The sequence below is a fragment of the Pseudomonas bohemica genome (genome assembly GCF_002934685.1).
In the GTDB taxonomy this organism is placed as follows: Bacteria; Pseudomonadota; Gammaproteobacteria; order Pseudomonadales; family Pseudomonadaceae; genus Aquipseudomonas; species Aquipseudomonas bohemica.
Genome location: NZ_NKHL01000095.1, coordinates 7,702 through 65,372, shown reverse-complemented (window position 1 = coordinate 65,372; position 57,671 = coordinate 7,702). Strand labels below are relative to the sequence as shown.

The 57,671-nt window shown below is 60.1% G+C and carries 43 protein-coding genes (1 of these 43 running past the window's edge); 22 read left to right on the top strand and 21 right to left on the bottom strand.

Annotation, left to right across the window (positions count from 1 at the left end; genetic code table 11):
- The 8 genes from tldD to mreB form a co-directional block, all read right to left on the bottom strand.
- On the bottom strand, positions 1-959 hold the 5' portion of the coding sequence (gene tldD, locus CE491_RS08060; protein ID WP_110947823.1) for a metalloprotease TldD. It extends 481 nt beyond the left edge of the window; only the first 959 of its 1,440 coding nucleotides appear in the window; its start codon is at positions 957-959; its stop codon lies off the left edge, out of view.
- Between the two features lie 2 nt (positions 960-961).
- Positions 962-1,813 carry a carbon-nitrogen hydrolase family protein gene (locus tag CE491_RS08055; protein ID WP_110947822.1) on the bottom strand — a complete coding sequence of 284 codons (852 nt, stop codon included), beginning with the start codon at positions 1,811-1,813 and terminating at the stop codon, positions 962-964.
- Between the two features lie 195 nt (positions 1,814-2,008).
- Complete coding sequence (locus CE491_RS08050) at positions 2,009-5,824, bottom strand: YhdP family protein (RefSeq protein ID WP_110947821.1); 3,816 nt, start codon at positions 5,822-5,824, stop codon at positions 2,009-2,011.
- 201 nt (positions 5,825-6,025) lie between these two features.
- Positions 6,026-7,483, bottom strand: a complete 1,458-nt coding sequence (rng, locus tag CE491_RS08045; RefSeq protein ID WP_110947820.1) for a ribonuclease G — start codon at positions 7,481-7,483, stop codon at positions 6,026-6,028.
- On the bottom strand, positions 7,480-8,091 hold the full coding sequence (locus CE491_RS08040) for a Maf family protein (protein WP_110947819.1): 612 nt from the start codon (positions 8,089-8,091) through the stop codon (positions 7,480-7,482). The genes rng and CE491_RS08040 overlap by 4 nt, the downstream gene beginning before the upstream one ends.
- 270 nt (positions 8,092-8,361) lie before the next feature.
- Complete coding sequence (gene mreD, locus CE491_RS08030; protein WP_110947817.1) at positions 8,362-8,853, bottom strand: rod shape-determining protein MreD; 492 nt, start codon at positions 8,851-8,853, stop codon at positions 8,362-8,364.
- A complete protein-coding gene (gene mreC, locus CE491_RS08025; protein ID WP_234407543.1) occupies positions 8,853-9,980 on the bottom strand; it encodes a rod shape-determining protein MreC in 1,128 nt (375 codons plus the stop codon). The genes mreD and mreC overlap by 1 nt, the downstream gene beginning before the upstream one ends.
- A gap of 237 nt (positions 9,981-10,217) precedes the next feature.
- Entirely contained in the window at positions 10,218-11,255 is a 1,038-nt protein-coding gene (gene mreB / locus CE491_RS08020) for a rod shape-determining protein MreB (protein WP_020292894.1), read from the bottom strand.
- Between the two features lie 206 nt (positions 11,256-11,461).
- On the opposite strand from mreB, the gene gatC reads away from it, so the two are divergent.
- The 5 genes from gatC (at position 11,462) to CE491_RS07995 (ending at position 16,315) form a co-directional block, all read left to right on the top strand.
- Positions 11,462-11,749: an Asp-tRNA(Asn)/Glu-tRNA(Gln) amidotransferase subunit GatC gene (gene gatC / locus CE491_RS08015; RefSeq protein ID WP_110947815.1), complete on the top strand. Its 288-nt coding sequence runs from the start codon at positions 11,462-11,464 to the stop codon at positions 11,747-11,749.
- Between the two features lie 15 nt (positions 11,750-11,764).
- On the top strand, positions 11,765-13,216 hold the full coding sequence (gene gatA, locus CE491_RS08010) for an Asp-tRNA(Asn)/Glu-tRNA(Gln) amidotransferase subunit GatA (RefSeq protein ID WP_110947814.1): 1,452 nt from the start codon (positions 11,765-11,767) through the stop codon (positions 13,214-13,216).
- A gap of 11 nt (positions 13,217-13,227) precedes the next feature.
- Positions 13,228-14,691 carry an Asp-tRNA(Asn)/Glu-tRNA(Gln) amidotransferase subunit GatB gene (gene gatB, locus CE491_RS08005; RefSeq protein ID WP_110947813.1) on the top strand — a complete coding sequence of 488 codons (1,464 nt, stop codon included), beginning with the start codon at positions 13,228-13,230 and terminating at the stop codon, positions 14,689-14,691.
- 137 nt (positions 14,692-14,828) lie between these two features.
- Positions 14,829-15,203, top strand: coding sequence for a septal ring lytic transglycosylase RlpA family protein (locus CE491_RS08000; protein WP_110947812.1), 375 nt, complete (start codon positions 14,829-14,831; stop codon positions 15,201-15,203).
- Positions 15,204-15,262: 59 nt separating this feature from the next.
- Positions 15,263-16,315 (top strand): calcium/sodium antiporter, encoded by a 1,053-nt coding sequence (locus CE491_RS07995; protein WP_110947811.1) that lies wholly within the window; start codon positions 15,263-15,265, stop codon positions 16,313-16,315.
- A 149-nt stretch (positions 16,316-16,464) separates the two neighbouring features.
- On the opposite strand, the gene CE491_RS07990 is transcribed toward CE491_RS07995, so the two are convergent.
- The 5 genes from CE491_RS07990 to ptsP all read right to left on the bottom strand — a co-directional run bounded on the left by CE491_RS07990 (position 16,465) and on the right by ptsP (position 25,105).
- Positions 16,465-17,406 (bottom strand): AEC family transporter, encoded by a 942-nt coding sequence (locus tag CE491_RS07990; protein WP_110947810.1) that lies wholly within the window; start codon positions 17,404-17,406, stop codon positions 16,465-16,467.
- A 195-nt stretch (positions 17,407-17,601) separates the two neighbouring features.
- Positions 17,602-19,167, bottom strand: a complete 1,566-nt coding sequence (locus CE491_RS07985; RefSeq protein ID WP_110947809.1) for an alkaline phosphatase D family protein — start codon at positions 19,165-19,167, stop codon at positions 17,602-17,604.
- A gap of 362 nt (positions 19,168-19,529) precedes the next feature.
- Positions 19,530-21,275: a PTS fructose-like transporter subunit IIB gene (locus CE491_RS07980; RefSeq protein ID WP_110947808.1), complete on the bottom strand. Its 1,746-nt coding sequence runs from the start codon at positions 21,273-21,275 to the stop codon at positions 19,530-19,532.
- Between the two features lie 30 nt (positions 21,276-21,305).
- Positions 21,306-22,244 carry a 1-phosphofructokinase gene (gene pfkB, locus CE491_RS07975; protein WP_110947807.1) on the bottom strand — a complete coding sequence of 313 codons (939 nt, stop codon included), beginning with the start codon at positions 22,242-22,244 and terminating at the stop codon, positions 21,306-21,308.
- On the bottom strand, positions 22,244-25,105 hold the full coding sequence (ptsP, locus tag CE491_RS07970; protein WP_110947806.1) for a phosphoenolpyruvate--protein phosphotransferase: 2,862 nt from the start codon (positions 25,103-25,105) through the stop codon (positions 22,244-22,246). Before ptsP ends, pfkB begins: the two co-directional genes overlap by 1 nt.
- Positions 25,106-25,401: 296 nt before the next feature.
- Between ptsP and cra the strand changes: the two genes are divergently transcribed.
- The 6 genes from cra (at position 25,402) to CE491_RS07940 (ending at position 30,187) form a co-directional block, all read left to right on the top strand.
- Entirely contained in the window at positions 25,402-26,397 is a 996-nt protein-coding gene (gene cra / locus CE491_RS07965) for a catabolite repressor/activator (protein ID WP_110947805.1), read from the top strand.
- Positions 26,394-27,179, top strand: coding sequence for a TatD family hydrolase (locus tag CE491_RS07960; RefSeq protein WP_110947804.1), 786 nt, complete (start codon positions 26,394-26,396; stop codon positions 27,177-27,179). The genes cra and CE491_RS07960 overlap by 4 nt, the downstream gene beginning before the upstream one ends.
- A 95-nt stretch (positions 27,180-27,274) precedes the next feature.
- Positions 27,275-27,703 carry a low affinity iron permease family protein gene (locus CE491_RS07955; protein ID WP_110947803.1) on the top strand — a complete coding sequence of 143 codons (429 nt, stop codon included), beginning with the start codon at positions 27,275-27,277 and terminating at the stop codon, positions 27,701-27,703.
- Positions 27,704-27,796: 93 nt separating this feature from the next.
- On the top strand, positions 27,797-28,180 hold the full coding sequence (locus tag CE491_RS07950) for a Rho termination factor N-terminal domain-containing protein (RefSeq protein WP_110947802.1): 384 nt from the start codon (positions 27,797-27,799) through the stop codon (positions 28,178-28,180).
- Between the two features lie 131 nt (positions 28,181-28,311).
- Positions 28,312-29,433, top strand: a complete 1,122-nt coding sequence (locus CE491_RS07945) for a DUF3182 family protein (RefSeq protein ID WP_110947801.1) — start codon at positions 28,312-28,314, stop codon at positions 29,431-29,433.
- A complete protein-coding gene (locus CE491_RS07940; RefSeq protein WP_110947800.1) occupies positions 29,417-30,187 on the top strand; it encodes an alpha/beta hydrolase family protein in 771 nt (256 codons plus the stop codon). The genes CE491_RS07945 and CE491_RS07940 overlap by 17 nt, the downstream gene beginning before the upstream one ends.
- Positions 30,188-30,299: 112 nt before the next feature.
- Here the strand turns inward: CE491_RS07940 and CE491_RS07935 are convergent, their stop codons facing one another.
- The 8 genes from CE491_RS07935 to CE491_RS07900 all read right to left on the bottom strand — a co-directional run bounded on the left by CE491_RS07935 (position 30,300) and on the right by CE491_RS07900 (position 40,745).
- Positions 30,300-31,511, bottom strand: coding sequence for a zinc-dependent alcohol dehydrogenase (locus CE491_RS07935; RefSeq protein ID WP_110947799.1), 1,212 nt, complete (start codon positions 31,509-31,511; stop codon positions 30,300-30,302).
- A gap of 246 nt (positions 31,512-31,757) precedes the next feature.
- Positions 31,758-33,311: a galactarate dehydratase gene (gene garD / locus CE491_RS07930; RefSeq protein WP_110947798.1), complete on the bottom strand. Its 1,554-nt coding sequence runs from the start codon at positions 33,309-33,311 to the stop codon at positions 31,758-31,760.
- 29 nt (positions 33,312-33,340) lie between these two features.
- Positions 33,341-34,714 (bottom strand): MFS transporter, encoded by a 1,374-nt coding sequence (locus CE491_RS07925; protein ID WP_110947797.1) that lies wholly within the window; start codon positions 34,712-34,714, stop codon positions 33,341-33,343.
- 260 nt (positions 34,715-34,974) lie between these two features.
- The gene (gene kdgD, locus CE491_RS07920; RefSeq protein ID WP_110947796.1) at positions 34,975-35,886 is read right to left on the bottom strand and encodes a 5-dehydro-4-deoxyglucarate dehydratase; all 912 of its coding nucleotides are present in this window, start codon (positions 35,884-35,886) and stop codon (positions 34,975-34,977) included.
- A gap of 340 nt (positions 35,887-36,226) precedes the next feature.
- On the bottom strand, positions 36,227-36,976 hold the full coding sequence (locus CE491_RS07915) for a FadR/GntR family transcriptional regulator (RefSeq protein ID WP_110947795.1): 750 nt from the start codon (positions 36,974-36,976) through the stop codon (positions 36,227-36,229).
- 116 nt (positions 36,977-37,092) lie between these two features.
- Positions 37,093-38,829 carry an ABC transporter ATP-binding protein/permease gene (locus tag CE491_RS07910; RefSeq protein WP_110947794.1) on the bottom strand — a complete coding sequence of 579 codons (1,737 nt, stop codon included), beginning with the start codon at positions 38,827-38,829 and terminating at the stop codon, positions 37,093-37,095.
- A 99-nt stretch (positions 38,830-38,928) separates the two neighbouring features.
- Positions 38,929-39,489, bottom strand: coding sequence for a response regulator transcription factor (locus CE491_RS07905; protein ID WP_110947793.1), 561 nt, complete (start codon positions 39,487-39,489; stop codon positions 38,929-38,931).
- Positions 39,486-40,745, bottom strand: coding sequence for an ATP-binding protein (locus CE491_RS07900; RefSeq protein ID WP_110947792.1), 1,260 nt, complete (start codon positions 40,743-40,745; stop codon positions 39,486-39,488). Before CE491_RS07900 ends, CE491_RS07905 begins: the two co-directional genes overlap by 4 nt.
- A gap of 296 nt (positions 40,746-41,041) precedes the next feature.
- Here CE491_RS07900 and CE491_RS07895 point away from each other — a divergent pair, with 296 nt between their 5' ends.
- The 11 genes from CE491_RS07895 to CE491_RS07845 all read left to right on the top strand — a co-directional run bounded on the left by CE491_RS07895 (position 41,042) and on the right by CE491_RS07845 (position 56,951).
- The gene (locus tag CE491_RS07895; protein WP_110947791.1) at positions 41,042-41,758 is read left to right on the top strand and encodes an SIMPL domain-containing protein; all 717 of its coding nucleotides are present in this window, start codon (positions 41,042-41,044) and stop codon (positions 41,756-41,758) included.
- Between the two features lie 269 nt (positions 41,759-42,027).
- Complete coding sequence (locus tag CE491_RS07890) at positions 42,028-44,190, top strand: HET-C-related protein (protein WP_110947790.1); 2,163 nt, start codon at positions 42,028-42,030, stop codon at positions 44,188-44,190.
- 105 nt (positions 44,191-44,295) lie between these two features.
- Entirely contained in the window at positions 44,296-45,894 is a 1,599-nt protein-coding gene (locus CE491_RS07885; RefSeq protein WP_110947789.1) for an ABC transporter substrate-binding protein, read from the top strand.
- A gap of 284 nt (positions 45,895-46,178) precedes the next feature.
- A complete protein-coding gene (locus tag CE491_RS07880; RefSeq protein ID WP_110947788.1) occupies positions 46,179-47,807 on the top strand; it encodes an ABC transporter substrate-binding protein in 1,629 nt (542 codons plus the stop codon).
- A 337-nt stretch (positions 47,808-48,144) separates the two neighbouring features.
- Complete coding sequence (locus CE491_RS07875) at positions 48,145-49,746, top strand: ABC transporter substrate-binding protein (RefSeq protein ID WP_110947787.1); 1,602 nt, start codon at positions 48,145-48,147, stop codon at positions 49,744-49,746.
- Positions 49,747-49,902: 156 nt separating this feature from the next.
- Complete coding sequence (locus CE491_RS07870; RefSeq protein ID WP_110947786.1) at positions 49,903-51,285, top strand: OprD family porin; 1,383 nt, start codon at positions 49,903-49,905, stop codon at positions 51,283-51,285.
- Between the two features lie 97 nt (positions 51,286-51,382).
- On the top strand, positions 51,383-52,990 hold the full coding sequence (locus tag CE491_RS07865; RefSeq protein ID WP_234407542.1) for an ABC transporter substrate-binding protein: 1,608 nt from the start codon (positions 51,383-51,385) through the stop codon (positions 52,988-52,990).
- Positions 52,991-53,064: 74 nt separating this feature from the next.
- Positions 53,065-54,075, top strand: a complete 1,011-nt coding sequence (locus CE491_RS07860) for an ABC transporter permease subunit (protein WP_081565634.1) — start codon at positions 53,065-53,067, stop codon at positions 54,073-54,075.
- Positions 54,076-54,086: 11 nt separating this feature from the next.
- Positions 54,087-54,998, top strand: a complete 912-nt coding sequence (locus CE491_RS07855) for an ABC transporter permease subunit (RefSeq protein ID WP_110947784.1) — start codon at positions 54,087-54,089, stop codon at positions 54,996-54,998.
- A 10-nt stretch (positions 54,999-55,008) separates the two neighbouring features.
- Positions 55,009-55,977, top strand: a complete 969-nt coding sequence (locus CE491_RS07850; protein WP_110947783.1) for an ABC transporter ATP-binding protein — start codon at positions 55,009-55,011, stop codon at positions 55,975-55,977.
- Positions 55,977-56,951 carry a peptide ABC transporter ATP-binding protein gene (locus CE491_RS07845; RefSeq protein WP_110947782.1) on the top strand — a complete coding sequence of 325 codons (975 nt, stop codon included), beginning with the start codon at positions 55,977-55,979 and terminating at the stop codon, positions 56,949-56,951. Before CE491_RS07850 ends, CE491_RS07845 begins: the two co-directional genes overlap by 1 nt.
- The last annotated feature ends 720 nt before the right edge of the window (positions 56,952-57,671 follow it).

Sequence of the window (57,671 nt, the reverse complement as noted above, 5' to 3'; positions counted from 1 at the left end):
AGCGTGGTGCATTCGGTCCGGGTGCCTTCATCGTCGACACTCAGCGAGCCACGACGACCGGCCAGGGTGCCGTCATCGACGATGGTGCATAGCCTGGAGGCGACCATTTCGCCCATGCGACCGCTGTAGGCCGAACTGCCCTTGCGGTTGAAGTCGCCTTCCAGGCCATGCCCGACCGCTTCGTGCAGCAGCACGCCGGACCAGCCCGAACCGAGTACCACCGGCAGCGTGCCAGCAGGCGCGGGGATCGCTTCAAGGTTGACCAGCGCCTGACGCAGTGCCTCGCGGGCATAGCCCATGGCGCGGTCTTCGCTGAGGAAATAACGGTAATCGGTACGTCCGCCGCCGCCATGACCGCCACGCTCGCGACGGCCGTTCTGCTCGACGATCACGCTGACGTTGAAGCGCACCAACGGGCGAGTGTCGGCAGCGAGGCCACCGTCGGTGGAAGCCACCAGAATGCGTTCCCAGACACCGGCCATGCTCACGGTGACCTGCTGAATACGTGGGTCCAGCGCGCGGGTGGCCGTGTCGACACGTTTGAGCAGCTCGACTTTTTCGGCACGGGTCATGACTTCCAGCGGATTATCCGGCGCGTACAGCTGGGTGACGTCTTGAGTGGTGAACGCTTGCACGCGGCCATTCTGCCCGGCGCGCGAAATCGAACGGGCTGCACGCGCCGCCTGGCTCAGGGCCTCGGGGGTGATGGCGTTGCTGTAGGCGAAGCCGGTTTTTTCGCCAGACTGCGCGCGCACGCCAACGCCTTGGTCGAGATTGAAACTGCCTTCCTTGACGATGCCGTCTTCCAGCGCCCAGGACTCGGAAATCTGGCCCTGGAAATACAGATCAGCCGCGTCGATCCCGGGCCCGGCAAGCTCTCCCAGCACCGATTGCAGGCTGTCGATGCTCAGGCCGCCTGGCGCCAGAAGGTGTTCGCTGACAGAGGACAAGTCGCTCATATTCACTCCGGGGTATTGGCAGGCCGCAAGGCGTCCTGCAAAAAAAATCGCCGGTGGTTGGTGACCGGCATTCGCGCCCGTATGGACGCTTGTTCTTCACTGTCTCGTTCGGCCAGCAGCACGGCTTCACCCTGTGCCTGTTCGGCCAACACGCGGCCCCATGGATCTATGATCGCCGCGTGTCCAAATGTTTCCCTTGGCCCTGGATGAACGCCGCCCTGCGCGGCCGCCAGCACGTAGCACTGGGTTTCGATGGCACGCGCGCGCAGCAGGATCTCCCAGTGCGCCGCGCCAGTCACGGCGGTAAAGGCCGACGGCGCGGTAATCAGTTCGGCCCCGGCTTCACGCAGGGCGGTGTACAGCTCCGGGAAGCGCAGGTCGTAACACACGGTCAGCCCCAGTTTTCCCACAGGCGTATCGGCCACTACCACGTTGCTGCCATGAGCATAGTCGTCGGACTCACGATAACGCCCGCGCGCATCGGCCACGTCTACGTCGAACAGGTGCAGCTTGTCGTAGCGCGCCACCTGTTCGCCGTGATCGTCGACCAATAGCGAACACGCCGTGACTTTGCCTTGCGGCCGACCTCGAGGTGGCAGCGGCAATGTTCCGGCGACAACCCATAACTTGAGGTCGCGAGCGGCGAGTTTCAACCACGGCAGGATCGGTCCTTCGCCGAAAGCTTCAGCACGGCCGATGGCCGCGATGTCGCGACGGCCCATCGCAGCGAAGTTTTCCGGCAAGACCGCAAGCTTCGCGCCGGACGCCGCGGCCTGTTCCAGCAACGCACGAGCCTGAGCCAGATTGCCCAGGACATCGCTCTGACTGACCATCTGAATCACAGCGAAGGACATAAGTGCTCCTTGATCGACAGGCTCTGTACTCTACTCCAGAAGGTGCAGCAGATGAGAACATCTGTGGGAGTGAGCTTGCTCACGAATGCGGCATCACAGCCTCGGCAGATGAGGTGGATGTACCGCCCTTTCGTGAGCAAGCTCACTTCAACGGATCTGCATCAGCCCAACCACCGACGCAGGCCATGCATTTGGCTACTGCGGCTTTTCGAACGGCTTGTCGAAAGTGATTTTAGGTTCTTTCCACGGGCCTTCGACCTTGTATTGCACGCTGGCAAAACGCGCCACGCGATCGCCCAGCAGTTTGTCGACCAGAAACAGCGCGCCGCCAATCGCCGGTGCGCCGACGATCAGCGCGGCAATCGGCAAGTTGTTGGTCACCGGCAGGGTCACCAGCAACTTGGCATCGACCCGGTCGCGGACCATATCCAGCGTGCCGTTGAGCTCCAGATTGCTCGACGGGCCGATCATAGTGATTGGATCACGGGTGACATACACACCGTCACTGGCCACTAACAGCCCTTTGACCCTGTCATAGCTCAGCCCTTTGCTCAGCAAGTCCGAGAAATCCAGGCGCAGACGACGGCCGATGGAGTTGAAGTTGAGCAGCCCGAATACGCGAAGGGCCTGGGCGCCGCCCTCCACTTCAACGAACTGGCCGTTCTTGAGCGTCGCATCGAGGCTGCCGGAATAACGCTTGAGGCCGACCCAGGCTGGCGAACCCGGCCAGCGGCCATCGGCGTTCATCTCGAATTCCTGACTGGTTACCGTCGGCGCAAAACCCCACGCCTTCAACACGTCCGCCAGATTCTTGCCAGCCACCTGGCCCTTGAACCAGCTGCTGGTCGAACCCGGCGCGCCTTCCCAGCCGCCGTTGCCAACCAGCGATATGCCTTTGAGGCCCAGATCCATGTCAGTCAACTGAATGCCTTTGGGCGTCGGTCTTACCTTGAGCGACCACGCGCCCATCAGTTGATCGCCCTGGAACAGCTGAGTGATTTTGATGTTCAGCGCCGGAATATTACGCGGGTCAACGTCAGCCAACGGATCAGGGGCGTTTTCGATAACGACGGGTTTGGGGTCCGCTGCCGGCAGACGCACATAGAGCAGGTCAATATCGGCAGGCATAGCCTTGTTGTCCGGCAGGGTCGCAGTGCCTTTGAGCTTCGCGCTGTCCAGCGACAGGCCCCAACTGGCGTCACTGCGCTTTAGCTGGACATTGACCTGATCCAGCGTTGTGCCCATCGCGGTCAGCTTGCCGATCTGCAGATCGAGGCTGTTGACCAGCTGTTGGGTGCTGCCGCCCGGATCATTGCCGGCATAACGCTCGACCATTGCCTGCCATGGAGCAATATCCAGCTCAGAGAGCGAGCCACGGATACGCAGCCCTTTTCCATCAGGAACGATCGCCCCGCCCTGCCCGAGGAACAGTTCTCCGCGTCCGTCGCCTATCTTGCCGGCCGGCGCCGCGAAAGCCAGATTCGCGAGACCGCCGTAACCCACCGTGATGCGCCGCTCGGGTCCTTGCAGATTCATGCGAAAATCGGTGTCGCGGGTGTCATCGGCGGTTTTGCCGAAAGGTGCAGGCAGATCCACTGCCACGCCTTTGAGGTTGGAATTGATCTGCAACGGGCTGTCGCCACTGTTGAGGGTCAATTGCAGTTGATACGGCAGGTCGCCCGAAACCGGCAGTGGCTGGGTGACATTCAGCCAGTCGGTCAGGCGCTTTGCAGCGATCTGACTACTGGCCGTGATGCGCGTCACCGGCGCCCCCGGTTTGCCTTCGGCGAAGATCTCGGCATTGACCGGTTTGTCGAAAGCCGTGGCCTTGATGTTCTTGCCGCTCAGGCCCTTGGCGTAATCGAAGCGAAAGTTGCCCTTGAGCTGGGTCAGGTCGAGCACCGGATCCGCCAGCTTCAGGTGTGCGTTGTCGGTATTGAAGTCCACCGCGACCTTCGGCTCCTGGCCCTTGACCAGCGGAATGTCCAGATTGATATGCCCCTGCAGCGGCCCCTCGGCCTGCCAGCCGGCGAAGGTCTGCGCGGTACCGATCGGAGCCTCCTGCAAAATTTTCATGCCATCGTGCAGGCTGCCATCGAAGTCGCCGTCCACCAGCAGATGACTGGTCTGCCCGGTCGCTACATGAGGCACATCCACCGCGACATTACGCACTTGAGTGCCCTGCAACTGCCCCTTGGTGGCGCGGATGCGCACGCCGCTGTTTTCGACGAACACATTGCCGTCCACGCCGGTCAGCTGCGGCCACCCCGGCTGGAATGCCAGATTGGCATTGCGCACTTTGAAAAACAGGCTGATGACCCGGGCCACATCCGGCGCATCGTGGTTGAGCGAGCCTTGATACTGGAAAAAACTCTGATCGACGTCGCCGCTGAGTATCGCAGTGCGCAGCCACTGGTCCAGCGCCGGACTGAGTACCGCAGGCAGGTATTTGGAGGTGTAGCGACCGTCGGCATCGACCAGCCCGACGCGAAGGTCCATGTAGTCCTCCTGGCTTTGATCGAAGTGCAGGCGGATCAAGAAATCGCTGGCAATCTTGCCCTCGTCGCCGACCACCTTGATGTAAGGGGCGACCAGGGTAAAACCATTGTCATCCAGAGCCCAGGTCAAACGCGCATCGGCGTGGCGATAATTCCAGGCATTCTTGAAGATCGGGTCCAGGTGCAACATGAAATCGTCAGTGTTCAGACGCAGTTCACCCTGCCCAAGATCGCCACTGATCGCGCCGCTGACATTTCCGGCCGCAGGCGCACCGTGGTAGGCGTTGAATCCGACCTTGTCCAGATTGGCGGCAAAGCTCAGACGCTTGGCGCCTTCGGCTTGCGGGCGGTAGTCGACCAGAACGTTGCGCATGGCACCGGTGACCTTCAGGTGATCGAGGGCCACCATCAGTTTGTCCGGCAGCGGCGCCAGGGAGTCGAGCAATGGCGTCACGGGCGTCAGATCCAGCCGATCAGCCTGTACGTGCCACAACTCTTCAGTGTCTGAAGTCGCTAAGGTCTGTCTGAGCTGAAGGCTGCTTTCCCAACGCTTGTTGGCGATGTCCATGGCCACAGAATTCAGCGTCAGGGTGAACCCGGCGTCATCGCGCTGAAACCAGGCGTTGAGCGCCAGATTGTCGATCTTCGCGGCGTTGCGGTCGGCGTAGGCGCCCTCGAAATGCGGCGCGTTGAGCCGGCCCACTGCCGATTGCAGATTGCCCTTGTCCCAGGTCAGCCAGAACTCGCCGCCGGCCTTGAGGTTGTTGATTTTCCAGTCATGGGTCAGGCTTTTCGGCAGCCACCTGGACCACTCGCTTTGCGGCAGGCTCAAATAGGCCTCAGCCTCGGCATCGCGCCAGGCGTTCGCGCGGATTCGGGAGCGAACGTTCAGCGACAGTGGCTGGCCGTCAGGCAGGGTCAGCCGCGCATCCAGGCGCTGATGGAAACGCCCGGTCTTGAGGGTCATGCTCGCGTAGGTCAGGGTCAGCGGCGATTGCTCGTAGGGCTGCAAGGTGATCTGGCTGTCGAACAACGACAGCGTCGAGATCATTTGCATCTGGGTCAGCACCTGTTCGGGATCGAACGGTTTGTCGTCCTGAACCGGCAGGCCTTGCAGCGCCCAATGACCGTCCTTGTCTTCCTTGAGGCCCAGTTGCAGGCCATCGAGTTCGAGCCGGGCGATGCGCACTTGTCGGGCCTTGATACTGCCCCACAGATCAGGCACCGCGCGTACGTGATCCAGACGCACCGAGGCCGAGCCCTGGCCGACCATCACGTCACGTGCAACGAAGATTGGCGCAAAGCCGCTCCAGCTGCCTTCAAGACGACCGATACTGACCGGCATGCCGACGGCTGCCTGTGCCTTGCTTTCGACGTCCGCACGGTATTCGGCAACCATCGGCGCCAACTGACGCCCGATGCTGACGTATAACGCTATCAACACCAAAACCAGCGCACACAGGCTCAGGCCCCAACGTGTCAGAGCGGCGAGCCAACGCGTCAGACGCTCCATGGCGCCAAGCCTCCAGGCAGCGAGCCTGCAAACGGCATCCGGCTCAATCGTGCGGTTGGGGGAAAGTCCTGGAAAAGCTCGTTCGCCACGCAAAATTCTCTGTAAAGGGCATCCCTGCCGTCGGCCCTTGGGCTCATGTCTATCGGTTCAATAACCGCACGATGCTCGGAGCGCTGCGTTCAAGCAACGTTTCGAGCAGAATCAGAGCAGCACGACGTCGTATTGTTCCTGGGAATACATGGTTTCGACCTGAAAACGAATGGTCCGCCCGATGAACACCTCAAGTTCGGCCACGTTGCCGGATTCTTCATCGAGCAGCCGGTCGACCACTTTCTGGTTGGCCAGCACCCGATACCCCACCGCCTGATAGGCGCGCGCCTCGCGCAGGATCTCGCGGAATATCTCGTAGCAGATGGTTTCAGGAGTCTTCAGCTTGCCGCGGCCCTGACAACTGCTGCACGGCTCGCACAACACCTGCTCAAGGCTTTCACGGGTACGCTTGCGGGTCATCTGCACCAGGCCCAACTCAGTGATGCCGATGATGTTGGTCTTGGCGTGATCGCGCTCCAGCTGCTTCTCCAGCGTACGCAGCACCTGACGCTGGTGCTCGCCATCTTCCATGTCGATGAAATCGATGATGATGATCCCGCCCAGATTGCGCAGGCGCATCTGCCGGGCGATGGCGGTCGCCGCTTCCAGGTTGGTCTTGAAGATGGTCTCTTCGAGGTTGCGATGACCGACGAATGCGCCGGTGTTGACGTCGATGGTGGTCATCGCTTCGGCTGGATCGATCACCAAATAGCCGCCCGACTTGAGCGGCACCTTGCGCTCCAGCGCCTTCTGGATCTCGTCTTCGACGCCATACAGATCAAAAATTGGCCGCTCGCCGGGATAATGCTCAAGACGATCGGCGATTTCCGGCATCAGCTCGCCGACGAACTGGGTGGTTTTCTGGAAGGTTTCCCGGGAGTCGATGCGGATTTTCTCGATGCGCGGGCTGACCAGATCACGCAAGGTGCGCAGCGCCAGGCCCAGGTCTTCGTAGATGACACTGGCTGGGTTGATGGTCTTGATCTGCTCGCCGATCTGATCCCAGAGGCGGCGCAGGTAGCGGATATCCATCATGATCTCGTCGGCGCCCGCGCCCTCGGCGGCCGTGCGCAGGATGAAACCGCCTTTCTCCTTGATCCCTTCCTTGGCCACGCAATCGCTGACGACCTGCTTGAGCCGTTCACGCTCGGCTTCGTCCTCGATCTTCAAGGAGATCCCAACGTGAGCCGTACGTGGCATATAGACCAGATAGCGCGAAGGAATCGACAGCTGCGTGGTCAAACGTGCGCCTTTGCTGCCGATCGGGTCCTTGGTGACCTGCACCACCAGGCTCTGGCCTTCGTGCACCAGCGAGCTGATGGTTTCCACCGCTGGCCCTTCGCGCATGGAAATTTCCGAGGCGTGGATGAAGGCGGCGCGATCCAGGCCGATGTCGATGAACGCTGCCTGCATGCCAGGCAGCACGCGCACGACCTTGCCTTTGTAGATGTTGCCGACGATCCCGCGACGCTGGGTCCGTTCGACATGTACTTCCTGCAAAACCCCGTTCTCAACGACGGCCACGCGCGACTCCATCGGCGTGATGTTGATCAGAATCTCTTCACTCATGGCTTGTCACCTTCCAGGCATTGCCAACAGGGTATGCCGAAACGCTGGAGAATTTCTGCGGTTTCGCACAACGGCAAGCCGACGACGGCGGAATAACTGCCGCTGAGGTTTTCCACGAAGACGGCGCCCAGCCCTTGAATGCCGTAACTGCCCGCCTTGTCCTGCGGCTCGCCACTGGCCCAATAAGCGCGGGCTTCTTCGGCAGAGATCGCGCGCAAATGCACGCGACTGCTGACCACGCGGGTTTCACAATGCTGTTCGTCCACCACGGCGATGGCGGTCAGCACTTCATGTTCACGGTGGGACAGGGCGGCGAGCATGGCCAGGGATTCGGCCTCGTCGGCAGGCTTGCCGAGAATGCGGCCATCGAGCACCACGGCGGTGTCGGCACCAAGTACGCAGGCGGTGGGGTAAGCGGGGTCGTTGGCCAACTGCAGCAGACCGGCATCGGCCTTGGCACGGGCCAGACGCTCGACATATGCGGCCGGAGTTTCGTTCTGCAGCGCAGTTTCGTCGATATCCGCGTTGAGCGTGGTGAACGGCACACCGATCTGAGTCAGCAATTCACGACGGCGCGGGGAGCCGGAGGCGAGAAGCAGTTGGGGCATGGGACGTCTCCGTGTCAGTGATCACAAGCTTAGGCGTTGGGTGAAAACGGGTGACGCTTGCTCTCGTTTCTGTCGCAGACCCCGCTTCTGCCCGGAGGGCGTGGAAGCAGGCTTGCTCGCGATCTGCCGGGAACCGGCAGTAAAACCGGCGAACGCGGTCTGTCTGATACAACAAGGTTGTCAGGTTTTGCTGTCGCTGCGCACCAGATCGCAAGCAAGCTTGCTCCTACGGCCTGCGGCCAGAATCAAAAGCAGTCCAGAAGCAACCCGTCAATTGACCTTCAAACGCAAGCGCAACCCGCGCAGCCCGTAGCTGACCCAAGGCCAGAGCAGGGCGCTGACCAACGCCGGCAATACAAGGGCCAGGGTCGGCTGGCGGTTGCCAGTCAAGGCGCTGAGCCACAACTGGACCAACTGCGCGAGGCCGAAGATCACCAGAATCACCAGGCATTGCTGCCACATCGGGAACATGCGTAACCGCTGTTGCAGAGACAGGACCAGGAAGGTGATCAGCGTCAGGATCAACGCGTTCTGTCCCAGGAGCGTGCCGTAGAGCACATCTTCGGCCAGACCCAGCATCCACGCGGTGACCATGCCGATCTTGTGTGGCAGCGCCAGCGCCCAGAATGCCAGCAGCAGCGCGAGCCAAAGCGGGCGGAAGATTTCCATGAATTGCGGAAGCGGAGAGACGCTGAGCAGCAGGCCGATGGCGAAGGTCAACCAGACCACCCAGCCGTTCCGTGCGGGAGCATGACGAGCCATTATTCTTCCCTCGCGCGCGGCGCCGCGGGAGCGGCAGCCGGGGTGGCCGGTTTGGTCGCGGCGGGCCTGGCCTGTGGCTTGGCGGCGGGTTTGCTTGCCGCGGGCTTGGCAGGCATAGCGGCCGGGGTGGCAACAGGTGCAGCCGCCGGAGCCGATGAGGTGCTGTGGCCGGTCGCGGCAGGCTTGGGCACGGTGGCCGGAACCACGGGTTTGTTGGGGGTTGCCGCAGGCGTTGCGCCCGGTACCGTCGCTGAAGGCACGGCGGACGGATCGGCGGCCTGGCGGTCCAGCGATTCCTGTTGCTGCGCGGCATCGGCGGCGCGCTCTTCAGGCGAGCGGCCGTCGGAGAACACCAGCAGCAGATAACGGCTGCGGTTCAGCGCGGCAGTCGGCACGGCACGCACGATGGCAAATGGTTGGCCGGAATCGTGAATCACTTCCTTGACCGTCGCCACTGGATAACCTGCCGGGAAACGCTGGCCCAGACCGGAACTCACCAGCAGATCGCCTTCCTTGATGTCGGCGGTATCGGCCACATGGCGCAACTCCAAACGCTCCGGGTTGCCGGTGCCGCTGGCGATCGCGCGCAGGCCGTTACGGTTCACCTGCACCGGAATGCTGTGGGTGGCGTCGGTGAGCAGCAGCACACGGGAGGTGTACGGCATCAGTTCGACCACCTGCCCCATCAACCCGCGCGCATCGAGCACCGGCTGACCCAGCACCACGCCGTCGCGCTCGCCCTTGTTGATGATGATGCGATGGGTGAAAGGGTTGGGGTCCATGCCGATCAGCTCGGCGACTTCGACCTTCTCGTTGACCAGCGCGGAGGAATTGAGCAATTCGCGCAGCCGAACGTTCTGCTCGGTCAGGGCAGCCAGCTTTTGCAGGCGTCCTTGCAGCAGCAGGTTCTCGGTCTTGAGTTTTTCGTTATCGGCGGCAAGTTCGGTGCGGCTCCCGAACTGGCTGGCAACACCCTGATACAAACGCTCGGGCAGATCGGCGATCCAGTAGGACTGCATCAGCACCAGCGACATCTGACTGCGGACAGGCTTGAGCAGCGTGAAGCGTGCGTCCACAACCATGACTGCCACGGAGAGGACGACCAGCACCAACAGACGAACGCCCAGCGACGGGCCCTTTGAGAAAAGCGGTTTAATGGGCCGCTCCTTCCAGGGATGCTTGTGTTTGGCTGTGCTTATTCATGCGACATGAAACCGGCCTGGTGCGGATTGATGGAAATATGGAGTGCCAGACTTGCAGCATCGAGCTTTCAATACAACAGCAGGACGTCAGCAGATCAGACACGAACAGGCAGCACCGAGAAGTGCCGCCCGTTCAGCTCAACACAGTAGCAATCCGGCGACTTATTCGCTGGAGAGCAGGTCCATGGTGTGCTTGTCCATCATTTCCAGCGCACGACCACCGCCACGAGCGACGCAGGTCAGCGGGTCTTCGGCGACGATCACCGGCAGACCGGTTTCCTGAGCCAGCAGCTTGTCCAGGTCACGCAACAACGCACCACCTCCGGTCAGCACCAGACCGCGCTCAGCGATGTCCGAAGCCAGTTCCGGAGGGGATTGCTCCAGGGCGCTCTTGACCGCCTGAACGATGGTAGCCAGGGATTCCTGCAACGCTTCCAACACTTCGTTGGAGTTCAGGGTGAACGCACGTGGCACGCCCTCGGCCAGGTTACGACCGCGTACGTCGACTTCACGCACTTCGCCGCCCGGGTAGGCAGTGCCGATCTCCTGCTTGATGCGCTCGGCGGTGGATTCACCGATAAGGCTGCCGTAGTTGCGACGCACATAGGTGATGATCGCTTCGTCGAAACGGTCGCCACCCACACGTACGGATTCGGCGTAAACCACGCCGTTGAGCGAGATCAGGGCGATTTCAGTGGTACCACCACCGATATCGACGACCATCGAGCCGCGGGCTTCTTCGACCGGCAAGCCGGCACCGATGGCAGCGGCCATTGGCTCTTCGATCAGGAATACTTCACGTGCGCCGGCGCCCAGGGCCGACTCGCGAATGGCGCGACGCTCAACCTGGGTGGACTTGCAAGGTACGCAGATCAACACGCGAGGGCTTGGCTGAAGGAAGCTGTTTTCGTGCACTTTGTTGATGAAGTACTGGAGCATCTTTTCGCACACGCTGAAATCGGCGATCACGCCGTCTTTCATCGGACGAATGGCAGCGATGTTGCCCGGGGTACGGCCCAGCATACGCTTGGCTTCCATCCCGACAGCAACGACGCTCTTCTGATTTCCGTGGGTCCGAATGGCCACAACCGATGGCTCGTTCAGGACAATACCGCGCTCACGCACGTAAATAAGGGTGTTGGCAGTGCCCAGGTCGATGGAAAGATCGCTGGAAAACATGCCACGCAGTTTCTTGAACATGGGAAAGGGACCCTAGGGAACGCGTGGGTAAAAAAGTGCGGCAAACTCTAACAACGACAGGGATTTTGGGCAAGGAGCCAATATGCTAAATTGGCTGTTTTCCGAGCACTACCTTCGACGATCGCGGCCTTATGACCGCCTAAATCGCGTAGTGTTCCGCAATCTGACGTACGGTGCATTCCGTACGCATTCCACTGGAGAACCCCATGGCGCTTGATCGCTCCGACGTGGAAAAAATCGCTCATCTGGCCCGACTGGGGCTCAATGACGCCGATATCCCGCGTACTACTGAAGCACTGAACAGCATTCTCGGGCTGGTTGACCAAATGCAGGCGGTCGACACCGCCGGCATCGAACCCCTCGCGCACCCGCTTGAAGCCTCGCAACGCCTGCGTGAAGACGTGGTCAGCGAAGCCAATCATCGCGATTCCTATCAAGCCATCGCACCAGCGGTCGAAGACGGCCTTTATCTGGTTCCGAAAGTCATCGACTAAGGGAATGAGCCTGCAATGCATCAAATGACTCTGGCAGAGATCGCTCGCGGACTCGCCGACAAGAAGTTTTCCTCTGAAGAACTGACCCGCACCTTGCTGGCGCGCATCGCGCAGCTGGACCCGCAGGTCAACAGCTTCATTTCCGTCACCGAAGACCTGGCCATCACTCAGGCCCAGGCCGCCGACGCTCGTCGCGCGGCAGGCGAGAATGGCGCACTGCTGGGCGCCCCGCTGGCGCACAAGGACCTGTTCTGCACCAAGGGCATCCGCACCAGCTGCGCCTCGAAGATGCTCGACAACTTCAAGGCCCCGTATGACGCCACGGTCGTCGCCAAACTGGCCGCCGCTGGCACCGTGACTCTGGGCAAGACCAACATGGACGAATTCGCCATGGGCTCGGCCAACGAGTCCAGCCACTATGGCGCGGTGAAGAACCCGTGGAACCTGGAACACGTACCGGGCGGTTCGTCCGGTGGCTCAGCTGCCGCGGTTGCCGCTCGTCTGTTGCCTGCCGCCACCGGCACCGACACCGGCGGCTCGATTCGCCAGCCTGCCGCACTGACCAACCTCACCGGCCTGAAACCGACCTACGGTCGCGTCTCGCGCTGGGGCATGATCGCCTACGCATCGAGCCTGGATCAGGCCGGCCCGATGGCACGCACCGCCGAAGACTGCGCGCTGCTGCTGCAGGGCATGGCCGGTTTCGATATCAACGACTCCACCAGCATCGACGAACCCGTGCCTGATTACAGCGCCAGCCTCAACGATTCGCTGCAGGGTCTGCGCATCGGCGTACCAAAGGAATACTTCAGCGCCGGTCTTGACCCACGCATCGCCGACCTGGTCATGGCCAGCGTCGAAGAGCTGAAGAAGCTCGGCGCGGTGGTCAACGAAGTCAGCCTGCCGAACCTGCAACATGCGATCCCTGCTTATTATGTGATCGCGCCGGCAGAGGCATCCTCGAACCTGTCGCGTTTCGACGGCGTGCGCTTCGGCTATCGCTGTGAAGACCCGAAAGACCTGACCGACCTGTACAAGCGCTCCCGTGGCGAAGGCTTCGGCCCTGAAGTGCAGCGCCGGATCATGGTCGGTGCCTATGCGCTGTCTGCAGGTTACTACGACGCTTACTACCTGCAAGCGCAGAAGATTCGTCGCCTGATCAAGAACGACTTCATGAATGCCTTCAAGGACGTCGATGTGATCCTCGGCCCGACCACGCCGAACCCGGCCTGGAAAATCGGTGCCAAGAACGCCGACCCGATTTCCGCGTACCTGGAAGACTTCTACACCATCACTGCCAACCTCGCGGGCTTGCCGGGCCTGTCGATGCCAGCCGGCTTCGCCGACGGCTTGCCAGTGGGCGTGCAACTGCTCGCGCCGTACTTCGAGGAAGGCCGCCTGCTTAATGTCGCTCACCAATATCAGTTGGTAACCGACTGGCACACCCGCTCGCCGGCCGGCTTCTAAGGAGAAAACACATGCAATGGGAAGTCGTCATCGGGCTGGAGATTCACACTCAGCTCACCACCCAATCGAAGATTTTCTCCGGTAGCGCCACCACGTTCGGCTCCGAGCCCAACACTCAGGCCAGCCTCGTAGACCTCGGCATGCCCGGTACGCTGCCGGTGCTGAATAAGGAAGCCGTGCAGATGGCGGTCAAATTCGGCCTGGCCATCGACGCCGAGATCGGCCAGCACAACGTGTTCGCTCGCAAGAACTACTTCTACCCCGACCTGCCCAAGGGCTACCAGATCAGCCAGATGGAGTTGCCGATCGTTGGCAAGGGCCACCTGGACATCACCCTGGAAGACGGCACCATCAAGCGTATTGGCGTGACTCGTGCTCACCTTGAGGAAGACGCCGGCAAGAGCCTGCACGAAGACTACAGCGGCATGACCGGCATCGACCTGAACCGCGCCGGCACACCATTGCTCGAAATCGTTTCCGAACCGGACATGCGTTCGGCCAAGGAAGCGGTCGCCTACGTCAAGGCCATGCACGCGCTCGTGCGCTACCTGGGCATCTGCGACGGCAACATGGCCGAAGGCTCGCTGCGTTGCGACTGCAACGTGTCTATTCGCCCCAAAGGCCAGGTCGAGTTCGGCACCCGCTGCGAGATCAAGAACGTCAACTCGTTCCGTTTCATCGAGAAGGCGATCAACAGCGAGATCCAGCGTCAGATCGACCTGATCGAAGACGGTGGCAAAGTCATTCAGCAGACGCGCCTGTACGACCCGAACACCAACGAAACCCGCGCCATGCGCAGCAAGGAAGAAGCCAACGACTACCGTTACTTCCCCGACCCTGACCTGCTGCCGGTGATCATCGAGGATTCGTTCCTGGAGCAAACCCGCGCCACCCTGCCGGAATTGCCGCCGCAGAAACGCGAGCGCTTCCAGTCGCAATTCGGCTTGTCGCTTTACGATGCCAGCGTCCTGGCTTCCAGCCGCGAACAAGCAGAGTACTTTGAGCAGGTTGTGGGTATCGTGGGCGATGCCAAGCTGGCGGCCAACTGGGTCATGGTTGAGCTGGGTTCGTTGCTGAACAAAACCAACTCAGATATGACCAAGCCTCCTATCTCTGCAGAGCAACTGGGCGGCATGCTGTTGCGAATCGTTGATAAGACTATTTCTGGCAAAATCGCTAAAGAGATTTTGGAGGCAATGCTTGCTGGAGAATGCGTAGAGATCGGTATTGGCAGCGCGGATGAAATCATTGAGCAACGCGGCCTCAAGCAAGTGACTGACAGCGGCGCCATCGAGTCGATTCTCGACGACATGCTGGCGGCCAATGCCGAACAGGTCGAACAGTACCGCGCGGCCGATGAAGCCAAGCGCGGCAAGATGTTCGGCTTCTTCGTCGGGCAGGCCATGAAAGCGTCCAGAGGCAAGGCCAACCCAGGGCAGGTCAACGAATTGTTGAAGCGCAAGCTGGAAGGTTAATAGCCTCGCCGAACCTGTAGAAGCGCGCCTGCCCGCGATGCGTTGCGTCGGACAACGATGAGTTGTCAGCGCAATTGCAGCCGCGGGCAAGCGCGCTCCCACAGGTGATGTTCTACCGACTCAAAGGACTGCAACCCATGCGGCGGCTCCTCGGCGCTTGCGCCCTACTCTCCCTGCTGGCCGGTTGCGCCAGCGAAGGCATCATCGATCCACACGGTTACAACGCCACCGGCGGGGCCTCGTATTACGGCTCGCGCCATCAGGGCACGCGCACCGCCAGCGGCGAACGCTTCGACCAGGGATCCCTGACTGCCGCCCATCGCCAACTGCCTTTCGGCACCCGCGTGCAAGTCACCAACCTGGACAATGATCGCGAGGTCATCGTCCGTATCAACGATCGCGGCCCGCATACGCGCGGACGATTGATCGACGTATCCCGTGCAGCCGCCGAGCAATTGGGTATGCTGCGCAGCGGAACCGCCCAAGTGCGGGTGCAAGCTCTCGACGACTGATCCTGACCGATCCAAAGGTGCCCTGAATTCTCGCCTTATCGACCCTTCCACTGCCCACGCTGATCGAGCTGATCGGTGGTCTGTTGCTGATGATCATCGGTGCCGAACTGTCGGTGCGTGCCGCCGTGGCCCTGGCTATCCTACTGAAAACCCGCCCGCTGTTTCTCGGGCTGACGGTCGTCGCCCTTGGCAGCAGCGCGCCACAGATGGCCGTCGGTCTGCAGGCGGCATTGACCGACAGCACTGACATCGCCGTGGGCAGCGTCATCGGCAGCAATATCTTCAATATTCTGGTGACCCTCGGCCTCTCGGCGCTGATCATCCCTCTGCGCGTGGCAAGGCAACTGGTGCGCGTCGACCTGCCGTTGATGATCGGCGCTACCGCGCTGGTGGCCGGACTGGCCTGGAATGGCGTGTTGAGTGTGCTGGACGGGGTGATTCTGCTGATCGCCATGGCCTGCTATCTGGCTGTCGTGGTGCGGCAGTTCGCTCATGGCGCGCGGCACTTCAGCGCCAATGCTGAAACCCCGCGGCGTAAGGCCTGGCCCATTCTCGCTCGTTTGGCGTTGATGGTCTGTGGATTGGCGCTGTTGATTTTCGGCAGCCATCTTCTGGTCGCTGCAGCGGTGGTGATCGCGCAGGATCTGGGGCTGTCGGAACGCGTGATCGGGCTGACCGTGATCGCGGGCGCCACCTCCCTCCCCGCCTTGATGACCTCGCTGATCGCCGCCCTGCGCGGGGAACGGGATATCGCTGTGGGCAACATCATCGGCAGCAACCTGTTCAATCTGCTGGGGGTGCTCGGGATCACATCGCTGATCGCCTCGGGGCCGCTGTCGATCTCACCCAACGCGCTGGACTTCGACCTGCCGGTGATGCTCGGCGTCGCAGTGTTGTGTCTGCCGCTGTTCTATTCGGGGTATCGAATTACCCGGCTGGAGGGGTTGCTGTTATTAGGGCTGTACGCGGTGTACGCACTGCACATCGTCTCGTTCACCACCGGCATGCCCCTGGCGGAGCGGCTGGAACGGCTGATGATTCACTATGCGTTGCCGGTATTGGGGGCGGGGGTTTTGATCAGTACGGTAAGGGCTTGGCGCAGGCAGCATTGAGAGCGCCTTGGTTCGCCAAACCTTATGAGGAACCTTTTCCCTGTGGGAGCACGCTTGCCCGCGAAATCGGTGTATCAGATATGCATACGCTGACTGACACTACGCATTCGCGGGCAAGCGCGCTCCTACAGTTGGTGTGATGCCACGCTCTAAATCCACCCGCCCCACTGCAGAATGAAAATCCCGATATTGGTGGTCACTGCCGCTGCCAGCGTGGTCATGACGATGATCGACGCCGCCAGCTCGTGATTCCCTTCGGCGGCGCGGGCCATGACGAAGCTGGCCGATGCGGTGGGCGCGCCGAAGTACAGGAACAGGATGCCCAGTTCGGCGTGACGAAAGCCCAGCAACCACGCGCCCAGGGTGCAGACCAGAGGCAACCAGACCATCTTCATCATGCTCGCGCTGATTGCCAGCCCGCCACTTTCTCGCAAGGACTTCAACGACAGCGTGCCGCCAATGCACATCAAGGCCAGCGGCAGGGTCATCTGCGCCAGATAGCTGCCGGACGTGTCGAGCCATTTCGGCAGACCGATGCCGAAGTAGGCGAACGGAGTGGCCGCGACGATGCTGATGATCAAGGGGTTGGCCACCACGCTTTTGCAGATGCTCCACGGGTCGGACTTGATCACCGGGCTGTAGACCGCCAGCACGATGGTCGAGAGGGTGTTGTAGAACAGGATTACCAGCGCGGCGAGGATCGCACCGAGCGAAATGCCGTAGTCGCCGTACATGCTCGCCGCCAGCGCCAGCCCGATGACCCCGTTATTGCCGCGAAATGCGCCCTGGACATAGATGCCGCGCTCGACGAAAGGCACGCGATAGATCGCCCAGCCCCAGACCAGCGCAAAGCCCACCAGCGTGGCAATGATGAAGTAGATCAGCACCGCCGGTTGCAGCGCCGCATGCAGGTCGGCATGGATGATGCCCAGGAACAGCAGCGCGGGCATGGTGCAATTGAACACCAGCGAGGATGCGGTGTGAATGAAGCTGTCGTTGATCCAGCCGACACGTTTGAGCACCACACCCAGAAATAACATGGCGAACACCGGTGCGGTGATGTTCAGGGTTTCCCAAAAAATTGCCAGCATGCACGCCAAACCCTGAGCCGTCGTTAGGTGGCTAATGATAGGCCAGCGGCGGGCTAAGTGTTATCGGGAATTGCGTAGTTATCGTACAACCGTCGGAGTATCGGCCTTGTAGGAGCGCGCTTGCCCGCGATGGCGGTAGGTCGGCGACGGATTTGTTGACTGACCAACCGTATTCGCGGACAAGCTCCTACAGGATCACGCGGTATGATCCGACGGCACCAGCTTCTTCTCAAACACCGAAACTCCGTCCAGATCCCGCAGGGTCACCGTCATTTCGCCGCTCTGGCCATCGATATTCACCTCACCAAAAAACTGAAACCCGGCAAAGGGCGAGGTGTTCTGTGCAGGCGGGGCTTTCTGGAATACCAGTTCCGGGCCGAAGGTCTTGTCCAGCGTGTTGGGACCGAAGCTGCCCGCATTCAAAGGCCCTGCAACGAACTCCCAGAACGGGTCGAAATCCTGGAAAACCGCCTGATCCGGATGATAGTGATGGGCGGCGCAGTAATGCACGTCGGCGGTCAGCCATACCGTGTCGCGAACCTTGTGCTGACGCAGGAACCCGAGTAACTCAGCGACTTCCAGCTCACGGCCTTTCGGCGCGCCATTGTCGGTATTGGCGATGGCCTCCCAGCGCATCACCCCTGGGCTGATTTCACCATCGGGAACGCCAAGGCTGATCGGCATATCCGCAGCGATGACCTTCCACTGCGCGTCCGACGCCCGCAATTCACGCTTGAGCCAATCCAGCTGTTCACGCCCGAGAAACGCCGTGGTCGGCCCCGGCTTGTCGGCCAGGTTGGCATCGTTGCCATCGCGATAGCTGCGCATGTCGAGCACGAACACATCCAGCATCGGCCCGTAGCCGAGTTTGCGATACACCCGACCGCCATTGTCCGCGCTCTGCAAGCGCATCGGCGCGTATTCCAGAAACGCCTGGCGCCCACGGGAGGCCAACAGCTGGATGTCTTTGACCTTGTAGCGCTCGTCCAGCTGCTTGCCGGGCGACCAGTTGTTACTCACTTCATGGTCGTCCCACTGCCAGATCTGCGGGACCTCGGCGTTGAAGCGGCGCAGGTTCTCGTCCATCAGGTTGTAGCGATAGGCGCCGCGGTATTCGTCGAGGGTTTCGGCGACTTTGCTCTTCTCTTCGGTGGTGATGTTGCGCCAGATGCGGCCGCCTTCGGTGACCACTTCGGCCGGCACTGGGCCGTCAGCGTAAATGGTGTCGCCGCTATGGACGAAGAAATCCGGCAGACGCAGACGCATGGCTTCGTAGATGCGCATGCCGCCAATGTCCGGATTGATGCCGAAGCCCTGCCCGACCGTGTCGCCACTCCAGACGAAGCGGATATCACGACGGGTTTGCGGCACGCTGCGCAGATGGCCAAACCAGGGCTCGCTGGCAACACCGGTTTGCGCATCTTCGAAGAACACCCGGTAGAAGATGGCCTGATCGCTGGGCAGCCCGGTCAGTTCGACGCGCGCGGTGAAGTCCGTGCGTTGATCGGCGAGCAGCGAAACCGTGCGGCGCGGATTGCTGAACATGCTGCGAGTGTCCCATTCCACCACCATGCGCGAAGGCCGATCGCTGCGGCTCCAGACCATCGCGCGATCCCCTAGCAGGTCGCCGGACTGCACGCCGTCGGTCATTTTCGGGCGATCCTTGACCGAGGCGATGACCGCAGGCGCAAGGCCCGGCAAGAGCAATCCGGCGCCAGCGGCCTGAATGATGCGGCGGCGTGTCAGGTCGAACTGAGTCATTTTTATTCCCCCTCAAGCGAATGCCAAAGAAGGAAAACTACCAACGGATTGTTGGGGGAATGTGACAAAGGCAGGTGAACACAGGACCTGCGCAGACTGTGTGAAAACGCCGACGAACGATTGAACTGCGCGTTCCTATGTAAATTCTGAAAAGATCGGCCGGTGTGCGGACTTGGAATTTACGTAGCAGCGCAATTGGCAGTTCATTTTTTTAACCAGTCATTGAGGCTGAGGTTTTCACACAGCTTGTGTGGGAGTGAACTTGCTCACGAAGGTGGAATTCCGGACCCTGCATCTTTCATGTATGCACAGGCTCCTTCGTGAACAAGCGCGCTCCCAGAGGGTACTGAGCGCCTGTCGAATCAAGCCCCTGCTGGTACCGCATCCAGCTCGACCGCCTCAGGTCGCTTCAACAGCGCATACAACACTCCGGTCACCACACTGCCGACGACGATTGCCAACAGGTACAACAACGCGTGGTTGATGGCGTTCGGGATGAGCAACACGAACAGCCCGCCGTGAGGCGCCATGAGTTTGCAGCCGAAGAACATCGACAAGGCGCCGGTCAGTGCGCCGCCTACGATGCTGGCGGGGATCACGCGCAGCGGGTCTTTCGCGGCAAACGGGATCGCGCCTTCGGAGATGAAGCACAGGCCCAGCACGAACGCTGCCTTGCCCGCTTCGCGTTCGCTTTGGGCGAACTTGCGGCGAGCGATCATCGCGGCGATGCCCATGCCGATAGGCGGCACCATCCCCGCCGCCATGGTCGCCGCCATCGGCGCGTAACTCTGCGACGCCAGCAACCCCACCGAGAACGCATAGGACGCCTTGTTGATCGGCCCGCCGAGATCCACGCACATCATCGCCCCGAGCAGCACGCCCAACAGAATCGCGTTGGTGGTGCCCATGCTGTCGAGGAAGTGGGTCAGCCCTTCGAGCATCCCGGCCACCGGCTTGCCGACCACGTAGATCATCACCAGACCCGTGAACAGACTCGCCAGCAGCGGAATGATGAGAATCGGTTTCAGCGCCTCGACACTGGCCGGCAACTTCGCGTAGCGATTGATCGCAGCCGCGCTGTAGCCGGCGAGAAAGCCCGCGACGATACCGCCGATAAACCCCGCGCCCAATGTGCTGGCCAACAGCCCGCCGATCATCCCCGGCGCGAGCCCCGGCCGATCAGCGATTGAATAAGCGATGTAACCGGCCAGCAACGGCACCATCAATTTGAATGCTGCATCGCCTCCAATCTGCATCAATGCGGCGGCCAGCGAACCCGGATTGTCCTTCGCCGCGTTGATGCCGAACACGAACGACAGCGCGATCAGCAGCCCGCCTGCCACCACCATCGGCAGCATGAACGACACGCCAGTGAGCAGGTGTTTGTAAACGCCGGTCTTCTCTTTGTTCGCCGGGGCGTTGGGGGCCGTTGCAGCAGACTCGACCTCAGCTTCAGCCAAGGCTTTCCTCAGCGTCGTTTCGGACTGCTTGAGGGCAATCCCGGTGCCGCAGCGATAGATACGCTTACCGGCGAAACGCTCGGTGGCAACCTCGATATCGGCGGCCAGCAACACCACATCGGCATCGGCAATGGCCTGGGCACTGAGCGGGTTGCGCGCGCCGACCGAGCCTTGGGTTTCCACGTGCAAGTCATAGCCGAGTTTTTTCGCCGCCTGCTGGATCGCTTCTGCGGCCATGAAGGTGTGCGCAACGCCCGTCGGGCAGGCGGTCACCGCCACCAGACGGGGAGCCTTGGCGACGATTGCGTCGGGGGCCGGTGCTACGCTTTCACTGGCCACATAAGGTTTCGCCAGTTCGTTCGCCGAACGCATGAAACCGTCGATATCCTGCAACGCCCGGGAAGGTGTCGCCTGATACAGACGCTTGCCCGAGAACCGCGTCAGATCCAGCGGCCCGGTATTGACCACCAGCACCCAGTCGGCGCTGGCGATGTCTTGGGCAGAAAGCTGCTTTTGCGGATCACGCGGGTCATGCACTTCGACGCTGGTGGCCCAACCCTGACGCTGCGCCGCCGCATCGAGCAAGCGGGCGCTGAGGACACTGCTGATCTTGCCGTTCGGGCATGCCGTGACAATGGCTAACTTCATCACACTTCCTCTCTTCTTGTTCGGTCGGCGCTATTGGGTCATGGGGCGTACATTGACGCCGCCTTCCAGCCGTTTGAGTTGCACAGTGTCATTGATGCCAAAGCCAATCTGGGTCACCGCCATGGCGGCAATCGCGGTGGCCGTGCGCAGGGTCTGCTCGGGTGTGTGCCCGCTGAGCAGACCGTGAACCATCCCCGCCAATAACGAATCCCCCGCGCCTACCGTGCTTGCCACGCTGACCTTGGGTGGCAGTGCCTGCAACGCCACGTCGGCGCTGAACCAATGCACGCCTTCCGAACCTTGGGAGATCACTACATGCTCGATCCCACGCTGACGCAGGTTCGCGGCGGCCTGCGCTTGAGCGGCGATGGAAATGATCGGCGCATTCAGCGCATCGGCCAATTCTTCGGTGTTGGGTTTGATCAGCCAGGGCGAGGCTTCAAGGCCAGCGCGCAGGGCTTCGCCACTGGTGTCCAGCGCGACCTTCAGGCCCATGGCGTCGAATCGTTGCAGCAGCGTCTTGAGCCATTGCGCATCGACCCCGCGGGGCAAGCTGCCCGCCACGATCACGGCATCGAAGTCGCCAGCGATCTGTTCGATGCGGGTCGCCAGCGCCTGCTGCGCCTGGAGGCTGACCTGAGGACCGGGGCCGTTCAGATCAGTGATGCGACCACTGCTTTCCGCCAGCTTGATGTTGCTGCGGGTCTCCCCTGGCACGCGGACGAACTCATCGATAAAGCCGCGCTTGGCGAACAACGACTCGAACGGCTTCTGATTATCGACGCCGAGAAAGCCCGCCACGGTCAGGGTATGCCCAAGATCCGCCAGCACCTGGGCAACGTTGATGCCCTTGCCTGCCGCATGGCTGAGCATCGCTTCGCTGCGGTTGACCTGCCCTACGTGCAACGGCCCCAACTGCACGGTCAGGTCCAGCGCCGGGTTGGTGGTCAATGTCAGAATTTTCGCCATTACAGCCCCTCCACGAGGGCACGCACTTCAGCGGCGCTTCCCACAGCCAGCGCGGCTTGCGCGAGCTGTCGAGCACCGACCACATTCAATTCGCGCACGCAGGCTTTGACTTCACCCACACTGCGCGCCGCGACGCTCAATTCATCCACATCCAACCCCACCAGCACCGGCACAGCCAAAGGGTCGGCCGCCAACTCGCCGCAAACACCAACCCATTTGCCGTGGGCATGGGCGGCGCGCACGGTGATGTCGATCAGTTGCAGAACCGCCGGGTGCAAGCCATCGGCCTGGGCCGACAAAGTCGGATGACCACGGTCGATGGCCAGGGTGTATTGCGTCAGGTCGTTGGTGCCGACACTGAAGAAGTCCACCTCTTTAGCCAGCACCGGCGCCAGCAACGCCGCTGACGGCACTTCGATCATGATCCCCAGTTGCAGGTCGGCGACCGGGATTTCCGCACGCAGGCGCTCGGTCATGTCCCGCGCCAGACGCCATTCTTCGACGGTGCCGACCATGGGAAACATGATCCGCAACGGCCGGTTGTCCGCCGCACGCAGCAACGCGCGCAATTGGCTCTCCATCACCTCGGGACGTTGCAGGGTCAGGCGAATGCCGCGCACGCCGAGGAAAGGGTTTTCCTCCTTGTCGATCGGCCAGTACGGCAGGGGTTTATCGCCGCCCACATCGAGGGTTCGCACCACCAGCGGGCGGCCTTGAAGGTCATCCAGCACGCGGCGGTATTCGGCCTCTTGCGTGTTTTCGTCAGGAGCCGAACTGTGCGCCATGAACAGCAATTCGGTGCGCAACAGGCCGATGCCTTCAGCGCCCTGCTCGACCGCTGCCGGGGTCCCGGCGCTGTCGCCGATGTTGGCGAACACCTCGACCGCGTGGCCGTCCCTGGTAATCGCCGGCTCCATGCGCAAGGCAGCAGCCGCTTTCAGGCGATGCTCGCGTGTATCGCGATCGAGCAAGGCGCGTTGCAGGGTCGGCTCGTCCGGCGCGACATCGAGTCGGCCGCGCTGACCATCGATCAACAACACAGTGCCGGACTTGATCAACAGCACCGCATCACCGGCCCCCACCAGCGCCGGAATACCCAGCGCCCGCGCAACGATAGCGCTGTGGGCCGTCGCGCCGCCGCGAGCGGTGAGAATCCCGGCCACGCGCACGGGGTCGAGCCGCGCGACGTCGGAGGGGCCGACTTCATCCATCACCAGAATGTAGGGTTCTGTCGGCTCGACCAGGTCGTCGACGCCGCAGATATGCGCCAGCACGCGACGACCGATGTCACGCAGGTCCGCGGCGCGCTCCGCCAGCAGTGCGTCCTTGAGTTGCTCCTGTTGCCGGGCGGCGGTGTCGATCACATGCGCCCACGCGGCGGCGGCGCTCTCGCCTTGCTTGAGGCGCAGCACCACCTCGTCGACGAGCTCGGGATCGTCGAGCATTTCCTGATGGGTGATGAAAATCTCGCGAATGGCCTTGGCCGTGCTGCGCTGGATCAGCCCCTCGATGTCCTCGCGCACCTGTGCCAGCGCCCCCTGCAGACGCTCGTGCTCGGCGTGATGGGACTCGCCCAGCAACGGATAGTCGAACACCGGCAGCACGTGGACATGGGCGGGGCCAGTGGCGATCCCAGGCGCGGCAGGTACGGCCTGGATCTGCGAGCCGGCAGCGGGCGCACTCAAATGTCTTTCCACGGCCGCGGCAATGGGTGTTGGCGCCGCTTCGGTCGGCAGTGGTTCGATCTCTTCGCCCAGACCATCGAGCACAGCCGCGACGAGCGCGGGCAAGACGTCACTGGCGACGGTCGGCTCGGCAATGAATTCCAGCACCTGACCACGCCGCACGCCCAGGCTCAGCAGCTTGCTCAGACTTTTGACCGACACGGGGTTTTCGGCGCTATCGACGATGCGCACGCGGACTTCGCCTTCGAAATTCTTCGCCAGTTGCGCCAAGACTTTTGCGGGACGCGCATGCAGCCCGTGGGCGTTGCCGAGCGGGACACGTTCGCTCGGCCAGTCAGGCGGCACGTCACCCCCCAACGCCTGCAATACGGCGCGGCTGCTGGTGGCCTGCCCAAGCTCCTGGCCACGCCCCTCGATCAGCAGCGCGCACAGACGCTCGAGCAGCGCTTCATGGGATTCACCCAGACTGGCGAGGCAGAACAGGCCGTTGAGCGGCTGCCCCAGATGGCGCATCGGTTTATCCGGGGTGACGAATGCCAGGCCCGGTTTATTGACCATCTGCTCGCTGTGCAGCCACCACAGCCCATCGCCCAGCGGCAGCGGCTCGACCTGTTGCAGTACAGCGGCAAAACCGTTGTTCACGCATTCGGCGCGGCGCAGCAAGCGCGCGCCACGCCAGACCAGCTCTTCGAAATCATCGACCGACGCGCCGAGGCTGATCATCTGCGCGTCCAGCGCCAACTCTTGCGGCGCGCCTTGTAGCAACTTGAGCAGCGCCTCGGGGGTGTTCGCCTGCCGCAATGCCAGGCCCAGATCGGCCTCGCCGAGGGCGCGGGTCAGCAGCTGCAAGAGGCGCAGGTGTTCGTCGGACTTGGCCGCAATACCGATGGCCAGATACACCATCTGCCCATCGCCCCAATCCACGCCCTGCGGAAACTGCATCAAGCGCACGCCGGTGGCATACACCTGATCGCGGGTTTGCGGCGTACCGTGGGGAATCGCGATGCCCTGCCCCAGAAAGGTCGAGCCCTGCTGCTCGCGGGCCTGCAGGCCTTGCAGATAACCGGGGGCCACCAAACCGTCAGTCACCAGCATGTCGGCGAGCAATTGCAGCGCGGCGGGTTTATCCACAGCCGATTGGTCCATGCAAATTTGCTCAACGGTCAGCTCGAGCATCGCTTTCTCCTGATTCTTGTTGTAAGGCTGTAAGTGGCCAAGGCTGCAGTACCAACGTTTGATGTCAGACCACCATTTTGGCTAGACAGCAGCAATAAAATGGTCTGCTGAATCGTTTAATCTAGATCGGCGGGCACGTTACTCGATATTGTTGGCCGATTGAAGCACTGCCGGTCGATTGATTCAGGAAGCGTCCGAAAAACCCAAAGTGACAAGGGTCTGCTGTAATGATGTCCATGAATCGGTGAAAATCTCGCCCGCAGTCCCTCCGAGCCAAAAATAAAAGGAACGTCCGCTTGAAACTCAGTGATATTGCGCGTTTGGCCGGTGTATCCGTTACCACTGCCAGCTACGTGATCAACGGCAAGGCCGAACAACAGCGCATCAGCAACGCGACGGTCGAGCGCGTGCGTGCAGTGGTCGAGGCCCATGGTTTTCGGCCGAACCCGCAAGCCGCCGGCCTGCGCAGTCGGCACACCCGCACACTGGGCTTCATCCTGCCAGACCTGGAAAACCCCAGTTACGCGCGCATCGCCAAGCAGCTCGAACAAGGCGCCCGCGCCCGCGGTTATCAGTTGCTCATTGCCAGCTCCGACGATGATCCCATCAGCGAGTTGCAGTTGTTGCAGCTGTTCCGCGCCCGTCGCTGTGATGCACTGTTTGTCGCCAGTTGCCTGCCCGCCAGCGATGACAGCTATCGCGAGCTGCAAAAGCACGGTGTTCCGGTCATCGCCATCGATCGCGAGATGGACCCGACGCACTTTTGCTCGGTGGTCAGCGACGACCACGATGCCAGCCAGCAACTGACCCGCAGCCTGCTGGAAATCCGGCCACGGCATATCGCGCTGATCGGCGCCCGTCCTGAGCTTAGCGTGAGTAAGGCCCGTGCCAGCGGTTTCGAAGATGCATTGAACGACTTCAAAGGCTCGGTCATCGTCGAGCACGGTGAATCCTTCAGCCGTGAATGCGGGCTGCGCATCGCCGGTGAAATGCTCGATCGGCTGGGCTACTTCCCCGATGCGTTGATCACCACCTCCTATGTCTTGTTGCAGGGTGTGTTCGACCTGCTGCATGCCCGCGGCTTGAACCCGGACCAGCTGCACCTGGGCACGTTCGGCGACACACAACTGCTCGATTTCCTGCCGCTGCCGGTCAATGCCATGGCTCAGCAGCATCAGCTGATCGCCGAGAAAGCCCTGGCCCTGGCGCTTTCGGCCGTTGAGCAGGACCAATACGAACCCGGTGTCAACGCCATCGTGCGCACCTTCAAAAAGCGCATTCACGAGGCTTGAACGTGACGTTGATCGACACCCATACGCATCTGGATTTCGATGATTTCGACGTCGATCGCCAAGTCGTGCTCAGTCATTGTCGAGCGCTGCAAGTAGAACGGATCGTGGTGCTGGGGGTCTATCAGCGCAATCTGCAACGGGTGTGGGATCTGGCGCTCAGCGAGCCCTCCGTTTACGCCGCGCTGGGCCTGCACCCGATTTATCTGGATGAACATCTTCTTGAACACATGCACGATTTGCGCGAGCAGCTTGCCCGGCTGGCGGGTCATCCCAAGCTGTGTGCGGTGGGCGAAATCGGCCTGGATTATTACGTTGAGTCGCTGGACAGGATGCAGCAGCAAGCGCTGTTCGACAGCCAGTTGCAGATGGCCGCCGACTTCAATCTTCCTGTCCTGCTCCATGTCCGTCGCAGCCACGCCGACACCATCGCCACGCTCAAGCGTTTCAAGCTCAAGCGAAGGGGGATCGTTCATGCGTTCGCGGGTAGTCGCGAAGAGGCCAAGGAGTACATCAAGTTGGGATTCAAGCTAGGGCTCGGCGGGGCAGCGACCTGGCCCCAGGCGCTGCGCATGCACCGGGTGCTCGCCGAGCTGCCACTGAGCAGCGTGGTGCTGGAAACCGATTCGCCCGATATGGCCCCTGCGATGTTTCCCGGCCAGCGCAATAGCCCGGAACATCTGCCGCAGATCTGCGCAGCGCTGGCTGGCCTGATGAACGTATCTGCCGAGCGACTGGCGCAGGTCAGCAGCGAAAACGCCTGTGAAGTCTTCGGCTGGAATTAAAACGCCATCCGCCAGAATTAATTTTGTAAAAAGAAATTTCGACCACTCCCAGCGGTCCCTTGCATATCTACCCCCGATAGCTAAGGACACCGGCAATGAAATTCTCCAAATTCGCACAAGCGCTGTCGAAATGGACCGGCAGCCCCCGGACCTTTCTGGTCGCGATTCTGTTGATTTGCGCGTGGGCCGCAACGGGTCCAATGTTCCATTACAACGACACCTGGCAGCTGATCATCAATACCTCTACTACCATCATCACCTTCCTTATGGTGTTTCTGATCCAGAACACCCAGAACCGCGATACCGACCAGTTGCACATCAAGATCGACGAATTGTTGCGCGTAACCAAGGATGCGCAGAACGCCGTGCTCAGTCTGGACAACCTGGATCAGAAAGAGCTGCACGACCTGCGCAAGAAATACAAGGCCATGGGGGACAAGGAAGCGGCCGATCACACCCAGCCCTTTCCCGAATGCGAAGCCGACGAAACCCGCAAAGCCTCAAGCCAGACCGCTGACCACTGATCAGCCAACGAGGAACTACGCCGATTTGCACTCTTCTTACCTGATAAGCCCCGCGAGGCGGGGCTCATTGAGCATGCAATCGGGAGACTGAAAATGCCCACTCAAAACAAAGACAAGTACACCGCCGAGCAAAAGAAAAAAGCGGCGCATATCGAAGACAGTTACGAGTCCAAGGGCGTGTCCAAGGGCGAGGCCGAATCCCGCGCCTGGGCGACCGTCAATAAGCAGTCCGGCGGCGGTGAGAAAAAAGGTGGCTCGGGCACCAAAAAGCCTGCGAGCGCCAAGTCCCACGACCGTAAGGACTCGGCCAAGCGCGCCGCCGCCACCAAACACGGCGCGCCACGCAATAAGGGCGGGCAGTCGCTGGATGCGCAGACCAAGGTCGATCTGATGCAACGGGCACGCGGACTGAACATCTCTGGCCGCTCCACCATGAGCAAGCAGGAGTTGATCAGTGCGATTCGCAAGGCGGCATGAGAGAGCCAATCGACCGTCCACCTTCCCGTTGTAGCAATCCGGCTTGCCGGTGGTGATGGATTCAAAATCGCCATCACCGACAAGCCGCGCCGCTACGCAAGGTCGCCGCGCATTGCACAGGGAGTTAGCCCATGAGCGGATCACGCAGCTTTGCAAAGTCTGAAGTCGTTCTGCTGGCTACCCACAAGAAACTGGCAATCCATGAGACGGTGGTGCAGCAGGTTCTGGCCGAAAAAATCGCCAGCTTACTGGGAGCAGAGTTCGTCGGCGCCTATGATCCGGCGCTGCACATGGGGCATGCCCTGTATTACATTCCATCCGACACTCTGATCGGCAAGCAGGCAGGCGAACAGCTGAATGTTCGCAGCGTCGACGATTTCTTCGGCGGGCTGATCGATTACCCCTTCATGGCAACCAAGGCCATTTCTCACCCCCTCCTCAAAGGCGCGACAGCCAAACCCGCAGGTTGGTCGGAGCGCTTTTTCGAAAGCGCCGCCGACGCGGTGTTGAAGGGCTTCAGCGTATTCAATGTAGATGATGCCAAGCGCGCGGGTTCGCAGTTGCTCAAGGATGGCCCTGTTCGGGTCAAACCCGTGTTGGCGACCGCAGGCCGCGGTCAAGTTGTGGTCGCGTCGGAACGCGAACTGGATAAGGCTCTTGCGCAGCAGAACATGGCCGAGGTCGAACAATGGGGTCTGGTGCTGGAGGAGGATTTGCAGGATGTCATCACCTACAGCGTCGGCCAGATCCAGGTCGCTGGCATTGTGGTCAGTTACCACGGCACGCAGAGCCTGACCGAGGACAACGATGGCGAGATCGTTTACGGCGGCTCGTCGCTGTGGCTGGTGCGCGGTGACTACGATGAACTGCTCAAGCTCGAGCTTGACGATGACGTGCGACGCTCGGTGACTCAGGCCATGAGCTACGAAAAGGCCGCGCTGGCCTGCTTTCCGAATTTCCTGGCGTCGCGACGAAACTACGATATCGCTCACGGCACCAACGCTCGCGGCCAGGTTCGTTCCGGCGTGCTGGAGCAGTCCTGGCGAATCGGTGGCGCCAGCCCCGCCGAGGTCGAAGCGTTGATGGCATTCGCCGCCGATCCCCTGCTGCAACGCATCGGCGCTTCCAGCCATGAAATCTACGGGCCGACCACTCTGCCCGCCGACGCCCATGTTCTCTATGAGGGCGACGATCCAGAGGTCGGCCTTATCAGCAAATTCACACAGGTCCAGCCTTATGACGGTACGCAGTGAAACCATCGACATTAACGTCAGCGATGAAACCATCTCCGGCACCATCCTCGCCCCCGGCTCGAAAATGCCCGGCATCCTCTTCGTTCATGGTTGGGGCGGCAGTCAGCAGCGTGACCTGGCGCGGGCGAAGAATATTACCGGCTTGGGCTGTGTGTGCCTGACCTTTGATTTGCGCGGCCATGAGCGAACCCACGAAATGCGCGCCTCGGTCTCCCGCGAACACAGCATGGAGGACTTGCTCGCCGCGTACGACAGGCTGGCGAGCCATCCGGCTGTGGATAACAACGCGATCGCGGTGATCGGCAGCAGTTACGGTGGCTATCTGGCGACGATCTTGAGTGGCATACGGCCGGTACGCTGGCTGGCGTTGAGGGTGCCTGCACTGTACTGGGACGCCGACTGGGACATGCCCAAGCAGGCGCTGGACCGGGACAAACTGGCGCACTACAGGCGCTCGGCCGTGACAGCTGCCGATAACCGCGCGTTGGCGGCGTGCAAGGATTTTCAGGGGGATGTGTTGCTGGTCGAGTCCGAGCAGGACGACTATGTGCCCCATGCCACGCTGATGAGTTATCGCACGGCATTCGACCTGGCGCATTCGCTGACTTATCGTTTGCTGGACGGCGCCGATCACGGGCTGAGTACCGACACCAGTCAGCACGCCTACACGAAATTGCTGACCGACTGGATCAGTGAAATGGTCATCGGCTCGCGGCTAGTGGATTATCCGCATCATTCGGCGGCGTATTCATGAGGCTCCCCCTGTAGCAGCGCGTTCGCCCGCGATACCGATGCGTCTGAATCCGATGCGTTGGCTGACACGACGCATTCGCGGGCAAGCGCGCTCCTACCGATGTTGCGATGCTCTACAAGTGCGCATCATTGGCCGACGCATCCACCCGACTATCGAACCCCGGCGTGAGGATGATCTTTCGGCAATCCTCTTCGCGCTTGTCGAAAATCCGGTAGCCATCGGCCGCTTCTTCGAGGGAAAGCCTGTGGGTAATGATCGCCTCCGGAGCCAGTTTGCCCTCTTCGATCAGGCTTAACAGTTCGGGCAGATAACGGTGCACGTGGGTCTGGCCCATCTTGAAAGTCAGGCCCTTGTCGAATGCGTCGCCAAACAGGAAGCCGTGAATGAACCCCGCATACACGCCCGGCACGCTGACCGTTCCACCGCGTCGCACCGCCGCGATGCATTGGCGCAAGGCCTTGCCGCTGCTGCCTTCAAGCTTGAGCGACGCCAGGATGGTTTCGGTGGTGCTGCCCTTGGCTTCGAAACCCACCGCATCGATCACTGCGTCAACGCCGCGCATACCCGAGGTCTGACGAATGATGGTGTCAGCCGGGTCGTCATCTTCATCGAAATTGATCGGCACCACGCTATAGGTGAATTGCGCGTATGCCAGACGATAGGCGTGATGGTCGACCATGAAGATCTTCTCGGCGCCCAGCATTTTCGCGCAGGCCGCACTTAAAAGTCCTACAGGCCCTGCGCCATAGATCGCGACGCTCGAGCCGGCCTTGACCCCTGCGTTGAGCACTGCTTGCCAGGCGGTAGGCAGGATGTCCGAGAGGAACAACACCTTCTCGTCCGCCAGGGTGCCCGGCACTTTGAATGGCCCGACGTTGCCCTTCGGCACGCGTACATATTCCGCCTGCCCACCTGGCACGCCCCCGTACAGATGGCTGTAGCCAAACAACGCCGCACCCGGCGCGATCGACTTTTTATTCAAAATCGCCCCGCGACCGGTATTGGTGGATTCGCAAGCGGCAAAGGCGTCCATCTGACAGAAGAAACAGCTGCCGCAGGCAATCACGAAAGGAATCACCACTCGATCGCCCGGTTTGACTGCAGTCACCTCTGGCCCGACTTCTTCGACGATGCCCATGAATTCATGACCGAAAATATCGCCGTGCTCGGTGGCCGGGATCTTGCCGCGATACAGGTGCAGGTCCGAGCCGCAGATAGCGGTGGCGGTGACCTTGAGCAGCACATCATCGGCGTCCTGAATGATGGGGTCGGCAACGGTTTCCACTCGCACATCGTGGGCGCCGTGATAAGTCAGTGCGCGCATGAACGTCTCCTTGTATTGCAGGCAAACCGCCGGGGTAGACGGCTTCTCGATAAACACTCAATAAGGATAGGTCAGGGCGGGATGAAGTTCAGGGGCTGGGCGTACAAGTGACCAGTGGAGTCGCCCAAAACCCTGTCGGAGCGCTTGCCGGCGATGGCGTTTCGTCGGTCAACATATCGAATGCTGACACGCCGCCATCGCGTACAAACACGCTCCTACAGGAGGGTGTTCACAACGTCGTCCGGGTTACGTAATCGGCGCCGGATTGAACAGGGTGATGTCGTTGTGCAAACGATAATGCTCGGTCCAGGTCTTCTTTTTGCCGCTGGCGACATCGAGATAGAAATGGAAAAGCTCCCAACCCAGGTCCTCGATGCTGGCGCGACCGGTAGCGATGCGTCCGGCATCAATATCGATCAGGTCCGGCCAGCGGTGCGCCAGCTCGGTCCGGGTCGAGACTTTGACCACTGGTGACATTGCCAGCCCGTAAGGCGTGCCGCGACCGGTGGTGAACACATGCAGGTTCATCCCGGCCGCGAGCTGCAACGTGCCACAAACGAAATCGCTGGCCGGCGTCGCGCAGAAGATCAGCCCTTTGCGATTGACCCGCTCGCCAGGGCCCAGCACCCCGTTGATCGCGCTGTTGCCGGATTTGACGATCGAACCCAGGGACTTTTCGACAATGTTCGACAACCCGCCCTTCTTGTTGCCAGGCGTGGTGTTGGCGCTGCGGTCTGCTTCGCCCTTGGCCAGATAGCGGTCATACCAGTCCATCTCGCGCACCAGTTCCTCGGCCACTTGCGTGGTCTCGGCGCGGGAGGTCAGCAGGTAGATCGCATCGCGCACTTCGGTGACTTCGGAAAACATCACCGTCGCGCCTGCGCGCAGCAACAGGTCCGACGCATAGCCCAATGCAGGGTTGGCGGTGATGCCGGAAAACGCATCGCTGCCGCCGCATTGCATGCCCAGAATCAGCTCGGACGCCGGCACGGTTTCGCGACGACGTTGATCGAGTTTCTTCAGACGGGCTTCGGCCAGTTCCATGATCTGCTCGATCATTTCGTTGAAGCCGTGGCTGGAATCCTGCAGCCGGTACAGCCAAGGGTCGCTCAGGTCTACCGACGGATCGTCTTCGTGCATCACCTGCCCGGCTTGCAATTTCTCGCAGCCCAGACTGATCACCAGCGCTTCGCCGCCCAGGTTCGGGTTGCGCGCCAGATTGCGCACGGTGCGGATGGGGATGTACGCATCCTTGGCCGTAATGGCGACGCCGCAGCCGTAAGTGTGGGTAATTGCCACAACGTCATCGACATTCGGGTATTTGGGCAGCAGCTCTTCGCGAATCCGCTTGACCGCAAAATCCAGCACGCCGGTGACGCACTGCACGGTGGTGGTGATGCCGAGGATGTTGCGCGTACCGACCGTGCCGTCGGCGTTGCGATAACCCTCGAAGGTGAAGCCTTCCAGCGGCTCGCCCTTGCCCGGCACTTCGGTGGACAGCGGCAGGCTGTCCAGCGGCGGAGCGCTTGGCATACGCAATTGATCTTCCTTGACCCAACTACCGCGGGGAATCGGTTGCAGGGCATACCCGATGGTCTGCCCGTAACGAATCACCGCCCCACCTTCGGGGATATCCACGGTGTTGACCTTGTGGCTCTGCGGCACGTTATCGATGGTCACCAGACCATTGTCGAACTCTGTTCCCGCCGGTACGCCCTGGTCATTGACCACGACGACAACGTTATCGCGCTCATGCAGGCGGATGTAACGTGGCGAGTCGGCATGTTGAATCAAGTTCATCACGGTTTTTCCTCAGTTTTCGCTTGAGCTCAGGTCTTGGCTTGAGAAACTTCGCCGACTTCCCTGGCCCGCAAATCACCCTGCGTTGGGGTGTCTTTCAACTCCACTCGTTTGATCTCGCCTACGATGAATACGTAGCTGATCACCGCTACCAGCGCGTTGGCGCCGACGAACACCAGCGCCCATTTGAACGAGCCGGTGGAGCTGATGATGTAGCCGATGACAATCGGGGTAGTGATCGAGGCGATGTTACCGAACATGTTGAACAAAGCACCGCTCAAACCGGCGATTTGCTTCGGCGACGCGTCGGACATTACGGCCCAGCCAAGCGCGCCCACGCCTTTGCCGAAGAAGGCCAGTGCCATGAAGCCCACCACTATCCATTCGATGTCGACGTAGTTGCAGGTGACGATGGAGGTCGACAGCAGCAGACCGCCAATAATCGGCGCTTTGCGCGAGAAGGTCAGCGAGTGGCCGCGACGCAGCAGGTAGTCGGATATGACGCCGCCCAACACGCCGCCAACGAAGCCGCAGATGGCGGGCAATGAGGCAATGAAACCGGCCTTGAGGATGGTCATGCCGCGTTCTTGCACCAGGTACACCGGGAACCAGGTCAAGAAGAAATAGGTGATGCCGTTGATGCAGTACTGGGCCAGATAGATGCCAAGCATCATGCGATTGGTCAGCAATTGACGGACGTAGTCCCATTTCGGGCCGCCCGCAGAGCCTTTGCCCTTGTCCTGGTCCATGTCGACCATGCCGCCGTTATTGGCGATGTGATCAAGTTCGGCCTTATTGATCATCGGATGGTTGCGCGGGCTGTGGATGATCTTCAGCCAGATCAGCGAAAACACGACGCCGACGCCACCCATGACCACGAACACATGCTGCCAGCCGTAGGTGAAGACGATCCAGCCCATGATCGGGGCGAACAGAACGGTGGCGAAGTATTGCGCGGAGTTGAAGATCGCCGAGGCAGTACCGCGCTCGGAGGTCGGGAACCAGGCGGCGACGATGCGCGCGTTGCCGGGGAAGGAAGGCGCTTCAGCCAAGCCCACCAGAAAGCGCAGCATGAACAGCGCGACGATGGCGGTAGAGAGGCCGAACTCACCGACATAGCCTTGCAGCACGGTGAACAGCGACCAGGTAAAGATGCTCAGTGCATAGATCTTCTTCGAACCGAAGCGATCGAGCAGCCAGCCGCCTGGGATCTGACCGGCCACGTAGGCCCAGCCGAAGGCGGAGAAGATATAACCGAGGGTGACGGCGTCGATGCCAAGGCTTTTTTGTAGACTGGAGCCAGCGATGGCGATGGTTGCACGGTCGGCATAGTTGATCGTGGTCACCAGAAACAGCATGAGCAAAATCAAATAGCGGACGTGGGTCGGCTTGGTTTTTTGCATGTTCGAAAACTCCCACTAATTATTTTTTTGCGCGGGTTAAACGATCTTTATGTGTGTGTGCTGCTCGCCTCTGCCCCTAAATTCAGATGCGATTGAAGCATTTGTCGCTGTGACGCCTGGGGTAAAACTCACGCGCCGGCAGCCTTGCCAGGGCGAATTGCTTGAAACGGAAAATGATGACGCTTGCCAACCTGCAGAAGAACAAAGCCCCACCGCAAAAAAACCGCTGATCTCTCAGCGGCTTTGCGGCAGGTCGGCGGTTACTGCTGACCTTGCTTGTCCATCAGTGCAGCAAGCATTTCGAACTCTTCTGCAGTCAGGTCGGTCAGTGGCGCGCGAACCGGGCCTGCGTCGTAGCCAGCGATCTTCGCGCCCGCTTTAACGATGCTGACGGCATAGCCGGCTTTGCGGTTACGGATGTCCAGGTAGGGCAGAAAGAAGTCGTCGATCAGCTTGCCGACGGTGGCGTGATCGTCTTTGGCGATCGCGTGGTAGAAGTCCATCGCCAGCTTCGGTACGAAGTTGAAGACCGCCGAGGAGTAAACCGGTACGCCCAGCGCCTTGTAGGCTGCGGCGTAGACTTCAGCGGTTGGCAGACCACCCAGGTAGGAGAAGCGATCGCCCAGACGGCGACGAATCGAAACCATCAGCTCGATATCGCCTAGGCCATCCTTGTAGCCGATCAGGTTCGGGCAACGCTCGGCCAGTTGTTCCAGCAGGGCCGGGGTCAGGCGGCAAACGTTGCGGTTGTAGACGACCACGCCGATCTTGACCGATTTGCAGACCGCTTCAACGTGGGCGGCAACGCCGTCCTGGCTGGCTTCGGTCAGGTAGTGCGGCAACAGCAGCAGGCCCTTGGCACCCAGACGTTCGGCTTCCTGAGCCATCTCGATGGCCTGGCGAGTCGGACCACCCACGCCCGCCAGAATCGGCACGGTCTTTTCACAAGTGTCGACGGCAGTCTTGATGATTTCGGAGTATTCGCGGCCGGTCAGGGAGAAGAACTCACCTGTACCGCCCGCCGCGAACAGTGCCGAAGCGCCGTACGGGGCCAGCCACTCCAAACGCTTGATGTAGCCCGCGCGGTGGAAATCGCCTTGGGCATTGAAGTCGGTTACCGGGAAGGACAGCAGACCGTGGGAGAGGATGGACTTCAGTTCTTGTGGATTCATTATTCGAACACCCTGGGAAGCTAATTGTATGAATGGATCATCAGACCTGAGCCGATGTCGTAAGTCATCGTACAACTAGGAATGACATCTCTCAATAGGGGGTGTGAATTATTTATGTTAGGAGGGGATGAGTGGCGGTTTGGGCGTGATCCAACTGTTCTTAACGCCCAACCTTCAGTAGCGCGCTTGCCCGCTATCCGCCTCGAAGAGCAGCGAATACGGGAAGACCTGCCAAAATCAGGTGTCTAAGTTGCTGCCGGCCCCGAGAATTCGCGGGCAAGCGCGCTCCTACATTTGGAACAAGGCGTGCTGGCCCACCGCATGATCAGGTCATACGACCTCAAGCCCGCTGCGACTCCGCCTCTTCGTGGGCATGACGCAACCGCTCGCGGCTGTTGGTCAGGTGCAGGCGCATGGCGGCGCGCGCAGCATCGGAATCCTGGCGGGCAATGGCGTCGTAGATTTCTTCATGCTCGCGGCTCAGGCGATTCATGTAGTGCTGATGATCGTCATGGGCCAACCGCGCGGAGTTCAAACGGGTGCGCGGGATGATGCTGGTGCCCAGGTGATTCATGATGTCAGTGAAATAGCGGTTGCCGGTGGACAGCGCGATGGCCATGTGGAACTGGAAGTCCGCGCCGACGGCATCGCTGGCGTGGGACGCTCCTTCATTGAGGGCGTCCAGAGCAGCGCGCATGTCGGCCAGTTGCTCCGGCGAGCGGCGCTGTGCTGCCAGACCCGCCGACTCGACCTCAAGGCTGATCCGCAGCTCCAGAATCGCCAGCACATCACGCAGTGTAACGATGGTCGCCGGATCGATGCGAAACCCGCTCGGGCTCGGTGTATCGAGTACGAAGGTGCCGATACCATGGCGCGTCTCGACCAGGCCGGACGCTTGCAGGCGCGAGATGGCTTCACGCACCACCGTGCGGCTTACGCCCTGCTCTTCCATGATCGCCGACTCGGTGGGTAGCTTGTCGCCGCGCTTGAGCTCGCCGTTGCGAATGCGCTCGGAGAGTTCGGTTACCAGTTCCTGCGCGAGGCTGCGGTGCTTTCGGCGTGCGCGAGGCGGAGCACTCTGATTTTCCATATCCAACAGGTATCTCTAAATACGGTGAAAGGCTAATCATAGCTCACCGGGTTGTACGATCACATAACAAACCCGGCGAGTTCGTAGGTTTTTGCGGCACTTTGCCCGATTGATCCTCAAATCACCGTTTCGGGATGCGGCTGCTCCTGTAACTGTCCGCCCTCGATGCGCAGATGACGGCGATGGAAGCGCTTGAGGCTGCTGCGATGACCAATGCTGAGCAGGGTCACGCCGGGCAGTTCGTCGAGCAGGGCCTGATACAGCGCTGCTTCGTCTTCCTCGTCCATCGCCGACGTGGCTTCGTCCAGGTACAACCAGTCCGGCGCGAACAGGAGCGCTCGGGCAAACGCCACCCGCTGCTGCTCGCCCGGCGACAGCATGCGCTGCCAGTGATTGCTCTCATCCAGACGCGGCACCAGGTGGCCGAGTCGACAGGTTTCCAGTACCTGGGCGAAACGCTCGGCCGGGTACACCTCGGGCGCCTGTGGGTAGCTCAAGGCTTCGCGCAGCGTGCCGATGGGCAGATAGGGTTTCTGCGGCAAAAAGAAGGCACGTTTGGCCGGTAATTTCACCGCGCCCTGCCCTTCGTTCCACAGCCCGCCCAGCGCCCGCAGCAGGGTACTCTTGCCGCTGCCGGAACGGCCGCTGAGCATGACTTTCTCGCCTGCCGCGATGTCGATGCTGGCGTTGTTCAGCAATTGACGACCGCCGATCAGCGACAGATCCAGCCCCTGCACATGCAGCGCATTGCTTTCATGGCTGACCTTGATCGCAGGCACGCGGGCTTCGTTCTCGTCCATGGCCTGGCGGAAGCTGAGCAGACGATCACAGGTTGCCCGCCACGACGCCAACTGGGTGTACGCGTCGATAAACCAGCTGAAGTTTTCCTGAACATTGCCGAACGCCGAGTTGATCTGCATCAGCTCGCCGAGCTCGATCTTGCCCGCGAAGTAGCGCGGTGCGGCGACGACGAAGGCGAAGACGATGGCGATCTGCGAATAGCCTGCGGTGAAGAACGTCAGACGCTTCTGCACTTTCATGATGGTCCAGAAGTTACTCCAGACCATGTCGAAACGCGCGCTCAGGCGCTGGTTCTCGTTGGCCTCGCCCTCGGACAGGGCAATGCTTTCGGCGTTTTCGCGAACCCGGACCAAGGAAAAACGCATGTCCGCTTCATAGCGCTGTTGCTGGTTGCTGAGCAGGATCAGGCGTTTGCCGATCAGGTGGGTCAGCCAGCTGCCAACGGCGGCGTACAGCAGCGCGGCCCAGAACATGTAGCCGGGGATGGTGATGCCATACAGCTCGATGCTGCCGGACACGCCCCACAAAATCACCGAGAACGACACCAGGCTCACCACCGTGCGCAACAGGCCAAGGCTCAGGCTCAGCGTGTCGGAGGTGAAATTATTGAGGTCTTCGGACAGCCGCTGGTCAGGGTTATCGGTGTAACCGCCTTGTTCCAGCCGGTAGTAGTTCTTGTGCGCGAGCCACTTGGTGAAATGCTTTTCAGTGAGCCAGCGACGCCAGCGGATGGTCAGCATCTGCGTCAGGTAAAGCCGATACACCGCGCCGAGAATGGCAATGGCGGCGATTCCGCAGAAATACAGGATCAGGTGGGTGAAGGCGCCCAGATCCTTGTTTTGCAGGGCGTTGTAAAAGTCCCGGTACCAGCTGTTGACCAGTACGGAGATGAAAACGCTGAACAGCGAAAGCGCGATCACGGCAATCAGCAGCACCCAGGCCATGCCCTTTTCTTCGCTGCGCCAGTAGGGTGTGACCAGCTTCCAGACCCGGGAGAAAAAGCTCCCGGCCACAGCGTCATTGACCCTGGATTCATCGATATCAAAATTCATGGTGAAGGCTCGACGGCAGGCATTTAATGGCGTTGGCACCAATGTGCCAGACGCCACGCACGGTCTTCCATGAAGAAATCTTTATATGGCAATCCTTGCTTAACGACGGACCGGTCGCTTCTGCAACTTGCGCTGCAATGTGCGTCGGTGCATCCCCAGCGCTCGAGCAGTTGCCGAAATATTGCCCTCGTGCTCGGTCAGCACCCGCTGAATGTGCTCCCACTGCAAGCGGTCCACGGACATCGGGTTTTCCGGCACCAGGGTGTCCAGATCGGCGTGCTCGGACAGCAGCGCGGCCAGCACATCGTCAGCGTCGGCCGGCTTGCACAGGTAGTTGCAGGCGCCGCGCTTGATGGCTTCGACCGCAGTGGCGATGCTCGAATAACCGGTCAGTATCAGGACACGCATTTCCGGGTCCAGTTCCAGCAGCTTGGGCAACAGCACCAGTCCGGAGTCGCCTTCCATTTTCAGATCGACGGTGGCGTAGTCAGGAAGATCGTCCTGGGCCAGCTTCAATCCTTCTTCGGCGGAGCTTGCGGTGCTGACCCGAAAGCCACGGCGGGCCATGGCGCGCGCCATCACGCGAGTGAAGGTGGCGTCATCGTCCACCAGCAGCAGGTGCGGCAGCTCTTCGCCTTGGACCTGGATCTCATCAGTCATGCTTCTTCTCCTGGTGCATTACGGGGCAGGCGCAGTTCGGTGAGCGTGCCGCCTTCCTCGTGAGGATAGAGTCTCACCGAGCCGCCCGCGCGGGTCACGCTGGCCTTGCTCAGAAACAGGCCCAGGCCGAAGCCTTTGCCCTTGGTGGTAAAGAACGGTTTGCCGATCTGTTCGGCCACGGCCAGCGGGACCCCTGCCCCGTGGTCGCGGATGGTGATGTTGATCTCCGCAAGGCTCCAGTCCAGATTCACTTCCAGACCTTCCGGGCAGGCATCGGCGGCATTGTTCAGCAAGTTCAGCAGGGCCTGGGTCAGATCGGGTGGCGGCGCGACCATCGGCATCTCGCCCTGGCCCAGACGCTGGAAGCGGTAGCTGGCCTCCGGGCGCATCAGGTGCCAGCGATTGAGCGCTTGATCGAGCCAGTGAGTGGCGGTCTGCTCTTGCACGCTGAGACGGCGATTGGCTTCTGCGGCGCGGACCAGTTGCTGCAGCGTTTCCTTGCACAGCTTGACCTGATCCTGGAGCACCGACAGGTCTTCCTGCAGCGCAGGGTCCTTGTGGTCCTGCTGCATCTCCTTGAGCAGCACGCTCATGGTCGCCAGCGGCGTGCCCAGTTCGTGAGCAGCACCTGCGGCTTCGGTGGCCACGGCCAGCAATTGCTGATCCCGGGCGCCCTCTTCCCGGCGCAAGGCGCGCATCTGCTCCTGACGCCGCAGCTCCTCGGCCATGCGCGCGGCGAAGAAGGTGATCACCCCGGCAGCCAGGGCGAAACTGAGCCACATGCCGTAGATCTGCATCTTCTCGCGGGCGATGGCGAAAGCCTCCACGGGATAGAAGTTGGCGAGCATCAGGGTGTACAGCGCCAGGGCGATGCCGGAGAGGATCAGCGAATAGCGCCAGGGCAACGTCACCGCGGCGATGGTCAGCGGCACCAGATAATAGGAAACGAAGGGGTTGGTCGATCCGCCCGAGAAATACAGCAGCGCGCTGTGGATAAACAGGTCGAATGCCAGTTGCACGGCGTATTCAAGTTCGGTGACCGGCCATGAAGTGCGCAGCCTGATGGCCGTCAGCAGGCAGACGATGGCGGAAAAACCGAGCGTGATGTCCAGTTGCAGCCAGGGCAGCGGCAGCAGGTTGAAGAGATAGGCAAAACCGACCGAGCCGGCTTGGGCACCCAGCACCAGAATGCGGACGAACGTCAGTCGCCAGAGGTTCTGGCGGGTGGCGGAGAGTAATTGTACGGGGGCGAGCATGAGCTCTCCTGATGAGCGCTCCAGGCGGATCGGAGCGAGTATAACCAATGCGGCGCGGCTTTCCGTCAAAGTGCGTCAAAGCGCCACAGCGGTATCGCCTCATAACGTTGTAGCAGTCCGGCTTGCCGGCGGCAGCAATTTCACCGACGCCACCGACGACAAACCGTGCAGCCATGGGCCGGATGAGGCAGACATAGTCGTGATAGGAACAAGATCCCCGGATGACAGTCTGATGGGCATCCGTCCGGCATGCCTCATGGAGCCACCATGGACGGTTCGCCAACAAGGAGTTTTACATGTTCAGCCTTCGCCCCACTGCCACATTGCTCACCCTTGGCGCCGCTACGCTTGCCAGCGCCTGCGTCATGGCCGAAGACGTTCATTACAATCAGGTCTCCGTGCGCGCCGAGGTCAATCAGCAAGTCCAGCGCGACCTGATGACGGTCACCGTGTACACCGAATCGCAGAATACCGATCCCGCCAAACTGGCCGCCGGGGTCACCGAAACCCTGAACAAGGCCCTCGGCGAAGCCCGCCAGGTCAAGGAGGTAACCATTCGTCAGGGTAGCCGCAACAGCTATCCGATCTACGACGACAAGGGTCAGACGATCACCGGTTGGCGCGAGCGCGCCGAGCTGCGTCTGGAAAGCCCCGATTTCGCAGCCCTGTCGAAGCTGACCGGCGAACTGCTGGGCAGTGACATGAAAATGGGCGGTATGGACTTTTCCATCTCCAACCCGGCACGCAAGGCCAGCGAAGACACCCTGCTCAAAGACGCCGTCACCGCCTTCAAGGCCCGCGCGCAACTGGTCACCGATGCGCTTGGCGGCAGCGGCTACAAACTCGTCAACCTCAACCTGAACACATCGGGCTACCCGCAGCCTTATATGCGTGCGCCGGTCATGATGATGAAAGCCGCCCGTGCCGATGCTGCACCGACGCCTGAAGTCGAGGCTGGCACTAGCCAGGTCAGCGTCACCGCCGATGGCGTGATCGAAGTCGCCATTCCCTGATCGAAGCCAGCGGCAGTCAAGCCGAGACTGCCGCTGCCCGCTCCCCCCGCCTCCCCTTCCTGACCTCGCCCGTCGCACCTTCTTTCCTGACTGGATACCGAGTCCTACGTCTAGCAAATCCGTGTCTGATATTCACGTCCTGCGTAATGCATAGAATCGACACTCGTAGCACCCATCGACCACTGCATCTGGAGCGTCGCCATGCTCAGGCTTCTGCTTATGGGCGACGCCGGACCAGGGCTTATCAATGATTCAAGGAAGAATCCATCATGGCTTTTCAACCCGCGATAACACGCTCTTATAACCTGCCAGAAGAGGTGCAGAGCACCTTCGCTCTGGATCTGCTGACGCAGATCGCCACGAGTCTTTCGGCTGTCGACTTCACTCAAAGCATGGCGCGTATTTTTGGGGAGACTATTCCCGACCGCGTCTATTGCGCGTTACAAGAGCGATTGATTGCGGGTGATATCGAAAACCCGGCCATCCTGATCGAAGACAGTGACTATCTTGCCGATTACGACAATCGTGAACGCCTGATTCGTATCCACTCTTCGGTCATTGAAAACGTCGTCCGCAATGTTCGCATCGCCGAATTTCTGAACATTCTTCTGCATGAGTTCGGCCATCACATCGACAACGTACTGCGCCATGATTTCGGCGATTATCTTGACGACGAGTCGACACCACTGGCCGAGGACGCGCCAGGCGAGGAAGGGGCACGCTTTTCGTATTGGATGGCGTTGCTGGGCAAGTTCGACAGCACCTATATCCGCATCGCAACCTTGCAGTATCTGCCGCAGGAGCCGGAGCTGAACATCACGGCAAATTGGGAAAGCGCGCACAAAACCATCATCAAGCGCTACGACGCGGGGCTGAACAACGCCGGGCATTATCACGGCCACGCCGACCGTGAAGCCTTCGAAGCGGGTGACGGTGACGACGGCCACATGACCCACATGGAGATCGAGGAAGTTCTAAGCAGAAGCAGCTTTTCGGAACAGGAACGTAAAGCGGTCTATTTCGGCAATTGGTTGAGGGACTATTCGCAGGTAGTAGACCCCAAGATCGTTCGTGCCGCCGATACGCCCAAAGACTTCCCCGACGTCTTGTCTCGTGAAGCACTGACCAAGATTGTCGATATCCTCTCGATCAAGCGGTTCGGTGACATGCGTGTAAGCGCTCCGGAGCTATTCACCGTGACGCCCGAAATTCTCGGGGTTTACCGTCCGAGCGAGCACATCGACAATCCGAAAAGCACGGATTCGAATGCCCCGGACCCCACCACGCGCGACATGGACTTCGAACCGAAGGTGCTGGAAGGTGATCCGCTGCTGGAAGTCGATTACGAAACATCGATGAAGCGCTACATCGCGCGCTCCGTGGATTTCATGGAGCGCGAATTGCAGACGACCCTCAAAAAAACATTCAGTCCTGGCGGCCTGCGGGCGTTCGGTTCAGCACTGCATGTACTGGAAGACTTTTTCGCCCACTCCAACTTCGTGGAGCTGGCCCTGATCAAAAACGGCTATTCCCAGGTGCTGCCCTGGACTTCTCCTGCCGACTGCAAGGCCGGGCTGCCGCTGGTGACCGGGATGTTCGGGTCGACGGACGTTCTGGGGAGTCTACTCGGCCCGCTGGGCAAGATTCTGTTCTCGACCGACGATGTCACCTACATGCCACTGAAGCCGGGTGACCGCAGCCCCCGCGAGCAACTGCTGCTGATTCTGCTGCAGGAACATCACAACCCACTCTACCTAAAAAAGTTCGAGGAATTCCTGAGCGCCCGCGATGCCTGGGTCGGCCTGCCTTTCGCCGAATTTCTGCAACGCTGCGCCGCTTACCTGCAGGGCGCAGCGGCGGTGCCGGGTAACGCCGTCGCCGTCGTCATGAAGGACGTGCTCACACTGTTCGGCAACCACGTTGGCGACTGGCAGACCCGCTACGGACAAGACCCGCACGGCAACGGCTCGACCGACCCAACCCATTCGCAACTGGCCAAGGACCATGCCGAACACCCCTTGCATTTGCTGGCGGCTTCGCTGGCCGCCCACGCCGTCAGACATGTTGGCGATGCCATGGCGGCCTACTGGGCTGGCGATGTAGAGGCCGACCCCGTGGCCGTCGCCAAATCGTACTTCGCGCACCCTCAAGACACTGACTGGCAGGACGCAATGGTGGCCACCTGGGCAGCAGAAAATTCGCAGGAAGTTCAGCGGAGCAGCTCGACAACCGAGCTGCTCGAACTGCGCAAACAGTTGGCCGAGACAGGAAGCAACACACTGGAGCAAATGAGGAAAGACAGCATCGCTTACCTGAACTTCATGCGTGGTGAATTTCTCGACAAAGACTCCCCACTCTGGGCGCTGTTCACCTTGTCACCAGGAGGCACCACAATAAAAACGCTTCTTCAGTTACTGCGCATCATTAAATAGATCCGAGAGGCTTCTTGTACGCCCTCTCATCGGTACGGCATCCTGCGCTGTCGGTCATCACTCGATGATTTTCAGGCACGAATGCCGCACTTGTATGAGGTTCACATGGAGAAAACCTTCAACCCCTTGCTTCTGGCTGCAGCGATGGCGCTGTGTGTGCCGTCGGTGCAGGCCGCCAGCACGTTGGTGTACTGCTCCGAAGCGAGCCCCGCGGGCTTCGATCCGAGTCAGTACACCAGCGGCACCGAGTTCGATGCCTCGGCCGAAACCGTGTTCAACCGCCTGACCCAATTCAAGCGTGGCGGCACTGAAGTGGAACCGGGGTTGGCCACGCAATGGGACGTTTCCGACGATGGTCTGACCTACACCTTTCATCTGCGCCAGGGCGTGAAATTCCATACCACCGATTACTTCAAACCGACGCGCGAACTCAACGCTGACGATGTGCTGTTCACCTTCAACCGCCTGCTCAACGCCGACGATCCGTTCCGCAAGGCCTACCCGTCCGAGTCGCCCTACTTCACCGACATGGACATGAACAAGACCATCAAGCAGGTGGAGAAGGTCGACCCGCAGACTGTCAGGTTCCACCTGAACAACATCGATGCTGCGTTCATCCAGAACCTGGCCATGAGCTTCGCCTCGATCCAATCTGCGGAATACGCCGCCAAACTGCTCAAGGAAGGCAAAGCCGAAGACATCAACCAGAAGCCGATCGGCACCGGCCCATTCGTGTTCAAGCGCTATCAGAAAGACGCGCAGATCCGTTTCGTCGGCAACAAGGACTACTGGAAGCCAGAGGATGTGAAGCTCGACAATCTGATCTTCTCGATCAACACCGACGCGGCCACGCGCCTGCAGAAACTCAAGGCCAACGAGTGCCAGATCAGCGGCTACCCACGGCCGGAGGACATCGCGCAAGCCGAGAAAGACCCGAATCTGAAAGTGTTGAGTCAGGCCGGTTTCAACCTGGGCTTTCTCGCCTACAACGTGACCCATGCGCCGCTGGACCAGCTCAAGGTACGTCAGGCGCTGGACATGGCCATCGACAAGCCCGCGATCATCAAAGCGGTTTATCAAGGCGCCGGACAGCTGGCGCAAAACGCCCTGCCCCCTGCGCAATGGGGCTATGACCCGAACATCAAGGACGCGCCCCACGATCCCGAAAAAGCCAGACAGCTGCTCAAGGAGGCCGGCGTCGCGCCGGGCACGCAGATCAACCTCTGGGCCATGACCGTGCAACGCGCCTCCAATCCGAACGCACGAATGTCGGCGCAGATGATTCAGTCCGACTGGGCGAAAATCGGCATCAAGGCCAACATCGTCAGCTACGAATGGGGCGAGTACATCAAGCGCGCCAAGGCTGGTGAGCACGATGTGATGATCTACGGCTGGACAGGTGACAACGGTGACCCCGACAACTGGCTCGGCGTGCTCTACAGCTGCGCGGCGGTCAAGGGCAGCAACTATGCGAAATGGTGTAACCCGAGCTACGACAAGCTGGTGACTCAGGCCAAGCTGACCAGCAACCGCGCCGAGCGGATCAAGCTGTACCAGCAGGCGCAGAACATTCTGAAAAACGACGTGCCCATCACCCCGATCGCCAACTCAAAAGTGTTTCAGCCCATGCGCAAGGAGGTGCAGGACTTCAAACTCAGCCCATTCGGTCTAACGCCCTTTTATGGGGTGAGCGTGGCCAAATAGCACTATCAACCAGCAACATCGAAGTAACACTTACGATACAAACGGGTGCATTTGCCACGCGCAAACGCACCCAAAAAGTGCAACAAAGATACCGATATGCGACACGCAAACGTTTAACCGCGCCAGAAATTATACTTTTGCGACATTCGTGTACGTTCGTGCCACTCTTTGACACTTGATTGGCGCCAGCATCTTGCTTTGGGTATGGCGCCTGCATAAGTATCCGCGGGACCGACCCACAAGGTCGTACCCTCAACCAAAAAATGACAACAACTGAGGCCACCATGCTCAAAAAAGCGGTCATTCCGTTTCTACTCGGCGCAGGTTTGATCGCCAGCGCTCCCTTCGCTCATGCAGCATCGAACCTGGTGTTCTGCTCCGAAGGCAGCCCCGCTGGTTTCGACCCAGGTCAATACACCACCGGCACCGACTTCGACGCTTCGGCCGAGACTGTTTTCAACCGTCTGAGCCAGTTCGAACGTGGCGGTACCGCCGTAATTCCAGGTCTGGCTACCAGCTGGGACGTCACTCCGGACGGCCTGACCTATACCTTCCACCTGCGTGAAGGTGTCAAGTTCCACACCACGCCGTACTTCAAACCGACTCGTACCTTCAATGCCGACGACGTGCTGTTCACGTTCAACCGCATGATCAACAAGGACGATCCGTACCGTAAGGCGTACCCGACCGAATTCCCATACTTCACCGACATGGCGATGGACACCAACATCACTAAGGTCGAGAAGGTTGACGATCACACCGTCAAGATGACTTTGGGCACAGTCGACGCTGCGTTCATTCAGAACCTGGCGATGAGCTTCGCGTCCATTCAGTCCGCTGAATACGCAGCTCAGCTGCTCAAGCAAGGCAAGCCGGAGGAGATCAACCAGAAGCCAATCGGCACCGGTCCTTTCGTATTCAAGAGTTACCAGAAAGACTCCAACATCCGTTTCACCGCAAACAAGGACTACTGGAAGCCTGAAGACGTCAAGGTCGACAACCTGATTTTCGCCATCACCACTGACGCTTCGGTTCGTGCACAGAAGCTGAAGAAAAACGAATGCCAGATCATTGCTTACCCGCGTCCAGCCGACATTGCTCCGCTGAAGGCCGACGCTAATCTGAAGATGCCCGATCAGGCGGGCTTCAACCTGGGTTACATCGCCTACAACACGATGGACAAGATCAAGGACGACAACAAACCCAACCCATTGGCCAAGCTGGAAGTGCGACAGGCGCTGGACATGGCTGTCGACAAGAAAGCCATCATCGACGCGGTGTATCAGGGCGCGGGCCAACTGGCCGTCAATGCCATGCCACCGACCCAGTGGTCTTATGACACCACCATCAAGGACGCACCGTACGACATCGCCAAAGCCAAGGAACTGCTGAAAAAGGCAGGCGTGGCGCAAGGCACCGAAATCACCCTGTGGGCGATGCCGGTTCAGCGTCCGTACAACCCTAACGCCAAGCTGATGGCCGAGATGCTTCAGAACGACTGGAAGAAGATCGGCATCAACGCCAAGATCGTTTCCTACGAGTGGGGCGAGTACATCAAGCGCGCCAAGAACGGTGAAAACGGCGCGATGCTGATTGGCTGGAGCGGTGACAACGGTGACCCGGACAACTGGCTGGGCACCCTGTTCGGTTGCGACGCAATCAACGGCAACAACTTCGCCAAGTGGTGTGACAAGCCGTTCGACAAGCTGATCCACGAAGCCAAGGAAACTACCGACCAGGCCAAGCGCATCGAGCTGTACAAACAGGCTCAGCACTTGCTCAAGGACGCCGTTCCGATGACTCCGATCGCGCACTCGACTGTTTACCAGCCAATGCGTAAGGAAGTTCAGGACTTCAAGATCAGCCCATTCGGTCTGAATTCGTTCTACGGCGTGAGCGTCAGCGGTAAGTAACTCCTCTATATGACTTCACGGTCGCGGTACCTTCGGGTATCGCGATCGTGTCGTTATATGCGTGATTCATAAATGAAAATGAATATCGTTAGATGCGTAATTCGCAACACAGAGAATTTGCCTACTAACGATATGTACTTTTCCTACAACGTTTTAAGTAATCAGAAGTATTTACTGTGCGGCTTGGCGGACATACCGTCTCAAGTTCCCGCAGCTGATATTTGCCGTTTATCTGTCGGTCGGGTGTCCTGATCGGAAAGTCTGTTTGCGCAAACGATTGCTACGGGCTTCTCCGGTCATTCCAGGGTGATTCACGCTCCAGACGATAAGGATTGTCATGCGTAAACATATTGTGATGAGTTCGCTGTTAACTGCCGTGCTGTTAGCCACAAGTCCGGCTACCCAAGCCGCGACCAAAAGCCTGGTCTTCTGTTCCGAAGGCAGCCCTGCAGGTTTCGATATCGCTCAATACACTTCGGGCACGGATAACGACGCGGCAGAGCCGATCTATAACCGCTTGGCCGAGTTCGAGCGTGGCCAGACCAGCGTGGTGCCTGCCCTGGCGACCCGTTGGGACATATCCCCGGACGGCCTGAGCTACACCTTTCACCTGCGTGAGGGGGTGAAATTCCACAGCAACAAGCTGTTCACGCCGACTCGGGATTTCAATGCTGATGACGTGCTGTTCACCTTCAACCGCATGCTGCAGAAAGATCATCCTTTCCGGGTTGCATATCCGACGGAATTCCCCTACTTCACCAGCATGGGCCTGGACAAGAACATCAAGTCTGTCGAAAAGACCGGACCCATGACGGTCGTATTTGTTCTGAATAAAGTGGATGCGGCATTCATTCAGAATATAGCGATGAACTTCGCTTCGATTCTGTCCGCCGAATATGCTGACAAATTGATGGCATCCGGCAATGTTCGCGAGATAAACCAATCCCCTATTGGCACCGGACCATTTGTCTTTCAGCGTTATCAAAAAGATTCCCAGATTCGGTATGTCGCCAATAAACAGTTTTGGGACCCCAGCCGGGTGAAGATCGACCAACTGATCTACGCCATCAATACCGATGCCTCGGTACGGGTGCAGAAACTCAAGAAAAACGAATGCCAGGTCACACTCAATCCACGCCCGGCCGACATCGAGTCGATCAAGGCCGACAAACAACTGAAAGTGATCGAGAAGCCCGGCTTCAACCTTGGCTACATCTCCTACAACGTTCGTCATTCGCCGCTGGATAACCTGCAAGTGCGCCGAGCGCTGGATATGGCGGTCGACAAGAAGGCCATTATCGATGCGGTGTATCAGGGCGCCGGCCAACTGGCGCAGAACGCCATGCCGCCGACGCAATGGTCGTACGATGAAACGGTCAAGGACGCCCCTTACAACCCCGACAAGGCCCGGGAAATGCTGCGCGCCGCCGGCGTCAAGGAAGGCACCGAACTGACACTCTGGGCCATGCCCGTGCAACGCCCCTACAACCCCAACGCCAAGCTGATGGCGCAAATGCTTCAGGCGGATTGGGCCAGGGTCGGCATCAAGGCCACCATCGTCAGTTACGAGTGGGGCGAGTACCTCAAGCGCAGCAAGAATGGTGAGCACGATATCTCGCTGATCGGCTGGACCGGAGACAACGGTGACCCGGACAACTGGATGGGCACGCTGTACAGCTGCGCCTCCATCGGCGGCAACAACTACTCGATGTGGTGCGACGAAAAATACGACGCGTTGATCAAGGCAGCCGTTTCCACGGCGGACAAGGACCAGCGCATCAGCCTCTACAAGCAGGCCCAGCATTATCTCAAGAGTCAGGTGCCGATCACGCCGATCGCCCACTCGACTGTCATTCAGCCGTTGCGGGCTGAAGTCCAGGGTTTTTTGGTCAGCCCGTTCAACCGCAACAACTTCTCGGGCGTCAGCATCGCCGAATAACCCCGGGCAACTCGTGCCACAGGTGAGTTTCGCCTATGGCACTGCTTTATCCGCAATCCGCGGAACGAGCAAAAAAAGGCCCACAAGGCCGTTTCATCAAAGCCGGTCCACTCATAAAAACCGGCCTCTATAAGATGTAATAGGGAGCTTTAAAACGTGAAAAAAGTCAGCACAGCTGTATTCGCCTTGTCCGCACTCGCCTTGAGCGTCGCGGCGCAGGCAGAGCCAACCAGCCAGGAATTCGTTCCGACTACCCTGGCCACAAGCAACGCCCAGAGCGAAGCCAAAGGCTTTCTGGAAGATTCGAAACTGACCGGTTCGACCAGAAACTGGTATTCCAACGAACTGTTGCGTCGCGGCGGCAATTTCAGCCGCAGCGAAGACGGCGTTGTGGTCGATCGCGACCCACGCCGTATCAACTGGGTACAGGGCACCATCGTTGACTACACTTCGGGCTTCACTCAGGGCCCTATCGGTTTCGCCACCCAGATGGCGGTCTACAACGCCGTCGCGCTGGACCGCGACAAGGACGATTTGATGGGCGGCGCCAACCGTACCCTCACCAGGAACAACGGTGAAGCGGTCGGCCAGTGGAGCAAACTGGGGCTGGGCAACATCAAGGCGCGCATTTCCAACACTACGCTGACCGCAGGCCGCCAGTCGCTCAACACTCCGGTGCTGGCTTACATCGGCAACCGCGCGCTGCCGTCGAGCTTCGAAGGCGTGAGCGTGCTCAGCGAAGAATTCAATAACCTGTCGTTCACCGCAGGCAGCTTCGACCGCGTTTCGCCGCGTTCCGAGCAGAGCCTGACCAAGTTCCGTTCCGAGTACACCGCCAACGCGAACATCGAAGCCGATCGCGTGGACATCGCCGGCGTGGACTACAAACCGCTCAAGAGCCTGACCACGAGCTTTTACGCCTCCAACGTCGAGGACTTCTGGCACCAGTACTACTTCTCGTTCCTGCACGAAATGGGCGATACGGACGTGCTGGGCCTGTCGACCAACCTGAACTACTACAAAACCAAAGATTCGGGCCAGAAAAAGATGGGCCCCATCGACAACGACACCTACTCCCTGTCATTGACGGCGACCCACAAGGCGCACAGCTTCAGCATCTCGTATCAGGAAGTCGAGGGTGACACCTACTTCGACTACGTCCACGACAGCAACGCCATCTTCCTGGCCAACTCCCTGCTCTCGGACTTCAACGGACCGAACGAGAAGTCGGTACAGCTGGGTTACCTGCTGAACATGGCCGACTACGGCGTGCCGGGCCTGAAGTTCAACATCTATCAGGCACGTGGTTTCGACATCGACGGCACCCACTACAAGGGCACCGCCTATGACGTACGCGGCATGGACGGCGAAACCCACTACGAATACGGCATCGGTGCTTCGTACACCATGCAGTCCGGCCCGCTGAAGGCTTCGACCATGCGCGGCACCTACACCACTCACCGTGCGAGCGCCAACCAGGCTGACGGCAACATCAACGAGTTCCGTCTGGTGACCACGATTCCGTTCAACATCCTGTAATCAAACCGTGGGCAGTTTCGGGGCCGTTCCAAGACAGAACTTAAGGCCCCGAAACACCCACTCAGTAATGGCTTCATCACTTGCGGAGGGCGTTTTCTTGAAATCGACATTCAAACTCGCAACATTGCGCAACGCAGTCGCACTGGCACTGTTCAGCGTCGCGATCGGCGTCTCGGCCAAGCCACTGGTGGTCTGCACCGAAGCCAGCCCGGAGGGGTTCGACACGGCGCTGTACACCACCGCCGTCACCGCCGATGCGGCAGCGGAAACCATTTACAACCGTCTGGTGGATTTCAAGCCCGGCACCACCGAGATCGAGCCTGCGCTGGCCGAGTCCTGGGAAATCAGCGACGACGGGCTCAATTACACGTTTCATCTGCGCAAAGGCGTCAAATTCCACACCACCGATTACTTCAAACCGACGCGCGACATGAACGCCGACGACGTGGTCTGGAGCTTCCAGCGGCAGCTGGACCCGAACCATCCGTGGCACAAACAATCGACCGTGGGTTTCCCGTACTTCGAGAGCATGGGCTTCAAGGAGCTGCTCAAGAACGTCGAAAAGGTTGACGACAACACCGTCAAGTTCACTCTGACCCGCCGCGAAGCGCCATTCCTTGCCGACGTGGCCATGGCGTTCGCTTCGATCTACTCGGCCGAATACGCCGATCAGTTGCTCAAAACCAACAAGACCGAAGGCCTGAACAGTCAGCCCATCGGCACCGGCCCGTTCGTCTTCCAGCGCTACGCCAAGGACGCACAGGTGCGCTTCAAGGCCAACCCGGATTACTTCCGTGGCAAGCCGCCGGCTGACACGCTGATTCTGGCGATATCCACTGACAACAACGTCCGGCTGCAAAAGCTCAAGGCCAACGAATGTCAGATCGCGCTGTATCCGAAACCTGATGACATCCCGAGCATCAAGAAAGACCCGAACCTTAAGGTCGACGAGTTGAACGCGATGACCACCGCCTACATCGCGATGAATACCACGCGCCAGTACATGAGTGACGTGCGTGTGCGTAAGGCCATCGAAATCGCCTTCGACAAGGAAGCCTACGTCAACGCACTGTTCGGCAAGGGCAACGCCACCGTCGGCGTCAACCCGTACCCGGACACGCTGCTGGGCTATAACAAAGAATTGAAGAATCCAGCGCACGATCTGGACAAGGCACGTGCCTTGCTTAAGGAAGCGGGCGTGCCGGATGGCACCGTGTTCAGCCTGTTCACCCGTAATGGCGGTGGCCCCACCAACCCGAACCCGATGCTGGGTGCGCAAATGATGCAGGCCGATTTGGCGAAAGTCGGCATTAAGTTAGATATTCGCGTCATGGAATGGGGCGAAATGCTCAAACGTGCGAAAAACGGTGAGCACGACATGGTGTCCGCTGGCTGGGCAGGTGACAATGGTGACCCTGATAACTTCCTCACGCCACTGCTTAGCTGCGAGGCCGCCAAAAACGGCGAAAACTACGCCCGCTGGTGCAATCAGAAGTTCCAGACGTTGATCGATCAGGCTCGGGAAAAAACCGACCCGGCCGAACGTGCTTCGCTCTACGAGCAGGCACAGGCGATCTTCAATCAGGATCAGCCATGGATCAGCATGGCGCACACCAAGATGTTCACTGCAATGCGCAACAACGTAGAGGGTTATCACATTAGCCCTCTCACCACTAATAACTTCGCTACCACCCAAGTGAAGTAAGAAGAAAAATCTGGCGGGCTCTACCTAGAGCCACGCCAGTACACGCCTAACCGGCAGATGAGGTACACGAGAAGATGTTTAGTTTTATCGCTCGCCGAGTGGGGTTACTGATACCCACCTTCTTCGGCATCACATTGCTGACCTTCGCACTGATCCGCCTGATTCCGGGCGACCCGGTCGAAGTCATGATGGGTGAACGCCGGGTCGATCCGGAAATGCACGCCCAAGCCATGGAACGTCTTGGCCTGAACAAACCCCTTTATGCGCAATACATCGATTACGTCGGCAAGCTCGCCCATGGCGACCTGGGCGAATCGCTGCGGACGCGTACGAGCGTGTGGACCGAATTCACTTCACTGTTTCCGGCAACACTGGAACTGTCGATTGCGGCGCTGATATTCGCTGGCATCCTCGGGCTTCTGGCCGGTGTCATCGCGGCATTGCGACGAGGATCCCTGTTCGACCATGGGGTGATGGGTATTTCGCTTGCGGGATACTCGATGCCGATCTTCTGGTGGGGCCTGATCCTGATCATGTTTTTCTCGGTATCGTTGGGCTGGACCCCGGTATCGGGACGTATCGACCTGCTTTACGACATTCCTCCGAAAACCGGCTTCATGCTGATCGACACCCTGCTCAGCGATGAAGAAGGTTCGTTCATCGACGCACTGCGTCACCTGATCCTGCCGGCCATCGTGCTCGGCACCATCCCGCTGGCGGTGATCGCGCGGATGACCCGCTCCTCGATGCTTGAAGTGCTGCGTGAAGACTACGTGCGCACCGCACGGGCCAAAGGGCTGTCGCCAGCTCGCGTGGTTTTCGTTCATGGCCTGCGCAACGCGCTGATTCCGGTCCTGACCGTGTTCGGCCTTCAAGTAGGCACGCTGCTCGCCGGTGCCGTACTGACCGAAACGATCTTCTCCTGGCCGGGTATCGGCAAATGGCTGATCGAAGCCATTGGCGCCCGTGACTATCCTGTCGTGCAGAACGGCATCCTGTTAATCGCCTGCCTGGTGATTCTGGTCAACTTCGTGGTGGACATCCTCTACGGCTTTGCCAACCCACGCATTCGTCACCAGCGCTGAGATCACTTTCTATGAGCACATCTACTTCCGTAGTAGCAGTCGATCAAAGCCTGCTCTACCCGTCCGTCTACAAAGAGTTCTGGCAGCATTTTTCCAAGAACAAAGGCGCCGTCGCAGGCCTGGCGTTCATGCTGCTGATCGTTTTCTGCGCCCTCTTCGCCCCGTGGGTCGCCCCCCATGATCCGAGCGAGCAATACCGGGACTTCCTGTTGACCCCGCCGGTCTGGCTCGAAGGCGGCCAATGGCAGTTCCTGCTGGGCACCGACGAGCTGGGCCGCGATTTGCTGTCGCGTCTGATCCAGGGCTCGCGCCTGTCGCTGTTGATCGGCCTGTCGTCGGTGGTGATGTCGTTGATACCGGGGATCCTCATGGGTCTGCTGGCCGGTTTCTTCCCGAAAATCCTTGGGCCCACCATCATGCGTCTGATGGACATCATGCTGGCCCTGCCTTCGCTGCTGCTGGCCGTTGCCATTGTCGCGATCCTCGGCCCTGGCCTGATCAACACCGTGATCGCCATCGCCATCGTCTCGCTGCCGTCCTACGTGCGCCTGACCCGTGCCGCAGTCATGGGCGAGCTGAACCGCGACTACGTGACCGCGGCCCGTCTGGCCGGCGCCACCCTGCCGCGCCTGATGTTCATCACCGTGCTGCCGAACTGCATGGCACCGCTGATCGTTCAGGCAACCCTGAGTTTTTCCTCGGCCATCCTCGACGCCGCGGCGCTGGGCTTCCTGGGTCTGGGTGTACAACCGCCGACGCCTGAGTGGGGCACCATGCTCGCTTCGGCCCGCGACTACATCGAACGCGCCTGGTGGGTGGTGAGCCTCCCGGGCCTGACCATTTTGCTCAGCGTGCTGGCAATCAACCTGATGGGCGACGGTCTGCGCGATGCGCTGGACCCGAAACTCAAGAACGCCGCCTGAGGACGTCCGAATGCCACTTCTAGAAATCAACAACCTCAACGTTCGCTTCGGCGACGCCACAGCCACCCCGGTCGTCGATGGCCTGGACCTGGCTGTGGACAAAGGCGAAGTCCTGGCGATCGTCGGCGAATCGGGCTCGGGTAAATCCGTGACCATGATGGCGCTGATGGGCCTGATCGATCACCCCGGCATCGTCACCGCCGACTCCCTGAATTTCGACGGCAAGGACATGCTCAAGCTGAGCTCGCGTCAGCGTCGGCAGATCGTCGGCAAGGACCTGTCGATGGTCTTCCAGGACCCAATGACCGCGCTCAACCCCAGCTACACCGTGGGCTTCCAGATCCAGGAAGTGCTGCGCGCGCACCTGGGCATGTCTGGCCGCGCGGCGCGTCAACGTGCACTCGAGCTGCTGAAGAAGGTGGAGATTCCGGGCGCCGAACAGCGTCTGGACGCCTACCCGCACCAGCTCTCCGGTGGCATGAGCCAGCGTGTCGCGATTGCCATGGCGATTGCCGGCGAGCCGAAACTGCTGATCGCCGACGAACCGACCACCGCGCTCGACGTAACCATTCAGGCGCAGATCATGGACCTGCTGCTGGCCCTGCAAAAAGAGCAGGACATGGCACTGGTGCTGATCACCCATGACTTGGCCGTCGTCGCCGAAACCGCTCAGCGCGTCTGCGTGATGTACGCCGGTCAAGCGGTGGAAGTCGGTCAGGTCCCTGGCCTGTTCGACGTGCCTGCACACCCATACAGCGAAGCCCTGTTGGCGGCGATCCCGGAGCACAGTATGGGCGCTGCCCGACTGTCGACCCTGCCAGGTATCGTTCCCGGTCGCTACGACCGTCCAAGCGGTTGCCTGCTGTCGCCGCGCTGCCCGTATGTGCAGGAAAAATGCCGCCAGCAACGCCCGGCGCTGGACCCTAAGACCCAAAGCCTGGCGCGTTGCTTCTTTCCGCTGAATCAGGAGGTGGCGTAATGAGCGAAATCGTCTTGACCGCCCGTGACCTGACCCGTCACTACGATGTATCCCAGGGTCTGTTCAAACCCCACGCCACGGTTCGCGCCCTCAACGGTGTGTCGTTCGAACTGGAAGCTGGCAAGACTCTGGCTGTGGTCGGTGAATCCGGCTGCGGCAAATCCACCCTCGCCCGCGCCCTGACCCTGATCGAGGAGCCATCATCGGGCTCCCTGAAAATCGCCGGGCAGGAAGTGACCGGCGCGACCAAGGATCAACGCAAGCAACTGCGCAAGGACGTGCAGATGGTTTTCCAAAGCCCGTATGCCTCGCTGAACCCGCGTCAGAAAATCGGTGATCAGCTGGGCGAGCCGCTGCTGATCAACACCAAGCTTTCTGCGGCCGAGCGTCGCGAGAAAGTGCAGGCGATGATGAAGCAGGTCGGCCTGCGACCTGAGCACTATCAGCGCTATCCACACATGTTCTCCGGCGGCCAGCGTCAGCGTATCGCCCTGGCCCGCGCGATGATGTTGCAACCCAAAGTTCTGGTCGCGGATGAACCGACGTCGGCGCTGGACGTGTCGATTCAAGCGCAGGTGTTGAACCTGTTCATGGATCTGCAGCAGGAGTTCAACACCGGTTATGTATTCATTTCGCACAACCTGGCGGTGGTGCGCCATGTTGCGGATACGGTGTTGGTGATGTATCTGGGGCGGCCAGCGGAAATGGGTCCGAAGGAGGAGATCTACAACCGTCCGTTGCATCCGTATACGCAGGCGTTGCTGTCGGCGACTCCGACGATCCATCCGGATCCGTCGAAGCCGAAGATCAAGATCGTCGGCGAGCTGCCTAACCCGCTGAATCCGCCGTCAGGCTGTGCTTTCCACAAGCGTTGCCCGTATGCAACGGAGCGTTGTGTCGCGCAGGTGCCGGAGTTGCGTACTGTGGATAACCGGCAGGTTGCCTGTCATTACGCGGAGCAGTTTGTGGTTTGATTCGGGCCTGACTGCGGGGGAAAAAGGCCGTTGCGTGTAAGCGTGACGGCCTTTTTGGATTTGCGGGGATTGTCGGTTTAGGGATTGGGTGAATATCCGTTATCGAACGTGGCTCTTATCACGATTTCGCTTTTACAGCGGACCACTTTCGATCTATGGCGTCTTAACTTGCGTGAGAGAAGATCAAGTTTAAAAGCAGAGCAGGAACAGCAGAATTTGAAGATCAGCGCTGTACCTGTGGGAGCTTCTGGAGGTTACGACAGTGGGGAAAGCGAAGTTTCAGGCAACTGATCCGCAGCTGACCCACCGCATTCGCTGCCGTCGTAACCTCCGACGTCTCCCACAGCATCGCGTCAACCTGTAGCTTCTGCGTTTGCTCTTGCTGTCGCTCTTCCTCCGCGCAAGCCCAGACACCGTCGCGATCTGGAACGTCTGAACTTGCGTGAGAGAAGATCAAGATTAAAAGCAGAGCAGGAACAGCAGGATTTGAGGATCAGCGCTGTACCTGTGGGAGCTTCTGGAGGTTACGACAGTGGCGAAAGCGGAGTTTCAGGCAACTGATCTGCAGCTGACCCACCGCATTCGCTGCCGTCGTAACCTCCGACGTCTCGCACAGGATCGCGTCACCTGTAGCTTCTGCGTTTGCTCTTGCTGTTGCTCTTCCTCCGCGCAAACCCAGACACCGTCGCGATCTGGGACGTCTGAACTTGCGTGGGAGAA

What these genes read in the sequence shown, in the direction of transcription:
- CE491_RS08055 (WP_110947822.1), bottom strand. Translation starts at nt 1,813, where the DNA reads ATGTCCTTCGCTGTGATTCAGATGGTCAGTCAGAGCGATGTCCTGGGC.
- CE491_RS08050 (WP_110947821.1), bottom strand. Translation starts at nt 5,824, where the DNA reads ATGGAGCGTCTGACGCGTTGGCTCGCCGCTCTGACACGTTGGGGCCTG.
- rng (WP_110947820.1), bottom strand. Translation starts at nt 7,483, where the DNA reads ATGAGTGAAGAGATTCTGATCAACATCACGCCGATGGAGTCGCGCGTG.
- CE491_RS08040 (WP_110947819.1), bottom strand. Translation starts at nt 8,091, where the DNA reads ATGCCCCAACTGCTTCTCGCCTCCGGCTCCCCGCGCCGTCGTGAATTG.
- mreD (WP_110947817.1), bottom strand. Translation starts at nt 8,853, where the DNA reads ATGGCTCGTCATGCTCCCGCACGGAACGGCTGGGTGGTCTGGTTGACC.
- mreB (WP_020292894.1), bottom strand. Translation starts at nt 11,255, where the DNA reads ATGTTCAAGAAACTGCGTGGCATGTTTTCCAGCGATCTTTCCATCGAC.
- gatC (WP_110947815.1), top strand. Translation starts at nt 11,462, where the DNA reads ATGGCGCTTGATCGCTCCGACGTGGAAAAAATCGCTCATCTGGCCCGA.
- gatA (WP_110947814.1), top strand. Translation starts at nt 11,765, where the DNA reads ATGCATCAAATGACTCTGGCAGAGATCGCTCGCGGACTCGCCGACAAG.
- gatB (WP_110947813.1), top strand. Translation starts at nt 13,228, where the DNA reads ATGCAATGGGAAGTCGTCATCGGGCTGGAGATTCACACTCAGCTCACC.
- CE491_RS08000 (WP_110947812.1), top strand. Translation starts at nt 14,829, where the DNA reads ATGCGGCGGCTCCTCGGCGCTTGCGCCCTACTCTCCCTGCTGGCCGGT.
- CE491_RS07990 (WP_110947810.1), bottom strand. Translation starts at nt 17,406, where the DNA reads ATGCTGGCAATTTTTTGGGAAACCCTGAACATCACCGCACCGGTGTTC.
- CE491_RS07985 (WP_110947809.1), bottom strand. Translation starts at nt 19,167, where the DNA reads ATGACTCAGTTCGACCTGACACGCCGCCGCATCATTCAGGCCGCTGGC.
- CE491_RS07980 (WP_110947808.1), bottom strand. Translation starts at nt 21,275, where the DNA reads ATGAAGTTAGCCATTGTCACGGCATGCCCGAACGGCAAGATCAGCAGT.
- pfkB (WP_110947807.1), bottom strand. Translation starts at nt 22,244, where the DNA reads ATGGCGAAAATTCTGACATTGACCACCAACCCGGCGCTGGACCTGACC.
- ptsP (WP_110947806.1), bottom strand. Translation starts at nt 25,105, where the DNA reads ATGCTCGAGCTGACCGTTGAGCAAATTTGCATGGACCAATCGGCTGTG.
- CE491_RS07955 (WP_110947803.1), top strand. Translation starts at nt 27,275, where the DNA reads ATGAAATTCTCCAAATTCGCACAAGCGCTGTCGAAATGGACCGGCAGC.
- CE491_RS07950 (WP_110947802.1), top strand. Translation starts at nt 27,797, where the DNA reads ATGCCCACTCAAAACAAAGACAAGTACACCGCCGAGCAAAAGAAAAAA.
- CE491_RS07945 (WP_110947801.1), top strand. Translation starts at nt 28,312, where the DNA reads ATGAGCGGATCACGCAGCTTTGCAAAGTCTGAAGTCGTTCTGCTGGCT.
- CE491_RS07940 (WP_110947800.1), top strand. Translation starts at nt 29,417, where the DNA reads ATGACGGTACGCAGTGAAACCATCGACATTAACGTCAGCGATGAAACC.
- CE491_RS07935 (WP_110947799.1), bottom strand. Translation starts at nt 31,511, where the DNA reads ATGCGCGCACTGACTTATCACGGCGCCCACGATGTGCGAGTGGAAACC.
- garD (WP_110947798.1), bottom strand. Translation starts at nt 33,311, where the DNA reads ATGAACTTGATTCAACATGCCGACTCGCCACGTTACATCCGCCTGCAT.
- CE491_RS07925 (WP_110947797.1), bottom strand. Translation starts at nt 34,714, where the DNA reads ATGCAAAAAACCAAGCCGACCCACGTCCGCTATTTGATTTTGCTCATG.
- kdgD (WP_110947796.1), bottom strand. Translation starts at nt 35,886, where the DNA reads ATGAATCCACAAGAACTGAAGTCCATCCTCTCCCACGGTCTGCTGTCC.
- CE491_RS07915 (WP_110947795.1), bottom strand. Translation starts at nt 36,976, where the DNA reads ATGGAAAATCAGAGTGCTCCGCCTCGCGCACGCCGAAAGCACCGCAGC.
- CE491_RS07910 (WP_110947794.1), bottom strand. Translation starts at nt 38,829, where the DNA reads ATGAATTTTGATATCGATGAATCCAGGGTCAATGACGCTGTGGCCGGG.
- CE491_RS07905 (WP_110947793.1), bottom strand. Translation starts at nt 39,489, where the DNA reads ATGACTGATGAGATCCAGGTCCAAGGCGAAGAGCTGCCGCACCTGCTG.
- CE491_RS07900 (WP_110947792.1), bottom strand. Translation starts at nt 40,745, where the DNA reads ATGCTCGCCCCCGTACAATTACTCTCCGCCACCCGCCAGAACCTCTGG.
- CE491_RS07895 (WP_110947791.1), top strand. Translation starts at nt 41,042, where the DNA reads ATGTTCAGCCTTCGCCCCACTGCCACATTGCTCACCCTTGGCGCCGCT.
- CE491_RS07890 (WP_110947790.1), top strand. Translation starts at nt 42,028, where the DNA reads ATGGCTTTTCAACCCGCGATAACACGCTCTTATAACCTGCCAGAAGAG.
- CE491_RS07885 (WP_110947789.1), top strand. Translation starts at nt 44,296, where the DNA reads ATGGAGAAAACCTTCAACCCCTTGCTTCTGGCTGCAGCGATGGCGCTG.
- CE491_RS07880 (WP_110947788.1), top strand. Translation starts at nt 46,179, where the DNA reads ATGCTCAAAAAAGCGGTCATTCCGTTTCTACTCGGCGCAGGTTTGATC.
- CE491_RS07875 (WP_110947787.1), top strand. Translation starts at nt 48,145, where the DNA reads ATGCGTAAACATATTGTGATGAGTTCGCTGTTAACTGCCGTGCTGTTA.
- CE491_RS07860 (WP_081565634.1), top strand. Translation starts at nt 53,065, where the DNA reads ATGTTTAGTTTTATCGCTCGCCGAGTGGGGTTACTGATACCCACCTTC.
- CE491_RS07855 (WP_110947784.1), top strand. Translation starts at nt 54,087, where the DNA reads ATGAGCACATCTACTTCCGTAGTAGCAGTCGATCAAAGCCTGCTCTAC.
- CE491_RS07850 (WP_110947783.1), top strand. Translation starts at nt 55,009, where the DNA reads ATGCCACTTCTAGAAATCAACAACCTCAACGTTCGCTTCGGCGACGCC.
- CE491_RS07845 (WP_110947782.1), top strand. Translation starts at nt 55,977, where the DNA reads ATGAGCGAAATCGTCTTGACCGCCCGTGACCTGACCCGTCACTACGAT.